The organism is Mesorhizobium sp. CNPSo 4661 (assembly GCF_057784215.1).
Map to the genome: position 1 here is coordinate 215753 of NZ_JBWGIO010000008.1, position 54804 is coordinate 270556.

Sequence of the window (54804 nt, forward strand, 5' to 3'; positions counted from 1 at the left end):
GCCAGAGGGGGGCCGTCCCGCCAGCCTTTCTGCATGTCAGCAGTCAGAAGCACCCCGCATTGACCCCACGCCGCTCCCATCTAAATTGAACCCCTCAACAGGAGAACCCGCATGGAACTCTATCGCGGCCGGCTCATCGATCATCTCCAGCTCGTGGTGCGCGACCTCCAGGCCAGCCGGCGTTTCTACGGCGCTCTGTTCGAGGTGTTGGGCATCCCGATCGGCGGCGAAGCCGAGGACTACTTCTGGGCGGACGAATTGTTCGTCTCCAGCGCCGACAGTCGCGCGGCGCGCGGCGTGCTCACCGGCCGCCACCATCTCGCCTTCCAGGCCAGGGACCGCGCCATGGTCGATGCTTTCTACCAGGCGGGGCTTGCCGCCGGCGGCAAGGACAATGGCGCGCCGGGTGAGCGCCCCTACCATCCCGGCTACTACGCCTGCTTCCTGCTCGACCCCGACGGCAACAACATCGAGGCGGTGTTCCACGGCGAGGCCAGGCGAAGTGCCGCGGCGGTGGAGATCAGTTTTTAGGCGGGGCGCCCAGAAACGCCGCGATCAGCTTCAGCATGTTGCCGTCTCGGCCGAATTCCAGCTTGTCGAAGTCGCGGCTGTCCTGGCGCTGCGCCTTGGAGAGCTGGTCTAGATAGGCCGTCAGCTCCGCCCGAACCTTCTTGCAGCCGGGATCGTTCTGGGCGGTGAGGCCCGTGCTGAAGGCGACGATCTTGTCCACCATGTCGACGATGCCGGTGCCGTGCACCTTCTCATGCGCGATCAGCCCGGCGGCGAATGTATCCCAGCGCGTTTGCAAGGCTGAACCAAGTTTTCCCGCCGGCTTGGGCAGCGTGTAGGTGATGATCAGCTTCGGCCGCGCCGTCTTCAGCACGCAGGCGCCGCCTTGCGGCTGGTAGTCGCGCTGCCAGGTCAGCTTGAAGAAAGTATGCGCGATGACGCGCCGCGCGTTGCCGGCCGTGCCGACCACCGGTCCCTTCTCGCCGATCGAGAGATAGAGCTGCTCCGCACTCTCGCCCGAGACGGCGTAGGTGTCGATCTTTTCGATGGGCTTCCAGTCTGCGCGCGCCGGCGTGGACAGGAGCAAGGCAGCGAGGAGGAGGGCGGGCTTCATAGGCGAGCCATAGCATCGGGCCTCGTCTGGAAGAAGCCGGCCTGGGGATTTCTGGAACCCCTTCCACCGCTCAGCCGTTTCCTTGGGCAATCATCCCGACCGATGGGGGAGGACAAGATGACCCGCAACGACATCATTTCCGTGCTTGGACCGGTCGACGAGGCCGTTATCGCCGATATCGCGCTCACCGGCGCCAGCCTCGAGGAACTGCGCGAGGCCTTCGCCTGGATCGGCGCCGACGAGGCGCTGGTCAATGAGGGCCATGCCATGCCCGGCACCCGCGTGGCGAAACTGATCGAGATCCTCGAACCGCCCGAGGACGAGCCCGCGTTGCCGGGCGCGATGGAGTAGCGCGGCTCTCTCTAGGGGCTTCTCCCTACTTGTCGCCCGCACGCCTCTCGTCATAGCCTCTGCCGCTTGGGCGGGAGGAGAGGCCTTTGGACACCAATGTCGTCATCGTCGGCGCCGGCCCTGCCGGGCTCGCGGTCGCCGCCTGCCTCAAACAGGCGGGGCAGGTTTTCATCATCCTTGAAAAGGCCAATGAGGTTGCGCCGGCCTGGCGACGGCATTACCGGCGGCTGCATCTGCACACGGTGAAATCCTTCTCGTCGCTGCCCTTCGTGCCGTTCCCGAAAAACCATCCACGCTACGTCCCGCGCGAGAAAGTGGTCGCTTATCTCGATGCCTATGCCGAGCGTTTCGGGCTGAGGCCGCGCTTCGGCGTCGCCGTCAAATCGGTCCGCCGCGAAGGTGGGCGTCTGCTGGTCCAGACCGATGCCGGGCCCTTCAATGCCCGTAAGGTTGTCGTCGCCACCGGCAACAATGCTGAGCCGATCACGCCGGCCTTCCCGGGTATCGAGGCCTTCAAGGGCAAGGTGCTGCACAGCGCCGCCTATACCGAGGCCGCGCCCTATGTCGGTAAGGACGTGCTGGTCGTCGGCATGGGCAATACGGGCGCGGAGATCGGGCTCGACCTCGCCGAAAGCGGCGCCAGGCCCACCATCTCGGTACGCAAGGGTGTCCATATCGTGCCGCGCCAGCTGTTCGGCGTGCCGATCCAGATGGTGGGCATCGCCAGCCGCCCGATGCCGCAGGCGCTGAACGACTGGATGTTCCCCAAGATTCTCGATCTGGCGCTGGGCAGGTTGGAGAGATACGGCATCGTGCGGCCGAAACAGGGCATCCTGCAAGGGATCGAAGCCGGCCGCATTCCGGTGATCGATGTCGGCACGGTGGCCGCGATCAAGCAGGGAAGGATCGGCATTGCACCGGATATCGCAAGCTTCACAGCGGAGGGCGTGAAATTCGCCGACGGAGTGGAGAAGAAATTCGACGCGGCGATTTTCGCCACCGGCTACCGCCCGGCCTATGACGGTTTCCTTTCGGCGGAACTGCGGCCGGTAAAGAGCGGCGTGAATGCCCGCGCGACGGAGCTCGGCGTCTATCTCGTCGGCTTCTACAATCCGGTCACCGGCCTGCTGCGCGAGATCGGCATCGAGGCGCAGGCGGTGGCGAAGGATATTGCGAGGCGGTGAGGGCGAAATGCGGCCAACATGTAAGGCCGAGCGCCGGACATGCCTTCCACGTTGGAGGAGATCAGTGCTTTGGCGCCGGCCATCACCTGAAAAAAGCTGACGATTGGCGAAAGCCGGCGTGGCGGCTAATGTCCCTCTTCGTAGGGGGAGATGTCCGGCAGGACAGAAGGGGCGGCGCCTCGCGCTGACTCCGGGTGTTTTGGGTTGCGATGCCTGAATCGGGTGGTGCCTCGGCATCCATCGTGGCACGCCGCGCCATCACATTAGGGGACCCACTCCATGCTCACGCTCTACGACTATCTCCCGTCGCAAAACGCCTGGAAAATTCGCGTCCTGCTCGGCCTGCTCGGCATCGCCTACGAAACCCGTATGGTGTCGATCTTCGAAGGCGAGAGCCGCACCGAGGCTTTTCTGAAGCTCAACCCGGCAGGTGCCGTTCCGGTGCTCGCCGTCGAGAATGGCCAGGCGATCGCCGAGTCCAACGCGATCCTCGTCTGCGTCGCGGAGGACACGCCCTATTTGCCGGCTGACCGTCTTGCCCGCGCCAAGGTGATGCAGTGGCTGTTCTTCGAACAGTACTATGTCGAACCGGTCATCGGCTCGCTGCGCTTCTGGACGCTGACCGGCCGCCTGGAGCGCAACCATGCACTGGTCGCGGGCAAGCGCGAGGCGGGTGTGCGGGCGCTTGGCGCGCTGGAGCGTAGCCTGCGCGACACAGCTTTCCTGGTCGGCGACACGCTCACCATCGCCGACATCGCTGTATACGCCTACGCCCACCGGGCCGAGGATTGCGGCTTCTCGCTTGCCGACTATCCGGCGGTTGAAGCCTGGGTGGAAAGGGTGGGCGAGGTGATCGGCGATGGCTATCCGGTGCATCCCTACAGCATCGATCCGCATTCGCGCGGATGAGCTGCGGCTCCTCCTGGAGAGGAAACCACGCCTACCGGTCCACCAGCGACATCGTCCGCTCGTTATACCTTGGCCCTGACACCTTGTCGGGCGTCAGCGCCATGTCGAGCCCGAGCATCTCGGTAGCGTCCAGCGTGATATCCGCCGCCGCGACATTCTCTTCCAGATAGATCCGGCGCTTCGTGCCGGGGATCGGCACGATGTCGATGCCGAAATCGGGGCCCTTGGCGAGCAGCCAGGCGATCGCGATCTGGCCGGGCTTTACCCCCTTGGCGTCGGCGATGTCGCGCACCGTGGCGGCCGCGGCGACATTCAGGTCGAAATTCTCGCCCTGGTAGCGCGGATCGCCACGGCGGAAATCGCCCTCGGGATAGTCTTCCGCGCGCCTGACGTCGCCGGCGAGGAAACCGCGGCCGAGCGGCGCGAACGGCACCAGGCCGATGTCCAACTCCTTCAGCGCCGGGATGATCTCGGGCTCGAGGTTGCGCTCCCATAGCGAGTATTCGCTCTGCAGCGCTGAGACCGGATGCACCGCATGGGCGCGGCGGATGTTGGCGATGCCGGCTTCCGACAGGCCGAAAAAGCGCACCTTGCCCTCAGCCACCAATTCGGCGACCGCGCCCGCGACGTCTTCCATCGGCACGGCAGGGTCGACGCGGTGCTGATAGAGGAGGTCGATATGGTCGGTGGCAAGACGCTTGAGCGAAGCATCGACCACCTCGCGGATATGCTCGGGCCTGCTGTCGGTGCCGGACTGCTTGCCGTCGACGATACGGAAGCCGAACTTCGTCGCGATCGTCACTTGGCCGCGCCGGCCGTTCAGCGCGCGTCCCAGCAGTTCCTCGTTGACGAACGGCCCATAGACCTCGGCCGTGTCGAGAAACGTACAGCCGAGCTCGATCGCCCGGTGGATCGTTGCGATCGACTCCGCCTCGTCGGCTGGGCCGTAGGCCTGGCTCATGCCCATGCAGCCGAGGCCGATGGCCGAGACTTCGAGCCCCTGGCCGCCGAGTTTGTGTTTGCCGAGGCCCATCGTGTCTTGCTCCGCCGAATTTTCGATCCGGCTAAATTATAGGGCCAGGAGAGGAAGCGTCCAGCGTCAGGCCTGGCGACAGGCGGCGTCATAGTCGGCAAGCACGCGGTCGATAGCGGCGAGCAGGATCGCCTCGGGATTGCCGGCGGCGCCGAGCTCTGCCGGCAGCGTCGGCAGGAACTGCCGCATCAGCGTCTCGGGAATGGCGATGCCGCTCAGAGCTTCGCGCAGGCGCGCGACCGCAACGCTTGCCGCGGGGTTGCTCCAGTAATAGCGGATGCGGTCGCTGTAGCTGTAATGCCGCTGCAGATGGAGACTTGTCGCGTCGCCGTGATAGTGGCTGCGCCAATGGCCAGGCGCGGAAAGCATCAGCGTTTCCATCGCCTTGGCAAGCGAGCGCTCGCCATAGCCGGAGACCATTTCGGAGGCCACCAAATCCAACCCGTAAAGCGTCTCGCGCAGCGCGAAGGTCAGGCCGGGCCCAACCTTGAGGATGGGGAAGCCGTTGGCCACCAGCGCCGTTAGCGCCCAACGGCTCTGGTAATCGGTCGAATGCGCTTCGTAGACGAGAGCTGTTTCATGGTCGAGCAGCGCGGTCAGCGGAGCAGATGCCTCCGGCCTGTAGGCGACGACATTTTCGCTGCCGAATTCGACACCCGGCTGCACGACCACCGCGATGACGCGGCTGAATGCTTCCTCCAGCCCTTCGCGGGCGAAGGTGTCGCGATGGATGTCGATGGTGCGACGCGCCGCCCTGGCCTCCGTCGGCTTCAAGTCGCTGATGGCATGGTCGGCGCCGCCGGGCACCGGCACCTCGGTGCCGATGATGTAGAGCGGCATTGCGCCGCCGCGCGAGCGCGCCGCCTTTTCCGCCGCCTTGGCGAGCCGCGCGGCTCGTGTGGCGATGGTCTCGTCGTCGAGCGCCGCCGGCTCGCCGGCACAGCCCATCGAGGCGTCGAGATGGATCTTGCTGAAACCCGCCCAGACATAGGCCGTGACCATCGCTTCGGCCTTGCTCATCGCTTGTGCCGCCGGCTCCACCCTCCACGGGTTAGGTCCCAGATGATCGCCGCCGAAGATGATGCGTGAAGCAGGGAGCCCTTCGCGGGCGGCGCTCCCCTGTACGAAGGCGACGAACAGATCCGGCGTCATGCCGGTATAGCCGCCGAACTGGTTGACCTGGTTGCAGGTGGCCTCGATCAGAAGCACGGCGTCCCTGTCGGCGACGGCGCGCCGGATCGCCGCCTGGATCACCAGCGGATGGGCCGAGCAGACCGAGGTGATGCCGTAGGGCTTGCCATTGCGGCGGGCAGTGGCGAGGCCTTGAAGCGGGTTGGTCGTCATCGTCATTTGGCCCGGTCCGTCCCGGCTATGAACTGGTCGAGCGCGTCGAAGCCTGCCAGCCCTTCCATCGGCCCCAGCCGCGTCACATTGAGCGCACCCGCGGCATTGGCGTAGAGCAGCGCCTTGCCGGGCTCGATGCCGTTGCGGCGGCAGGTGAGGTAGGTCGCGCCGAAACAGTCGCCGGCGCCGGTTGGGTCGACTTCCTCGACGACGAAGCCGGCGCAGTCGGTGCGGCTGCCATCGGCGCCGAAGCGGGTGGAGCCGGCAGCGCCGCGCTTCAGCACGATCTCGCCGACGCCGCGCGCAATCAGCGCCGCCACTGCCTGCCGCTCGTCCGCGACGCCGGCCGCCGCGAGCAGTTCGTCGCCGGAGGGCAAGAGCAGGTCGGCGTCGTCGACCAGCGCCGAAAAATGCGCGCCGTCGGCGCCGTCGATCAGTTCCTTGCGCACATTCGGGTCGAAGGAGGTCGAGCCGCCGCGGGCGCGCACCGCCTTCGCGGCATAGGCGACGATCTCTTTCAGCCCGGCGATCGAGAGTGCCGAACCCATGACGTGGAGGTGGCCGGCGCCGTCGGCCAGCCGCCGCGCCTCTTCCGTCAGGCTGATGCGGCCGGCGGCGGATTCGGCGATGTTGTAGACGAAGTCGCGCCCGCCATCGGGTCTGTAACGCACGAAGGCGCTTCCCGTCGGATAGCGGTCGCTGACCGACACGGCCGAGACGTCGACGCCGTCGCGCCTCAGCCGCTCCAGGTTGATGGCGCCGAAATCATCGCGGCCGACGCAGGCGATGATGCCGGCGCCGCCGCCGAGCTTCGCCACCTGGTCGATGAAGATGGCCGGCGCGCCGCTGGGGTAGGGGCCGGTCAGCGCCAGTGGTTCGAGGAAGCCTTGGCCACGCTCGCTCGCCATGATCTCGACCAGGATCTCGCCGGCGACGATCGTCGGCCCGGTCGCTTCGGCCGCAATCTCCCCTCGGCTCATTGATCCAATTCCTTCTCCCCAGCCGGACCGGCGCCAACGTTCACGATAGCGCCGGGCTTCGATCGAGGTAAATCGTGGCGGCGGTGGTGTCAACAAAAACTATACGCATGTTCACTTTCATGTCGGCGAGGGTGCGTGTCCTTTTTGGTTGAGAAGCCTGGAGGCATGAGCGCGCATTGTGGAGGCTGGGATTGTGGGCTTGACTAAGTGATCCTGTAGCGCAATAGAATATGAACGCATGTTCAGTTTTGCATGCGCATTCGTAAAGGAGGAGACGGAATGCCAATGCGTAGGCTTATGGGAATTCTCGCCGCGGCCACTGCCGCCTCGGCGCTGATGGCAGGCGCTGCCCTGTCGGAGGAAATTACGGTCGCCACGGTCAACAACGGCGACATGATCATCATGCAGAAACTGGCGCCGGAGTGGGAAAAGGCGACCGGCAACAAGGTCAACTGGGTGGTGCTGGAAGAAAACGTGCTGCGCGAGCGCGTCACCACCGACATCGCCACCAAGGGCGGTCAGTTCGATGTGATGACCATCGGCGGCTACGAGACTCCGATCTGGGGCAAGGCCGGCTGGCTGACGCCGCTCAACGATCTCGGCGCCGACTACGACTATGACGATCTGATCGCGCCGGTGCGCAGCGGCCTGACCGTCGACGGCAATCTCTATGCCGTGCCGTTTTATGCCGAAAGCTCTTTCACGCTCTACCGCAAGGACCTGTTCGACGCCGCCGGCCTGAAAATGCCGGAGCAGCCGACCTACGACCAGGTCACCGAATTCGCCGACAAGCTCACCGACAAGTCGAAGGAGCAGTACGGGCTATGCCTGCGCGGCAAACCGGGCTGGGGCGAGAACATGGCCTTCGTCGGCACGCTGGTGAACACCTTCGGCGGCCGCTGGTTCGACATGGACTGGAAGCCGCAGCTCAACTCCGATGCGTGGAAGAAGGCGATCGGCTGGTATGTCGACACGATGAAGAAGAATGGCCCTCCGGGCATCAGCTCCAACGGCTTCAACGAGAACCAGACGCTGTTTGCCTCCGGCCATTGCGCGATGTGGATCGACGCCACGTCCGCCGCCGGACGCGTCTATGACCCGAAGCAGAGCAAGGTCGCCGACAAGGTCGCCTTCGCCAAGGCGCCGGTCGCGGTCACGCCCAACGGTTCGGCCTGGGGCTGGGCCTGGAGCCTCGCCATCCCGACCTCGACCAAGAAGGCGGACACGGCGAAATCCTTCGTCAAATGGGCGACCTCGAAGGCCTATGTCCAGCGCGTCGGCGAGACCGAAGGCTGGGTCGCGGCACCGCCGGGAACGCGCAAATCCACCTATGCCAGCGCGGACTACCAGAAGGCGGCGCCCTTTGCCGCGACCGTGCTTGCCGCGATCGAATCCGCCGATCCGACCAAGCAGACCAAGGACCCGGTGCCCTATACCGGCATCCAGTTCGTCGCCATTCCCGAATTCCAGGGCATCGGCACGCAGGTCGGCCAGGCGATCGCCGCGGCGGTCACCGGCGAGCAATCGGTCGACGATGCGCTGAACGGAGTCCAGGCTTCGGTCGAGAAGACGATGGAGGAGGCGGGCTACATCAAATAGGCGCGCCCGCTCAAGGTGAAGCCGGGAAGCGGAACGTGCGCCGCCTCCCGGCCATCCGGCCCGCCGCAGAAACTCCCTTGCGGCCGGCCGGAGGATGCGCGGATCCGCCTGGCAATTCGAGGAGAAGCGCGTAGCGTTTCTTCCTTCGGAATTGCCTGAGCAAAGGTGGGTCCGTGCGTTCCTCGAGAGCGGGCTGGATAACTGCCTGCGCCCGGCAAACATTTTCGAAACGCGGAAGAATTGGAATTTGCAATGAAGCTGAAGGACAAAATCGCCCTGATCACCGGCGGCGCGCGCGGCATCGGCCTCGGCTTCGCGCAGGCCTTTGCGCGCGAAGGCGCGAAAGTGGTGATCGCCGATATCGACATCGAGCGGGCGACACGCGCGGCACGGGAGATCGGTCCGGCGGCAAGCGCCAAGAAGCTCGACGTCACCGACCTTGCCGCGATCGAGAGCGTCGTCGCCGAGATCGACCGCGAATTCGGCGGCATCGACATCCTGGTCAACAACGCGGCCATCTTCGACATGGCGCCGATCACCGACATCACCGAACAGAGCTATGAGCGCGTCTTCGGCATCAATCTCAAAGGCCCGCTCTTCGTGATGAAGGCGGTGGCCAACGTGATGATCAAACGCGGCCGTGGCGGCAAGATCATCAACATGGCGAGCCAGGCCGGCCGCCGCGGCGAGGCGCTGGTGACGCTCTATTGCGCCTCCAAGGCGGCGATCATTTCAGCGACCCAGTCGGCGGCGCTTGCGCTGGTCAAGCACGGCATCAACGTCAACGCCATTGCGCCCGGCGTCGTCGATGGCGAGCATTGGGACGTGGTCGATGCGCATTTCGCCAAATGGGAAGGGCTGAAGCCGGGCGAGAAGAAGGCGGCGGTGGCGAAGTCGGTGCCGATCGGCCGTTTCGCGCAGCCGGAGGACATTGCCGGGCTCGCCGTGTTCCTCGCCTCGTCGGACAGCGACTACATCCTGGCCCAGACCTACAATGTCGACGGCGGCAACTGGATGAGCTGAGGCACCGCAGCAATTCCAGGAAAAGTGTGAAGCGGTCGGGCTCGGCGACTTCGCCGTAGCCTTCCGTCCGGAATTGCGTCGAAACAGGAGACGACAATGAAGGCCATCCGATTTGCCGCGGCCGGCGATGCCGGCATGGCTGAGCTCGACATGCCCGCGATCAGGCCAGGCCACGCTCTGCTGCGGGTGCGCGCGGCGGGGCTCTGCCACACCGATATCGACGTGCTGCATGGTCGCTATGGTTCCGGCGCGTTCCCGCTCGTGCCCGGCCATGAATATGCCGGCACGGTCGAGGCGGTCGCCGAGGACGTCACATCGGTTAAGCCCGGCGACCGCGTCGCCGTCGATCCCAACATCCCGTGCGGCCATTGCCCGGCCTGCCGTAAAGGCTTCACCAACCTTTGCGCCACGCTGAAGGCCTATGGCGTGACCGAGAATGGCGGCTTCGCTGAATACAGCCTCGTCGCCGTCGATCATCTCCACGCCATCGGCGATCTCGCTTTTGAAACGGCCGCGCTCGCCGAGCCGCTCGCCTGCGTGCTCAACGGGCTCGGCGCGGCCGGGGTAGAGGCCGGCAGTCACGTGCCCGGCAATGCGCTCGTCTTCGGCGCCGGGCCGATCGGGCTGCTGATGGCCCTGTCGCTCAAGGCCAGCGGCGTGGCGAAAGTGGCGGTGGCCGACATCAGCGAACCGCGTCTCGCCTTCGCGGCGTCGCTCGGGCTGGAGCCGCTTGTGTCCGGATCGCAGGACCTGGCGGCGCGGGCACAGGGCTTCGACCTCGTCGCCGACGCCACCGGCATCGCCAAGGTGGTCGAAGGCATGATCGGTCTCACCGCCGATGGCGGCACCGCGCTTGTCTTCGGCGTCTGCGCGCCCGACGCCAGGATCGCGGTCGCCCCATTCGAGATCTTCCGCCGCCAGATCAGGCTGGCCGGGTCGCATTCGCTGAACCGCAACATCCCGCAGGCGCTTGCGATCCTGAGTCGCGACGACGGCACCATGGCGAGGCTGGTCAGCCATCGACTGCCGCTCGACGAGGTGCTGCCTTTCTTCGCCAAGGGCGGCAATCCGGCGACGATGAAGGTCCAGTTCTCGGCCGAGGCTTGAACGGGGAGCACGATTGCCTGCCTTTGCGTCGCGAGGTGACTCAAGTAGACAGTCGTGACGCCGGTACCGACAGGGGCAGAAGGATGGCAAAGACGATCAGGACGATGGAGGATTTTTCCGCCTTTGTCGGCCTGTCCCGCACCACGGTTTCGAAATACTTCAACGATCCCGGTTCGGTGCGGCAGAACACGCGCAGCACCATCGAGGCGGCGCTGAAGAAATCCGACTTCCGTCCGTCCATGTTCGCGGTCAATCTGAACCGCCGCCGTTCCAACATCCTCGGCGTCATCATCCCCAATTCGACCGACCCGTTCTACATGGCGCTGACGCGCCGCATCGAGACGATCGCCAACGAGGCCGGATTCCTCGCCTTCGTGCTGTCCTCCGACGGCCGCGCCGAGATGGAGGACCAGGCGATCCAGACGTTCCGGTCGATGAACATCGCCGGCGCCGTCATCGCGCCGCTAGGCGTGCGCTCGCACCATCGCATCCTGGCCGAGCTCGGCGCTTCGATCCCCCTGATCTATGTCGACTCGCCGCTCGACGAGACTTCGTCCTTCGTCGGCACCGACAACCGGCAGAGCTTCCGGCTGATCGTCGACTATCTCTGCCGTTCCGGCGAGCCGCCCTGCTATTTCGCCATGCCGCTGGTCAACAACAACGCTTCCGCCCGGCAGGAGGCCTATGTCGAAGCCATGCATGGCTTCAAGATGACGCCCTCGATCGTGGCGGTCGAGGATGTCGGCTCCTGGGATTTCGAGAAATTCGGCCATGACGAGGCACTGCGCATCCTGAAAGGGCAAGGCTTCCCGACAGGGACGGTACTGTGCGCCAACGACCGCATCGCCTTCGGCGTCATCAGCGCCGCCTATGAACTCGGCCTCAAGGTCGGTCACGGCGCCGACTGCGATCTGCGCGTCGCCGGCCATGACGACCATCCTTTGTCGCGCTATGCCTGCCCGCCGATCACCACCGTGGCGCAGAACTATAACGAGATCGGCCGCCTGGCGATCGAGCTCCTGCTGCGGCGGCTGGACGAGAATGCGCCGGCCGCCAAGCGCGACAACGCGCGCGTCCTGCTCAACGCCGAATTGATGCTGCGCCGCTCGGCTTGAGGGGTGAGGGAGTAATTCACCGAAGGCGCCATTCCTGCAACGGTGCTCTAAGCCCTCGGCAGCATGTGGCGCATGATCAGCGAGGCGTGCCCGCCGACGCCGTGCGCGGTGTCGCGGCGTTCGACCACCTCGAAGCCATGCTTGCGATAGAAGGCGATCGCGCGGTCGTTGCCCTCGATCACCTCCAGCGCGATCGAGGGAATGCCGGCATGCGCGGCCAGCACCGCGTGCAAAAGGTCGACCGCGAGGCCGCTGCCGAATGCCTGCGGCTCGAGGTGCAGGCGCTCCAGCATCACGTCGCCCTTTGCGTCCATCGCTGCCATAGCATAGCCGGCGATCGAGCCGTCGGCGCGTTCGGCGACGAAGGACATCTTGTCCTCGTCCTCAAGCTCGGCCGCGAGCTTTTCCGGCGCATGTTTCTCGTCGGAAAGTCGTGCCACGGCCTCGTCGCCCATGATCGGCGCATAGGTTCGCCGCCAGGATTGGAGCAGGCGCGATACCTCGACAAGGTCGTTCCTCGTCATCGCTCGGATGCGGGTCATCGTCGTTGTCCTTGTTGCAATCTCAAGATAGGGCGAAGCGCGGGGTAGGGCCAATCCCCGCGCACGTGAAAGGCGCCGATCCCGTCGGCACCCGTGCCGGGCGTTGCGGCGGATATCACGGGCGGCTGAACGATCTGAATCGGCCCAAGCGCGAGCCCGGCAACGGTGAAGAACCGGCCCGTGCATGCACCGCCCGACAGCCCGCTGCCAAACCGATAGAGGCGGCAGCGGGCCATTGGTGCGACGGGAGTGCTGTCCCGCCGAGCAGGAGACACAGCTCACCCTGTGATCTAAACTAGCGTCGCCGGGAAACGCGACTTACGGATTCGTAAGCTCACTTGCGATCATGTTCCCAGGCGCGGCCCGGCGGGCAATTCCTGACCTGCCTTATCTGTGTGGTCGAAAGCAACTCCTGTTACGCCAGGCGCGGCGTCACTCCGTTTTCCCGCCTCGCGGAACCGGCGGGCGAAGATCATCAGGTGCCGCGCGGTTTTGTTGCGCAGGCGGCGCAGGCGCCATTCAAGCCCGGTCTCGGTGGTGATCCGCCTGGCATAGATGCTGGCGCGCATGGCTCTTTCGTCGGCGGCGATCTTGACCGGATCGTCGTAGAAGGCACTGATCTTGTCGGCTGCCATGCCGGGTGTTTCGAGCCAGGCGGGAATATGCGTCGAGCTGAGGCAATCGACATCGGTCAGCACCCGATGGATGCCGTCACCTTGCGCCGGGCATGTCGTGGCGAACGCATCGCCGATGAAGACGACGCCGTCGCGGCGATGGCCCTGCGTCGTCGTCAGGCTGACCTGCCTTACTTCGACCTCGCTGGCGACAGCGAAGTTGCCGCATCGCCCGGCAATCTCCGGCATGAGGTCCAGCAGCATCTTTTGCGGATTATCGCGGAACGCCCGCACCCATGGATCGGCGACGGTTCGATACACGAACATGTTCGCCCGCATCCGCTCGCCGATCCGGAAGATGGTAAGAAAGGCAATGCGATCGGCGATCCGCCTTGCGTAGAAGGTGAGGGACTGCAGCCCGAATTCCTGCGGCGTGATCGCAAGGTCGAACCCCATCGTCAGCGAATGGGCTTTCGATTCCTCGATGCGCTCTACGCCGATGGCGCGCCGCACCGCCTCGCTGTAGCCGGTGGCCACCACCAACAGCCGGGCGTCGATGACGGAGCCGTCGGTGAGCACCAGGCGCTGCCGATCCGGTCCGGTCGACACGTCGGCGACCTTGCCCACCGTCAGCGGCACTTGCGCCGGCAGCGCCGCGCGCATGCCGTTGACCAGCGGCGCGTAGGAAAAGGCGAACTCCGGACCTTCTTTGCGCTCGAAAAACTGGCCGAAGCGGAAGACATTGATGTCAGTCATCGGCGTGACGAGCGATCTGAAGACAGGCCCGAGTCCGAGCTTTTCGAACAGCCCCATCTGCTCCGCGCGGGTTTTCTCGGCCCGGAATTCGTCATGATGGATGCGATGCGGATCGACCAGCGCGACCTTGCGGCCGGCCTTGGCGAGCGTTATCGCCAGCACGGTTCCGGCGAGTCCCGCGCCGACGATCGCCACGTCAACCTCGGTCCGGCCCGGCGGCACGGCAGGCGTTTCGCGATCTTCTGCGATGCTCATGTCTTTTCTCCACCGCCCGCAGGCTTGGGATCCTGCCTCGGCGTGCGTTTCCAGCGCGGCGCCATTGCCGAACCGTCGATGAATTCCAGTCCGCCCGCCTCGTTGAGCGTGTGCAGCTTGCGGCCGGCCCAGCCCGCGCCGGGGTTGAGGATCGTTTCGACGACCTGCTCGAAGCCGGTATCGTCAAGCTGCGTAATGCGCGCTAGGCCGAGCGCGGCGCCGTAGCTCCTGCGGCAATCCTGCACCGGGCGCAGCAACTGGCCGCCGCGGCTGACCATGCGGCCCGCCGGACGCGCCGTGGCGATGTCGATCAGCAACGGGTTCTTCGGATGCGCCGTCCACGGCCCGCGGAAATCCGGCGCCGACCACAGATGCAACTGGTCCGAAAAGGCGCCGCCGCCGTCGCGCACGGTGGCGAACATCCACCAGCGTCCGCCATGCTCGGCGAGCGTAGCGTCGCTGGCGACGATGTCCGACAGAAGCGTCGCTTCCTTGACCCAGCCGCCAGGGAAAGCGGTGGCGCGGTAGAGGTCGACCGTCCGGTTGGCCGAGCTCTCCGGCACCATCCACATCTCGCCGTCGCGCTCGAACACGAAGGGGTAGGAGAGGTGGTAGGATAGTTCCAGCACCGGCTTCGGGGTGCCGGCCGGCCCGTTCGGCCCGAAAGCCACGGCCGAAAGGATCGCCTTGCCGGTGCGGTGGATGTAATCCTCGACGAACAGCGTCACCTGACCGCGATAGAGCACGGGAAACGGGTCGGCGTAAAAGCGGCTGCCGTCGTCGGCCAGGTCGCGCCAGCCCGATTGCGGATGAGCGCGAAGCGCGTAGAGATCCTTGCCTCCGGTCTCGCGCCAGCCGACCCGCCAGTGCGGTGCGTTGTAGGCGAGATGATAGATCTGCTGGACGATGCGGCGCGCCGTCGCCTTGGCCGCACGCACACCGAGCTTGGTAGCCGACGGCATGGCCGGAGCCGGCGCCTCGGATGATGGTTCGGGCAGCACCGGAAGCGACGAGCGCGCGGCGCCGTCGACCGCCGCGACGATCAGGCTGGCGCTGCGCGCCAGCATGTCCTGGAAGGACGCCAGCGCAATGCCGTGATATTCGGTGCCGAGCCGCCCTTCGGCGACCGTCGCGCCGTTCTGTTCCAGACGGGCGAGCGGGGTACGGCCGGCAAGGATCAGCGCCAGCAGGGCCTCTTCGCCGCAGGCGCCGTCATAGGCCAGGCGCCAGACCCGTCGGCCCTGCGGCTCGACATCGCCGATGAGGTCGATGGTGAGATCGGCCGGCGCGGACGCCCTCGAATGGCCGGCCAGTGTCGAAAGTGGCACACGTTTTGCCGTCCCATCGGCGGGCAGCCGATGGATCAGCGTCTCAAGCTGGAACAGCGCTTCGGCACCGCGCGGCACGCCGCCCGCCGCCGGACGCGCGTCGATGGCAAGCTCGATGCCGGGCAGCAGCGACAGCCGCTCGGCCAGCGCTACATGGAAAGCGCGCACGCAATCGCCGTTGAGGCGCAGGTTCAGGCGCATCGCCAATCCCCGGACGATTTATATCCGGTGCCGGCGGCCCGGCCGGCCAGGTCAAGCTTCCGCCGCATGCGCACGATGTCTCCAACTTAGGCTGCACTTAAATTCTACTGCGTCGGTGCAAACTTCGTGCCAGTACGGCATCAATTTATGAACATAATTAACAGTGTTTTAATCGTTGCCGGGAATAGCTAGGCCAACGCCGCATTCACGTCTTTGCCGGCCGATGGAGCGTTGTCGGAGCGATCTTTGCAATCACCCCTGCTCATGGTGCCTCAGCAGAACGCGCCGGAGGCGGTCGTGCCGGCGCCGGCCTATTACGCACATGCGCCCGCGCATGCCACGGTCGAGCTTGGCGATCTCGGTCGCATCCTGCTGCGCCGCCGCTTTCTGATCCTCGCCATCACCGCGCTGCTCACCGTGCTGACGCTTGTCTACAGCGTCCTGACGCCGGCGCTCTACTCCTCGACGGCGCAGATCATCATCGACCCGCAGGACCTCCAGGTCGTCACCAACGACGTCAACCCAAGCCGCATCTCGCCCGATGGCGGCATCACCCAGGTCGAAAGCCAGGTGGCCGTGGCGCAGTCGAACGGCGTCCTGCTGCGCGCCATCAAGGCGACCAATTTGACCGAGAATCCAGACTTCAACGGGCAGGGCGGGCTCGGCCGGTGGCTCGGCATGTTGTTCGGCTCCGACGACGGCGACAGGACGGCTGAGACGCTCGATTCTCTGCGCCGCCGCCTTGCGGTCAAGCGCGACGACAAGGTGCTGGTCCTCAACATCATCATCACCGCCAAGAGCGCCGACCTGGCGGCGGAGCTCGCCAACGCCATCGCGCAGGCCTATCTCGACGACCAGGCGCAGGCGCGCTCGAAGGCTGCCGCCGACGCCTCGGACGCGATCAGCGCCCGGCTGGAGGATCAGCGCAAGCGTGTCGAGCAGGCGGCCAATGCCGTCGAGACCTACAAGGCCGAGCACAACATGGTGATGGCGGCCGGCAATCTGGTCAGCGACCAGGAGCTGACCGATCTCAACACACAGTTGACCGCCGCCCAGACCCGCACCGCGCAGCTCAAGGCGCAGGTCGACCAGCTGCGCCGGCAGGGCGGCGCGCCGGACGCGACCTCGGAGGCGATGCGCTCGCCGGTCATCGCCAGCCTCAGGGCGCAGGAAGCGACGCTGGTCGACCAGATATCGCAGTTCGGCACCGCGCTCGGGCCGCGCCACCCCTCGATGATCTCGGCGCAGCAGCAATTGAGCGACCTGCGCAAGCTGATTTCGCGTGAGCTCGGCCGCCTCGTCACCGCAGCGGAGACCGACTACGAGCGCGCTCTGGCCAACCAGAAGGAGCTGGAGGCCAAAGTGGCGTCGCTGAAGGGCAAGTCGCTCGACACCGACCAGGCTTCGGTCAGGCTGCGCGAGCTGCAGCGCGATCTCGAGGCCGTGCGCACCGTCTACGCCAATTACCTTCAGCGCGCCCAGGAAACGCGCGAGCAGATCAACGTCAACAGCACCAACGCCCGCATCATTTCGCAGGCCATGCCGGCGCTGAAGAAGAGCTGGCCGCCGAAGGGGCTGCTTGTCTTCGGCGCCATCTTCGGCGGACTGGCGCTGGGTATCGGCATGGCGCTGATCGCCGAATATCTTTCGCCGACCGTGCTGTCCGCCAACCAGATGCAGTCGGCCATCGACGCGCCGGTGCTTGGCGTGCTGCCGGGCAGGGGCCGCCGCCGCTCCGGCGCCGCCCAGAAAACCGACGCCGTGGCGGGCCTCGCGCTGCAGCGCATCGCCGCCGGCACCAGGCGTCCGCCGGACTGGCCGCTGGTGCCCTCGATCCTGGTGGCGTCGCCGCCCGAGGACAAGGCGCCGCGGTCGAGGGTTGCATGGCAGCTCGCCAATGCGGCGGCGGCCAGGGGCCGCCGCGTGCTGTTCATCGACATCAATGCCGGCAAGGGCCAGAAGGACCCGCAGCCCGGCGTGCTCGACGTGCTGCGCGGCGAATACCCGCTCGAAGCGGTCAGCCGCTATGCGCCCGGCAGTTCGGTGGCGCTCGTCGGCAGGGGCCGGCCGACCGCGGTGTTCCAGGAAGCCCAGGCGCTCTATTTCGCCCATCGCATGTTGGCCGAGGCCAATCGCAGCTTCGAACTCGTCGTCGTCGACGGCGGCGCGCTGGCCGACGACCTCAACGTCCTGCCGCTGGTCGCCATGGCCGACGAGATCCTGCTCGTCGCCCGGCTGAACGCGACGCCGATGCGCGACGTCGCTTCGACCTCCGAAGCGGTCTCCGTCATGGGGCGGCTGCCGACCGGCGCCATGCTGGTCGACGAGGCGGCCTGACATGGCCTCGATCCTGGCCGGTCCGGCCCGGCCTGTTCCGGCTTCGGGCTACGCCATGGCCGGCCCGCGCACTGTCCCTGTCGACACGCTGACCCGTATCGGCATCACCGTGGCGGTGCTGCTTCTGTTTTCCGTCTCGGGCGGCATGCTGTGGCTCGCCGGCTATAATTACGACGGCCTGCAGGGCAGTCCGCTGAGCAAGATCCACCCGTCCACCTATCTCTTCGTGCTCGTCTTTGTCTGGCGCTCCTGCACCTTCGGCAATCCGGTCGGCTATGTGGTCCATGTCACCAACAAGCGGCCGGCAACGATGCTGATGGCGGTGATCTCGACGGTGCTTCTCTTCGTCGTCATCCTCAGGCAGCGCCCCGGCATGGCCGGCATGATCGACACGTTCGTCACGCCGACGCTGCTCGTGCTGCTGCTCAGCGAGGATGATGAGAAGACCTTTGCCCGGCTGCGGATCGTCATCCATGTCGTCATGACGGTGAATGCGCTGCTGGCGCTGTTCGAATTCGGCACCAAGCATCTTGTGTTCCCGTATCGGTTCGACGGCGCGGTATTCGTCAACGATCTGCGCTCGACGGCGCTGCAGGGGCACCCGCTGTCCAACGCCACGGTCACCTCCATCTATGTGCTGTCGCTGTTGTCCGGCGCGCGTTCCTTGTCGACGCCGCTGAGGCTTACGCTGGTCGGCCTGCAGTTCTGCGCGCTGGTCGTCTTCGGCGGCCGCTCGGGCATGGTGCTGACGATCCTGCTCGGCGGCGTGTATGTGCTCATCCGCGGCGTGGCGCAGCTCAGGACAGGACGCGTCAACCTTCTGGGCGCCGCGCTGGTGATCATGCTCGCCGCGCTGCTGCCGCTGGCGCTCGCGCTCGCCGGTTACTACGGCTTCTTCGACGCGCTGCTCGAACGTTTCGTCTCCGACAGCGGCAGCGCCAATGCACGCGTCGAGATGTTCGATCTCTTCAGGCATCTGGAATTGCGCGACCTGATCGTCGGGCCCGACGTCGACCTGCTGGACAGCATGCGCCGCATCACTGGCCTGGAGCAGGGCATTGAGAACCCGGTGCTGCGCTTGACGCTCTACCAGGGCGCCTTCTTCACGCTTTTGATCTTCTTCGGCTTCGCGCTGTTCATGCACGAGGTCGCGCGCCGCTGCCATCCGGGCATCTGGCTGCCGATGCTGGGCTGGCTCATCCTGCTCAACACCTCCGAAAGCATCGCCTCCAAGACGACGCTGATGACCAAATTCGTGGTGATCGCGCTGGCGCTTTATCGGCCGGTGAGGGCTGTTGCGCGTCAAAGGACGCAGGCGTAGCGCTCTACGGCGAAGGATCGCGGCGCAGCGTTACTGTGCCTCCGCAGCGCCCCCGCTCGCCTCTCGCCTTCTCGCCCCAAGCAACACCAGCGGCACAGCTACAAGATTGATCGCGATCACCGACAGCCAGATAGCGCCGGGCCACTGCTTCTGCGTGGCGAAGTAGACGGTCGAGAAGGCGAGCGGGGCGACGATGGAGGCAAGGCTGACCGCCGAGGCCAGCACACCCTGCAACTGGCCCTGGCCGTCCGCATCGACCTGCCTTGTCGCCAGGGCCTGGAAGGCCGGCGTGCCTATGCCGCTGAGCGCGAAGACCGGCATGATGGCGAACACCATCCAGCCTTGGTTGGCGAAGGCCATGGCGGTGAGCGCGATGCAGGCAAAGCCGATGCCGATGACGAAGGCCCTGCGCTCGCCGAGCAGCCGGGCTGCGGGGCCGGGCAGGAAGGCCTGCACCAAGGTTTGGCAAAGGCCGAACGCGCCGAGCGAAAGTCCGACCCAGAGGCCGTTCCACCGGAACGTGTCGAAACCCCAGAGCGCCCAGCAGGTGCCGTAGGCCTCGCCGGCGCCGGAAAGGATGAAATAGACCAGGACGATGGGAAGCAGGCCCTTCATCGAAAACACCCAGCGCAAGGGCTTCAGCGGGTTGAGGGCCGCGAGATCGATCTTCTGTCGGTCCGGGAGGCGCGATTCCGGCAGGACGAAGATGGCCAGGAGCAGGTTCGCGGCGTTGAGCACGGCGGCGGCGATGAAGGGCAGCCGGATCCAGTGGTCGCCGAGCACGCCGCCCAGCACCGGGCCGATGATGAAGCCGATGCCGAACATGGCGCTGAACAGGCCGAAGCGGTCGGCGCGCTTATTCTGCTTCGTGATGTCGGTGATGTAGGCCGTCGCCACGGAGATGTTGGCGCTGGTCAAACCCGCGATGGCGCGGCCGATGAACAGCATCCAGAGCTGCGGCGCAAAGGCCGTGATCAGATAGTTGATCGCGGCGCCCGCCAGCGAAATCAGCAGGACCGGACGGCGGCCGAGATTGTCGCTCAAGGCGCCGAGCACCGGCGCGAAGAGGAACTGCATGGCCGCGTAGAGCGCGGTCATGATGCCGGCATAGGCGACGATGCCGGGGCTGTGCGTCACCTCCTCGAGGAGGCGCGGCAGTGTGGGAAAGACGAGGCCGATGCCGACGGCGTCGAGGCAGATGGCGGCAAAGATGACGATGAGGGGTTTGTTCATGGGGGAACTCCGGGAGCGAAGGCTATCTCGCCCGGGCGGCAGCAGGGTCGAACCTCGCCGCGCGCCAGGCGTCAAACCGTAAATATACTGAGTTTAAATATGTACTGAGTACATATCGACGATCGACGACGCAGAGTCAACGGAAATATGTACTGAGTACCAAAATCATGCTACGAGGAGCCATGCCAGAACCGTCCGACCGCCGCTCCCGAAAGCGGGCCGCCACCAGCAAGGCCATCTCCGATGCCGCCACCCGCCTGTTCATGGAACGCGGCTTCGATCATGTGACCGTGGACGAGATCGCCGAGGCCGCCGATGTCGGGCGCATGACGGTCTTCAACCACTTCCCGCGCAAGGAGGACATGTTCTTCGACCGCGACGAGGAGGGGCGCGAGATGCTGCGCGAGGCCGTGCGCCAGCGCGCGGCCGGTGTCGCACCACTAGAGGCATTGCACCTGCTCGCGCACCGGCTGGTCGCCGAACGCAGCCCGGTGGTCGAATTCTCCGCCAGAAGCGAGCGCCTGGTGCCGACGGTTGCCGGCAGCGAAACGCTGAAGGCGCGGGCGCGAGCGATCCGCGACGAACTGGCCGACCTGGTGGCGGCGGCGCTGGCCGAAAGCGTCGGCCGCGACACCGCCGATCCCGATGCGCATCTTGCGGCCAACCTGCTGTTGGCGACCTGGACTGTCGCCTTTCTCGAGGCGCATCGCATGTTCCGACAGACCCGCAGCCGGGAGAAAGCGAACGATGCTTTCCTAGCTCTCGTCGACAAGGGGGCGATGGGCCTGGAAGCCGCGATGGCCGGCACGCCGTACCTGTCAGCGAACCAAACCTTTGGCGCGGTTTGGTGATTCAACAAATCAAGCGCGCGGCATCGTCAGCCCCAGCGCCTCTATCATCGCCGGGTCGAGGGCGCGCGTGGTGTCGTCCATCATCCCCATGCCGTCGAACAGGTCCCAGAACGCCCAGGGAAAGCCGAAGGCTTCCGCGCTCTGCCGCACATCGGCGATGTAGCGGGCGCGGTCCGGGCTCGGCGCGGCAGTGTAGCGGGCATCGGTGCGCAGCGCGCCGAACTCGCCCATGACAATGCGCTCGGGCGCGATGCCGTGGGTCTGCGCCCAGTCGCTCACCTGCTTAAGGTAGCGGTCGATGAAGCGGCGGTCGGGCTGCGCGTCGAAATAGACTTTCAGCACGCGCTCGGTCTCGGCATAGGCGGCCTTCTTGGCCTCTTGGGACCTTTCCGTGTCCCCGGCCATCCTTGCCCTGACCGAGGCCAGCGTTCTTTCCAGCGTTCCGGCGGAGGCCGGCCACGGCACGTTGTTCAGCGCGCGGTAGACCGGCTCGCGCATCCACGGCGCACCCTGATGACTGAACAGATAGGGCTCGTAAAAGTGGAAGGTGAACAGGATCGGCTCGAAATCCGCTAGCGGCGCCGGATCGAGCGCCGTCAAGCCCCGCACCATCGAGCCGCAGCCACCGGTGACGAGCAGCGGCACGCTCGGCCCCAAAACCCTGGCGGCCGTCAGCAGCGAGGCCTGCACGGCCGGCCATGCCTCGGAAGAACAGTCCTGCGGTGGCTCGTTGACAGGCTCCAGCGCCACCATGCCGGCCTTCCTGCCCTGGAGCCGCTCAGCGATTTCGCTCACCAGCCCCCGATAGGATTCGAATTCCGGCGCCGTGGTGCTGGAATACATGCGGTCGGGATTCCAGTAATGCGTGGCACCATTGGCCTGCACGTTGACGATGACGCCCAGATCGGCGCTGAGCGCCGCATCGACCGCTGCGTCGAGCATGCCCATCAATTCGGCGCGCTGTACCGCTTCGGTGGCAACGAACGGTCCCGGATCGACAGGCAGGCGGATGAAATCGAGGCCGCTGGCCCGCAACCGGGCAAGGTCGGCCGGCGTCGGCACCGGCCGCTGCGACTGGAAGGGCGGCCAGTCATAGTCGGTGCGGGGCGCGGGAAATTCGCGCGTCAGGGCAAACCATGGCCAGGTGTTGACGCCGCGCTTGAACGGCCAAGTGCCGACGGCGGGGCTTGCTGGCGAAGGTGTTGCGAGCGGCGTCGCGACCAGCGGCGCGGCGCCGGCGGCGAGCGCCGCCTTGAGCACCCGGCGCCGCGACCAGCCGGTCATGCGTGCTTGGCGCGGTCGGCTTTCGCCGGCGCGGCGGTGGCAACGCCGAGCTGCCGCAGCGCTTCCTTTTCATAGGCGGTGAGCACGTCTTCCCAGCGGAAGGCCTCGCGGGCGCGGGTCCGCGCCGCCTTGCTGCAGCGCGCCACCAGCGCATCGTCGGCCAGCACCTCGTCGATCCGTTCGCTCAGGCCATCGATGTCGTTGAAATAGATCGCTGCCTCGCCCGCGACCCACCGGTTGTAGCGGTTGTCATGCGCGATCACCATGTTGCCGGCGGCAAGCGCCTCGACCAGCGAAGGGTTGGTGCCGCCCACGGTGTGGCCGTGCATATAGGCGCGCGCGTGGAAGCGAAGCGCCTTCACCACCGCCTGGTCGTAGATCGCGCCCGGCATCATCACCGTGATGCCTGCCGCTTCGCGCACGGCGCGGTGGTAGGGAATGTCGTCGTTGAGCGTGCCGAGCACCACCAGCTTCATGTCGCCGCGATCGCGGCGGCGGAAGGCTTCGATGATCGGCAAGATGTTGTTGTCGGGTTCGATCCGCGCGATCGAGACCAGATATTTGCCGGGCTCGAGCCCGAGCGCGCGGATGGCTTCCTCCGGCGCCGAGGTCACCGGGTCCGCGCCATAGGCGATCGTGGCGATAGCGCTGCGCGGCCGCCTTGTCGCCAGATGGTCGGAGATCGCCGGGTGGTCGGCGACGAGCCGGTGCGAAAGCCAGGCGCCGATCCATTCGTTGAGCCAGAACCAGCTGCGCGCGGCCGGCCCCCATTTCGGCCGCCGCCACTCGATACCGTCCATGTTGGTGATGATCTTGCGCCGCATGAGCCTGAGCCAGGTCAGGAACACCGCGCCGTTATAGCCGAGCACCAGGCATACGCCCGGCCGCCTGGCGGCGTCGAGCACGCATTGCCAGTCGAATTCAAGCGTCGCGCGCGGACCGGTGGAGGCCACTTCGATGGTGATGAGCTCGATGCCGCGCCATGTCTCGGTGCTTACCCTTTGCCCGACGCGCTCGACCTCCTTCTGGCAGTAGACGCCGACCTTCCAGCCGCGTCCGGCCAGGAAAAGCGCCAGCCGCTCGGCGAAGGTTTCGAAGCCGCCGTGAGAAGCCGGAATGCCGCGCGTCCCCAGGATCAGGATCGAAGGCTTTTCGATCAGGGTGGAAGGTCGTTCCGGTGTCAAAATAAAGGATTCCCCGGGGTCCGGTCATGTTGTTACATCAATGACATGCCCAGCAACTTCCGTGCCAGGGTACCCCCAGAATGGATATTCACATGAAGGTGTAAAATTTCTCTTCAGGTCGCATGGCTTGCTTCATTATCGGTCAACTTTCGCGACGTATCTGTATCGATACGGGGCACGGCTTGGGTTCCCTCGTCGCAGCCGGGTATTCGCGACCCGGCATGATCCTTGCTCCCGGGCCTGCAGTGGCCACCGCTGGGTAGAGCGGCGTGCGGATTTGGCATGAAGTTTCTTCCGCGCTTGAAGTCCGGTGCTGAGCGGACTCGGGGTGCAAGGTGGAAAGATAGCAATGCGCATTGCCTGCGTTCATCAGGGCTACGAGCTCTATGGCTCGGACCGCAGCTTCGCTGAGAGCGTGGCTGCGCTGCGCGCCGCGTTTCCGGCCGCCGAGATCGAGGTCGTGCTGCCGCGCGAGGGACCGATCGTCGATATCCTAAAGCCGCATGCCAGCCGCATCGTGTTCGAACCGCTCTGGGTGCTCCGGCGCCAGGCGATGCTCAAGCTCGCCACCGTCGAGATGATGCGGCTGCCCGCTGCGCTCTGGCGGGCGTGGCAGCGCATGCGCGACAACGACCTGACCTATATCAACACCTCGATCATCGCCGATTATGCGCTGGCCGCGCGGCTCCTGCCACGCAAGGCGCTGCTGCACATTCACGAGATCCCGGAAGGCGTCCTGCGCAAGGTGCTTGTCGCGCTGATGCGCTGGAGCAAGGCGGATCTGATCTTCAACTCGCGCGCCACGCGCGCCACCTTCGGCGATCCGCCGGCCATCGATGCCGGGGGACGGCGCACGCATGTCGTCTACAACGGCGTTGCCGGTCCCGCCGCGGCCCTGCCCATGACCTATGACGGCAGCCGCCCGCTCAAAGTCCTGCTGCTTGGCCGCGTCAACCGCATCAAGGGGCAGGAGGTGCTGCTCGATGCCGTCGCCTCACTCCCCGCCGAATTGCGCGATCGCGTCGAGGTCCGCCTGGTCGGCGGCGCCTTCGAAAGCGTCGAACGCGAGCAGGCCTTGGCTGAACTGATCGGGCGCATGGGGTTGACCGGGCATGTCGAGGTGCTGCCTTTCGTCTCCGACCCCACCGATCATTATCGCTGGGCGGACATCGTGGCGGTGCCGTCGCGCCGCCCGGAGTCGCTTGGCCGCGTCGCTATCGAGGCGATGGGCTGGGGCCGGCCGCCGCTGGTGTCGGCGATCGGCGGGCTGGTGGAAGTGGTGACCGACGGCGAGACCGGCTGGCATGTGCCGCCGGGCAACGCCGCGGCCCTTGCCGGCAAGCTCGGCGAGATCATCCTGCGGCCCGACCGCTGGCGCGCCTTCGCCGCCGCCGGCCGCGCGCGTTACGAGGCAGTGTTCAGCGAGCCGATCGCCGCCGCCGCGATCGTGGCGATCGTGGCCGACAAGCTGAAGGCGGCAACGCCCCGGCAGGGGCGGGCGCGTGTTGCCCGCGAGGCGGAGACGAGCCCGTGAAGTTCACCTTCCCGGCCCATCTGGTGCGGCGCCTCATGCTGATGATCGGCGGCGAGGCGATGCAGAGCGGCTTCCATTTTGCCCTCAACATTGCGCTGCTGCATCTTCTGTCGGCCGAAGGCTACGGCCTCTTCGCGCTGGCCATGGTGATGGGCGGCGTCGGCCTGTCCTATATCCGCTCGCTCACCGCCGTTCCGGCCACCATATGGATGAGCAGAAGCACCAACAGCGCCGGCGTCAACGCCAATGACGTGACCTTCGGGTCGGCGGCGCTCGTGGTGGCGCTGCTGATGGGGTTCGGCACGGCGCTGCTGATGCGCCTGCTGGGCGACCCGAGCGGCATCGGCGCCGGCTGCTTCGTCGGCGCATGGTCGCTGCGCAGCCATATGCGCACGGCATTCTTTGCGCGCCGCATGCAGCTCGTCGTCTCGATCAGCGACGCCGTGTTCACGATCGCCGGCATAGTGCTCGCGGCGGCGGCGATCTGGTTTTTCGCGGATGCGCTGCAGGCCACCTTCTACGCGCTTGCCGCGGCCAACGTGGTCGGCATCGCCGTGCTGGTGAAGCTGGCGCGCCGCAGGCTGCGCATCTCCTTCCGCGCGCCAACCTGGCGGCGCTATGCAAAGCTCTGGCCGCAGCTCTGCTGGTCCGGGTTCAGCGCCACCACCACCAACATCCAGGGGCAATGCCTGGCCCTGCTGGTCGCCGGCATCGCCGGACCCGCGGCCTACGCACCGCTGGCGGCGGTGCTGGTGCTGTTTGCGCCGCTGCGCATCATCAGCCTCGCCTTCTCCAACATGACGCAGCCCGAACTCGCAAAGCTGGTGCGCAACAAGGAGTTCGACCGCGTGTGGACGCAGGCCAAGATCTGGGCGCTCGTCATGGGGCTTGGCAGCCTGGCCTATGGCGGCGGTATCCTGTTCATCCTGCCGATGATCAAATCCCAGGCTCTGCAGCATGCCTCGGTCGGGCTGATCGGGCTTTTCGCCATCGCCAACTTCGTGCCGATCATGGCCTATGTCATGCCGCGCGTCGTTCTCGAGATCCTCGGCGATTTCCGCATCGTCGCCTTCATCACCATGGCTGGCGCGATTGTCGGGCTGGCGACGATCGGGGTCCTGCTGGCTATCGCGCCATCGACATGGTCGCTGGCCGGCGCCGCGGTGTCCGAGACCTTCGTGCTCGTCACCTCATGGTATTTCGCGGGTCACCGCATGTGGAATTCCAAGCATCCGAACGAGCAGCGCCCCAGCGTTTTCGGCGCCTGGCGCCGCGCGGCCACGCTGGCAGTGCAGAGACGATAGGAGAACGATGTGGCAAGCCAGGCAATGCCGATGGCCGCAATGACGACCGGCTTGGCCGACGACGAGGCGACAGTGTACGCCGCCGGCGCCGCCAGCGGCGCTTACGTGGCTGAGCTGCACACCAGCCTCGAAGCGATCAAACCGCTCTGGCTACGTCTCGAGACAGAGGGCGTGTGCACCGGCCACCAGCATTTCGCCTGGGCCGAAGGGATCGTCGAAGGGCTCGTGCCGCAAAAAGCCGATCTTGCCATCGTCGAGGTGAGGGATGCCGCCACGGGCGAGCCGAGGATGCTGGTACCGTTGATGCGGCGCCGCGCATTCCATCATTGGGTGATCGAGTGGCTGAGCTGCGGGGTCTGCGATTATTCCGCGCCGCTGCTCGCCGACGCGACGCCTTGGACCAAGCAATCCGCCGAAGCTGCGTGGGCGGCGGTGCTTTCCGTGCTGCCGCCGGCGGACCGCATCCACATTGTCGGCATCCCGAAGCAGGTTGGCGGCGTCGCCAATCCCCTGGCGCTGCTTTCGCAGGCGCGCGACTCCATCCACTCGCACTATGGCATCGCCATGGACGGCGACGCCGAAACCGTCGTCAAGCGCATCTGTCGTCCGTCCTTCGTCAAGGCGCTCAACAAGGACTTGCGGCGGCTCGACCGCAATGGCGGTCTGGCGTTGGTGGAAGCCGACTCGACGGCCCTGGTGGACTCCATCTTCGACAAGCTGGTCGAGATGCGGCTCAGCCGCTTTCGCGAGCTCGGCCGGTTCGATCTCCTCGCGCGGCGTCCGGTCATCGATTTCTACCGCAAGGCCGCCCATCGCGGCCTGTCGGACGGTTCGGTGCGGATCTTCGGCCTGCGCGCCGGCGACGTCATGGTCGCGGTCCAATACCTGGCGGCTCATCTGGGCACGCTGCATGCGCTTCTGATCGCGATCGACCAGGGCGCGGTGCCCAATGTTTCGCCGGGACTTTGCATCATGGGAGAGCTGATCAGATGGGGGCGGGGCGCCGGGTTCGACTATTTCGACCTGTCGGTCGGCAACCAGAGCTACAAGGAACATATGGGGGCGGTGAAGGCGGTCCTCTCCGAACTTTGCTACGGCATCACGCTGAAGGGCATGGCCGCGAGCCAGGCCATCAAATATCGCGGCCAGGGCGTAGCCTTCGTGCGCGACAACCCGCGCCTGTTCAAGCTCGCGCAGGAATTCATGCAACGCTGGCGGCGACTGCGGGCGCCGCGGTGAGTAGGCGGCCCGTACCCGGCAAATTGACTCACATTCCGCTCTCCGCCATGCTTATGGGCAGCCGTATCTCCAGCGGCAGCGTGTTCGAGTGAGGCCATGGCCAGTCCCGTCGCCAGAGAAAATGCCCGCCGCGCCGCGGTGAAGACCGCGCTCGAGCGCCACAAGGTCTATGTCACCGCGCAGCGCTTTTCCGGCGGCTCCTACAGCGCCCGCGTGCTGGTCGATGGCGAAGCCTACTGGGTCGACGAATTCCGGTTGAGCCAGTTGAGGCAAGGGCTGACGCCCGCCGAGCTGGACCTTTTGCCGGCGATCGACGATTGATCTCTCGCGCATGACAACGGCAAGGCTGGCGGGACAGCGCCCCCCTCTGGCCTGCCGGCCATCTCCCCCTCTAGGGGGGAGATCAGACGTCGCCCCCGCCTTCGCTAATCGCCAAGGTTGCAAGGGGAGCGCCGACACTGAAACTGCCAATCTCCCCCCTAGAGGGGGAGATGTCCGGCAGGACAGAGGGGGGCGCGAAGGAACGCGGCATTTGCCGTGGTCCGCTCTGCGCCTTGGCGCCTAGCCCATGCCCGCCAACCTCAAACCCTATCGCGCCAAGCGCGAATTCTCCCGCACCCCGGAGCCGGCGGGCAGCCTCGCCTCCGATGGCTCCAACCGCTTCGTCGTCCACAAGCACCACGCCACCGCCGATCATTACGACCTGCGCCTCGAAGTCGGCGGCGTGCTGAAGAGCTGGGCCGTCCCGCGCGGGCCGTCGCTCAATCCGGCCGACAAGCGCCTCGCTGTCGAGACCGAGGATCATCCGATTGAATATATCGACTTCGAGGGCGTCATTCCCGAGGGCGAGTATGGCGGCGGGCCGATGATCGTGTGGGACACCGGCACCTGGGCGCCGATGGAGGATGTCGAAAAAAGCCTGCGCACCGGCGCCTTCAAGTTCCGGCTGGCCGGGCAGAAGCTCAATGGCGGCTGGATGCTGACTCGTCTGAAGCCCAAGCCCGGCGAGGATGAGAACAAGAAGAACTGGCTGCTGTTCAAGGAGCGCGACCTCGCTTCCGACACCAAGCTCGACATCTTGCAGGCACGGCCGGAAAGCGTGAAATCGGGCCGCCGCATCGAGGAACTGGCGGCGCCGCCGAAGAGACGCGAGCGCTTGCCGCCGAAAGCCGGTTCGCTGAAGCCCGGCGCGCTGCCTGGCGCTGTGAAAGGCGACCCGCCGACCCGCATCGAGCCGCAGCTTGCCACGCAGGCGCTGAAACCGCCGGGCGGCACAGGCCTTGCGGATGATACGGGCGAGCTCTGGCTGCACGAAATCAAATTCGACGGCTACCGCACCATGGCGCATGTCGTGGGTGGAACGGTCAGATTGATGACCCGCGCGGGCATTGACTGGACCAAACGCTATGGCGATCTCCCGCAGGCCTTTTCACGGCTGCCGGTCAGCCAGGCGATTATCGACGGCGAGATCGTAGTGCTCGACGACAAGGGCATTTCGCGCTTCGCGTTGCTGCAGGACGCGCTGGCCGAGGGCGCCGGCTCGAAGCTGCATTTCTATGCCTTCGACCTGCTCCAACTCGACGGTTGGGACCTGCGCAAGGCGCCGCTCAAGAAGCGCAAAGCCCTGCTTGCCGAGCTGCTCGCCGGCCAGGCCGCCAACGCCGCCATCCAGTACAGCGACCATGTCGAGGGCGACGGTCAGGGGCTTTACGACCAAGCCTCGGACCTTGGGCTGGAAGGCGTCGTCTCGAAGCGCGCCGACGCCATCTACATGAGCGGCCGCACCAAGAGCTGGACCAAGGTGAAGGCGCAGAAGACGGACGACTTCGTCATCGCCGGTTACACCGTCTCCGACCGGGCCGAGGGGTTGGCGGCGCTGGGCATGGCCGAGTTCGTCGATGGCGAACTACACTATCGCGGCAAGGTCGGCACCGGCTTCGACAGCGACATGGCGCGGGATCTGCTCGCCCGGCTGGAGCGGCTGACCGCCGGCGCCAGTCCGCCCGAAGGCGTCCCGCGCGAGATCATGCGTGAGATGCACTGGGTGAAGCCGCTGTTGTCGGCCCGCGTCCGCTATTCGAACCGCACCGCCGACGACGCGATCCGCCATGGCGTCTTTCGCGGGTTGCGCGATGTCGGCGGGCTGACCACGCCGGTCCCGGTCAAGCGCAAGCGGCTGATCGCCGAGTCCGATCTTGCCACCATCTGGGTCACCAACCCGGAGCGGCGGCTGTTCGGCAAGACCGGGCCCACAAAACTCGACATCGCCGTCTATTACGCGCTGGTCGGCGATTTCATGCTGCCGCATATCCTGGGACGTCCAGTGTCGCTGGTGCGCTGCCCAACCGGCAAGCCGCAAGACTGTTTCTTCCAGCGCCACGCCTTCACCGGCATGCCGCCTTCGGTGGCGGTGTTCGAGAGCACCAATTCGGAGGGCGAGACAAAAACCTATCTCTCGGTCGAGGATGCCAAGGGCTATCTGGCGCTGGCGCAATTCGGCGTCGTCGAGTTCCACACCTGGGGCACGCACCGATCAAAACTCGAAAAGCCCGACCAGATCGTCTTCGATCTCGACCCGGGCGAAGGGATTTCCTGGCGCGAGGTGGTCGAGGCCGCCGTCCACATCAAGGGCGGGCTGGAAAGCCTCGGCCTTGTGCCCTTCGCCAAGACTTCCGGCGGCAAGGGCATCCACATCACCGTGCCGGTGACGCGCAAGCAGAACTGGAAGAAGCTGCACCAGGTGAGCAGCGCCATCTCCACTTTGCTCGCCGCGAGCGCGCCCGACACCTTCACCACGACGATGGGCAAGGAAAACCGCAAGAAGCGTATCTTCATCGACTTCCATCGCAACGCTCGCGGCCACACGTCCGCCGCTCCTTACTCGCTGCGCGCCCGCACCAACCTGCCGGCCTCCACGCCGGTGAGCTGGACCGACCTGGAGACGATCGATGCGCCGGAGGACCTGAACTACGCCTCGCTGCCGGGATTGCTGGAGACGTCGGGCGATCCCTGGGCGGAGATCGATGAGATGGCAAGGGATTTGCCGGTGGTGGAGAAGGGGTGGTAGCGTGCGGATGAGGGCCGGAGCCCCTCGACTTCGTCATTCCAGGGCGGAGCAAGGAGCGAAGCGACGCGCGCAGACCCTGGAATCCATGCCGTGACCTGGAAGCGATGCGGCGGTGCAAACTATCCGGTGTCGTGAAGCCTTCGTTCTCCACCGTGGTGCCTATCATGGATGTAACGGAATGGATTCTAGGGTCTACGCTCCGCTTCGCGTCGCTCCGCCCTAGAATGACGAAGCGCGACGGCCTCGGCTAGTCGCCAAGCTCTTGCCTTCCATCTCCATCGACGCTTCCTACAATTTGAACTATCCTCCCGCCGATCCAACCCCCAAGAACACTTCGCTAGGAATTCGGCTGTAAGGTTGGGGGTCGGTGTAGGATTTCCGCAGCCTCAATCGTCCTCCGGACGAAGCGCTGCAAAGAGCATGGACAAGACCATGCTCCAACATAGTTGTCAGTGCACATGGCCGCGTAGGAGTTCATCATGGCGCCCAGGGCAAGTTGGAAAGGTTACCTCAAGCTCAGCCTCGTCAGCTGTCCGGTCCGGCTTTATCCGGCCACCAGCGCGAGCGAGCGGATCTCGTTCAACCAATTGCACAAGAAGACCCACAATCGCATCAACATGAAACCGGTCGATCCCGAGCTCGGCCTGGTCGAGCGCTCGGACCTGGTGCGCGGCTACGAATATGAGGACAAGCAGTACATCATCATCGATGACGCCGACCTTGACGCGGTGAGGATCGAATCCAATCACACGATGAACATCGAGGCCTTCGTCGACGAGGGCGAGGTCGACGTCATCTACCAGGATGCGCCCTATTATCTGGCGCCGGATGGCGCGATGGCGGAGGAGACCTTTGCGGTGCTGCGGGAAGCGATGCGCAAGTCCGGCAAGCTCGCCATTGCCCGGCTGGTGCTCTCCAGCCGCGAGCGCGTGGTGACGATCGGGGCGCGCGAGAACGGCATGTTCGTCTGCACCTTGAGGAACCCCAACGAAGTGCGCGGCACGGCTGAATATTTCGGCAATATCCCGGACGCCAAGCCGGATCCCGAAATGCTCCAGCTCGCCGAAGCGCTGATCAAGCAGAAGCAGACCCATTTCGATCCGAAGAACTATGAGGATCGCTACGAGGTGGCGCTGATGGCGATGATCCGCGAGAAGCTGAAGGGCCACAAGCCGATCATCGCGGCCGCGCCCGAGCGCGGCAATGTCATCAACCTGATGGACGCGCTGAAGGCGAGCCTGTCGCAGCAGACCAAGCCTCCGGCCAAGTCGAAGAGCAAGGCCGAGGAAGCGCCGGCCAAGCCCGCCAAGAAGGCGGCTGCTGGTGGTGGCGCGCCTGAGAACCCGCTGAAGGCGAACCTGCTGAAGGCCGTCGGCAAGAGCAAGAAGTGACGGGAAATGCAGGGCCTGTGATCGTTCCCGGCGCCGTCTTCGGCGTCGTCGGGGCGCTGGCCGCCTTTCCGCTGCGACTTGCCGCGCGCGAGGTCGAGCGCCGCCACGCCGAGCTGCGGCGCGGCGTCACCCGCCGCACCTCTCATGTCGTGTTCGGCCGCACGCTCCTCGCCAAGACGACAAGGACCGGCGATGCCGAGATCGAGCGCCGCGCGAAGTCCGAGCGCGAGGCCGGCCGCACGCTCTCCAGCGAGAACGGTTTCCTGCGCCTGCTTGGGCTGATGAAGGCGCCCGACGCCTCGTCGCTGTCCAGGCAATCGCTGATCGACCAGTCGCGGCTCGCGGGCGACGACCTCGACATGCTGTCGCTGTTCGACGCCTTCGAGCATGACGCCGAACCCTATTCCTTCCGCGACCTGATCCTGGCAAGGAAATATGCCGGGCTGATCGCCAGCGGCGCGTCGTGGGGTGCGATCGCGCGCTCCGTGCACCGCTCCGGTCCGGTCGCCTCGCTCACCGCCAAGTCGCTCAACCTTGGCTCGCAGCATGGCCGCCCGGATGCGATCTATCTCGATGAAGGCAGGAGCGAGCTCGACGGGCAGCTTTTGTTCGACCTCGGCTCGCCGGAAGACGACACGCTGGAAGAACTCTTCGCCGAGGCTGAAGCCGCGGAAGAGGAGGGGCGCCACGACGATGCCGCCGCCCTCTATCAGCGCTGCCTGGCGATCGATCCCAAGGATGCGATTGCCGCTTTCAACCGCGCCAATTGCCTGCGCGGCGCCGGCCGGGCTGCCGAAGCCGTGCATGACTATGCCCGGGCGATCAAGCTCGATCCGGGCTTCGTCGAAGCCTGGTTCAACCTTGCCGGGCTGATGAGTGACGAGGGCAAGGTCGCGTCGGCGCGTCGGCATCTGCAGAAGGCGATGGCGCTGGACAAGGATTACGCAGATCCGGTGTTCAACCTGGCGCGGCTGGAATTCGATGCGGGTAATCTCAGTGAGGCTAGGCGGCTGTGGTCGCGCTATCTGGAGCTCGATGCGGATTCCGAATGGGCGCGGACTGCGCAGAAAGGCATACAGTTCGTGGATTTACACATGGCGGGAGAGAGAGATGTTCGCGCTTGAGCACCCCCCTCTGGCCTGCCGGCCATCTCCCCCGCAAGGGGGGAGATCAATTGTCGCGTCGGCTTTCGCTAATCGCCAGCGTAGGAGATTAGGCGCGGCGCCGAAGCTGCCAATCTCCCCCCTTGCGGGGGAGATGGCCGGCAGGCCAGAGGGGGGCGAAGGAACTCGGCCTTTCCGTGGGGGCCGTCTCATGACCACCTTCCTCTTCGACGGCTTTGACACCGCCCCCGTCACCATCCTGCTCGCCCATGGCGCCGGCGCGTCGATGGATTCGCCTTCCATGACCGCCACGGCCAAGGCGCTCGCAGCGGCCGGCTTCCAGGTCGCGCGTTTCGAATTCCACTACATGGCGGCGCGCCGCTACGGCCACCGAAAGCCGCCGCCGCGCGCCGAGACGGTGAACCCTGAATACATCAAGGCGATCGCCGACCTGCGCGCCAGGGGCGTGAGCGGCAAGCTGATTATCGGCGGCAAGTCGATGGGCGGCCGCGTTGCTTCGATGGTGGCGGACGAGATGTTCGCCAAGGGCGAGATCGCCGGGCTGGTCTGTCTCGGTTATCCCTTCCATCCGCCGGGCAAGCCCGAGCAATTGCGCACGAAGCATCTGATCGACCTGAAGACGCCGACGCTGATCTTCCAGGGTACCCGCGACGAGTTCGGCACCAGGGACGAGGTCGCGACCTACGGTCTCTCCCCGGCAATAGAGGTGATCTGGCTGGAAGACGGCGACCACGATCTGAAACCGCGCAAGGCGATCTCGGGCTTTTCGACGGCGGATCATCTGAAGACCGTGGCGGAGACGATAAAGGCCAAGCTGGCCCAGCCATCGGCTTCGTCATTCTAGGGCGGAGCAAGGAGCGAAGCGACGCGCGCAGACCCTGGAATCCATGCCGTTACATACGAGCGCTGCAGCGTTTCAGAATTCTGCATTGCCGAACCCCACGGCATGCGTCACGGCATGGATCCTCGGGTCAAGCCCGAGGATGACGAAGCGAGAGACCGCTTCGGCAAATGAAACTCGCCACCTTCAACATCAACAACATCAACAGCCGGCTGGAAAACCTGCTGGCTTGGCTCGCCACGGCCAAACCCGACGTCGTCTGCCTGCAGGAACTCAAATCCCGCGACACGCAGTTCCCGCTGACCAGGCTCGCCAAGGCCGGTTACGGCGCGGTGTGGAAGGGCGAGCCGACCTGGAACGGCGTCGCTATCCTGGCAAAGGGCGCCGAGCCTGTCCTGACGCGCGACGCGCTACCCGGCGACGATGCCGACCGCCAGTCGCGCTACATCGAGGCGGCGGTCGACGGCGTCGTCGTCGCCTGCCTCTACGCGCCGAACGGCAATCCGCAGCCGGGGCCGAAATTCGAGTACAAGCTCGCCTGGCATGAGCGCTTCGCAACGCATGCCGGTGATCTGCTCGACACCGGCCTGCCGGTGGTGCTGGCCGGCGACTTCAACATCGTGCCGGAACCGCGCGACATCTACGCCACGCGCTCCTACGACGACAACGCGTTGGTGCAGCCGCAAAGCCGCGCTGCCTTCGCGACGTTGATCGAGCAGGGTTGGACCGACGCGCTGCGCAAGGTTTTTCCCAACGAAGAAAAACTCTACACCTTCTGGGACTATCGCCGGAACCGCTGGCCGCGCGACGCGGGCCTCAGGCTCGACCACATACTGCTGTCGAAGAAGCTGGCGCGTAAACTGAAAGCGGCGGGTATCGACCGCGAATTGCGGGGCGGGGACAATCCCAGCGATCATGCGCCGGTATGGGTGGAGTTGGGGTGAGGTTTTCGCGAAGAACGTCCAGGCCGGCGTTCCTTCGCGCTCCCTCTGTCCTGCCAGCATCGCAATTCATCACAATGACTTGCGGCATCAATGTCCAACGCTAATCTGCTGAAAACTTGAAGGGGTTCATGCTCGTGGTCTTGAACATCGGTCTGCAGCCATCGCCCGCCCATCATGGCTGATACCGTCCTCGTCGCCCTGATCTCGGCCCTCGTCCTTGCCGGCGCCGCAGCCCTCATCGCGATCGCGCTGCGCCGGCGACGCAAGCGCCGCAGGGCGCGCGGCAATCCCGATCCGACGGTCGACTATGCGCCGCGCGCCCATTGGGCGCCGACGTCCGGCAAGCTCAACTTCTCGTCCTTCGTCTACATGGACGTCGACGGCGACGGCACCTATGGCCAAGCCGACCGGCCGATGGCGGGCATCGCGGTGCGGCTCTATGACGAGCGCGGCACTTTCGTTGCCTCGGCGCGCAGCAACGCCGCCGGTTTCGCCAATTTCGCGATGTCGTCGAAGCGCCGCAGCGCGGCGATCCACAGGCCCGGCAACTATCGCTTTTCGGTATCGGTGCCGCCCGGCTGGCGCGCCAGCAGCGCCAACCACGACCAGGCGGTGCGCATCTCGGATGCGCCAGGCTCGATGGTCGGCCTCGTCGGCGAGGGCTTGCCGAAGCCGGTCGGCCTCGCGCCGGGGCGGACGGTGAACGGCAGGACGCCGGCCGCAACGGGCGCCACGCTGTCGGTCATGGGCAAGGGTCAATTGCTTGAAAGCCACGCGCTGCCCGCGGACGCGGCCTTCCGCTTCCCGCTGGGCGTCGATGCCGATGAAGTCGTCATTGCCGGTTCGGGGCTGGACCGAAGGCTGAAGCTGTCGGCCTTTCCGGTCGATCTGGGCCTGCTGGCGCAGGGCTCGCTCGCGCCCGGCGCGGCGCTCAATGCGATCGGCTTCGACGACATAACTCCGCGCGGCCTGTGCAAAGTACCGTCGGGCTACGCCGGGCTCGACTGGCGCAATCTGAACGCTATGTCGCGCGACCACACCGCAAACAGCGAGGGCTACGTCAACGGCAATGTGTCGGGCGCCTACATCGCCTATACCAGCAGCGGCCATCCGGCCGAGTTCTGCCGCGCCGCGCCCTTCGGCTTCCATTCGGTGATGCTGGCCGCGGCCTGGCTGGCCTCGGAAGGCGAGGTGGCGCTGGTCGAAAGCTGGCTCAGGGAAGAGCTGATCGCCAGCGACGAGGTCACGCTGTCGGCGCTGGCGCCGGTCCACTACGCGCCGATGCTGGAGGCGGTGACACGCGTGCGTATCTCCACCAACCATCACTGGCAGGCCGTGCTGGATGATCTCATGCTCGCGCTTTGATGCCGCCCGGTGGACCATGGCCGCCACCTGACACGGCGGGCCTGCCTGCAGGAACAATTTCAGGAACAGCGTGTAGCGATTGGGCTCTGCGACTTCGCCGTAGGCTTCGGTCCGGAATCGCGCGACGGGATCAAGGGGTGGAAGCGCCTTGGGCCACCGCGGTCACGGCGGAGAGCCGGTCCTTCTTGATCAACGTCGGCTTCTCGTAGGCCTTCTTCATGCGGCGCCGTTGGCAAGCGATAGGCTGGCTACGACCATCGAGAGCTTGCCCTTGCGGACGAAAACCGGCTTCTCGTAAGTCTTCTTCATGTGATTGCTCCCCTTGAAATCCGAACTGATAATCTCATACGAGCAGTTCCTGTCAAGCAAACGGCCAGGCGGGCCGCTCTGTTCCTGGGGATGGCGTTCTACTGACATGACCGCCGCTCAATAGTGGATGTCCGCACAAGCCGGTACCGGGCGCGGAGGATATCGTCTGGCGAAGCTGTGCGAGGTCTTGCACTTAGCCTTGGCCGCAAGCTCGGCTAAGATGCCGGGGCCGGCTTGCTGCCACGCTGCAAGGGAGCGGGGCGGCGAGGCGGGGGGAGACCGATGAAGAGATCGACCGAGAGGCTGCTGGCGCTGGCGATGCTGGTCATTGGCATTGCCTGCTTCGCCAAGCTCTATCCGGCGCTGGGCGGCAAGCCGTCGGCGCCGGCGCGCCTGGAAATCTTCGGCGCGGCCGGCGTGCTGTCGGTCCTTGCCGGGTTGCTTTTTCTCACCGGCCTGTTGCCGGGCGCCGCCAGGCACGATCCGGCCGCCCCTTTGTTCGGTCGCGACGCCGAGATCGCGCCGGCCGGCCATCCGCGGCTGCGCGGCATCGCGCTCGCTTTGCCGCTTTTGGCCTTGCTCGTCATCGTCGCCGACCAGTTCGGCTCGTGGCGGACCCAGGAGCCTGCTAGCGAGCCGACGAAGGAAATCGCCACCGCGCCGACGCTTCGGCCTGCCGAGCCGGAGGCGAGTACAAGACCAACCACGCCGGAAGTGAGCACAAAGCCAATCGTGCCCGAGGCGAGCGCCGAGCCGGTCGTACCCACACAGGAAGAGGTCGCGACGCCTGCGCTGCCCGAGCCGGTTGCGGCTCCCGTCCAGCCTGCGCCGGCCGCCGCCGCGCCCGCGGCGCCGCAGCCTGCCCAACCGGCACAGCCCGTCCTGTCGACCGAGCAGACGGCGCTCGCGCCCGCAACGCCGCCGCAGACGGTGGCGCCGCCTCCACCGGCGCCTCCGGCCCAGCCGACCGCGCCCGAAGGCCACCGCGATGCCGTCGTCTGGCTGGCGGTGTCGGCCGACGGCCACGAGATCATGAGCGCAAGCACCGACCGCATGATCAAGCTCTGGGACATCGACGGCAAGCGGCTGATCCGCGATCTGGGTGAGCAGAAGGATATGGCGCGCAGCGCGCTCTTCATGCCCGACGGCAAGACTGCGCTCACCGCCGGCGACGATGGCGAGATCGTGCTGCGCCAGTTGTCCGACGGCACGGTGCTGCACGTCTTCTCCTCGGGGGCGAATGGCGGCGTCAGGCAACTGAAGATCAGCCCGGACGGCAAGCGCGCCGTCAGCGGTCACGACACCGGGTCCGTGGTCGTCTGGGACCTGGCGAAGGGGGTGGTGTCGCATGTGCTGCCGGGGCATGACTGGTCGGTGAGCTCCGTCGCCATCTCGCCGGACGGCACCAGGGCGCTCACGGGCAGCATCGATGGCGAATTGAAGCTGTGGGACATCGTCGCGGGAAAACAGCTGCGCAGCTGGCACGGCCACGACCGCGGCGCCTATGGCGCGGTCTTCCTGGCCGACGGCCACCACGCGGTGACCGGCAGCGGCGATTACACGATCAAACTCTGGGACCTCGACAGCTTCAAGGAAGTGCGGCGTTTCGAGGGCCATTCCGGCACGGTCTATGCGCTCGCCTTGTCGGTCGACGGCAAGCGGCTCGGCTCCGTCTCGCTCGACGGCACGGCGCGGATCTGGAACATGGACACGGGCGACGAGATCGCCGAATTCGATCCCGGCACCGGGCCGATGTACTCGGTCGCCTTCGCCGCCGACGGCACGCTGTTGACCGGCGGCATCGACCGCACCATCCGCGACTGGCCGGCGGCAGGCGGGGACGGCAAGGTGCTGTTTGCGGGGGCACCGGAGTGAGGATGTTGCGATAGTTTGCTGACAGGATAGGTCGGCGGGACAGCACCCCCCTCTGGCCTGCCGGCCATCTCCCCCGCAAGGGGGGAGATCAGCAGCTTCCGCGCGCTGCCATTGTGCTGCAAGGCCGACAATTGGCGAAAGCGATCGCGACATCGATCTCCCCCCTTGCGGGGGAGATGCCCGGCAGGGCAGAGGGGGGTGTGAAGGAACGCAGCCTTCGCGATTGCGCCGTTCCGGACGCGTGGTCACTGACAAGGAGGCGCCAGCCGATGAACATAGTCGAAGCCTCGATCGCCGATCTGCGCCGCGCGCTGGAGGAGGGCACCGTCACCAGCGTCGAACTGGTCGGCGCGTATCTGCGGCGCATCGCGCATTACGACCGCCATGGCATCGCGCTCAACGCTGTGCCCATCCTCAACCCGAACATGTTCGCGGAGGCCGAAGCCTCCGACCGGCGCCGCAGCCAAAACAAAACGCTCGGACCGCTCGACGGCATCCCATACACCGCCAAGGACAGCTACAAAGCCAAGGGGCTGACGGTGGCGGCCGGCTCTCCGGCCTTCGAGCATCTGGTGGCCACGCAAGACGCCTTCACCATCGCCCGCCTGCGGGCGGCGGGCGCGGTGCTGATCGGCCTCACCAACATGCCGCCGATGGCCAATGGCGGCATGCAGCGCGGCGTCTATGGCCGCGCCGAGAGTCCCTACAACAAGGATTTCCTCACCGCCGCCTTCGCTTCCGGCTCGTCCAACGGTTCGGGCACCGCGACCGCCGCGTCCTTCGCCGCCTTCGGGCTCGGCGAGGAAACCTGGTCGTCCGGCCGCGCGCCGGCTTCCAACAATGCCTTGGTCGCCTACACACCCTCGCGCGGCGTGATCTCGGTGCGCGGCAACTGGCCGCTGGTGCCGACCATGGATGTGGTGGTGCCGCATACACGCACCGTTCCCGACATGTTGGAACTGCTCGACGTCATCGTCGCCGACGATGCCGAGACGCGCGGCGATTTCTGGCGCGTTCAGCCTTGGGTGGAGATCCCGAAAGCTTCAGCGCTGAGGCCCGTGAGCTACACCGGTCTCGCGCTGCAAGGTGCGCTGAAGGGCAAGCGGCTTGGCGTGCCGAAAATGTATATCGGCAAAGATGAAGGCGCCGAACGCCCCATCGAGACCCGCGCTTCGGTGCTGGAGCTCTGGCGGCAGGCGGCGCGCGATCTCGAGGCGCTCGGCGCCGAAGTGGTCGAGGTCGATTTCCCCGTCGTCTCAAACTACGAGCGCGATCGTGCGGGCGCGCTGTCGATGGTCGATCGCGGTTTGGTGCCGTCGGAATTCGCCGAGCGCGAGATCTGGGACCTGTCCATCTGGTCCTGGGACGATTTCCTGCGCGCCAATGCCGATCCGGCAATCCCCGATCTTGCTTCGGTCGACGGCGCAAAGATCTTCCCGCAGCCGCCGGGCACGTTGCGCGATCGTTACGGCGAGGCCGATTTCGATCTGGCGCAATATGTCGAGCGGGCGAAGCGGGGCGTGGCGCCGCTCTCGGACATTCCTGCGATCGAGGCGGGACTGGAAGGCCTGGAGGCAACGCGGCGCGCCGATTTCGAGGACTGGCTCGACGCCAACAAGCTCGATGCCGTGGTGCTGCCGGCGGTGGCCGATGTCGGCCCGGCCAATGCCGATGTTGACGAGGCCTCGGCCAGGCTCGCCTGGCGCAACGGCACCTGGGTCGCCAACGGCAATCTGGTCTGGCGCCATCTCGGCATCCCGACCGTGACGGTGCCGATGGGAACGATGGCCGATATCGGCATGCCGGTCGGCCTCACCTTCGCCGGCAAGGCCTATGACGACGTGGCGTTGCTGGGGATCGCCGGCGACTATGAGCGCGCCACAAGGCGGCGCACCGTTCCGCCGCGCACGCCGGCGCTGGCCGATGATGTGTTCGAGGGCAGGGGCCTGGCGGGTCGTGTTGGCGATGCACCGCTCACGCTGGCGCTGGCCGCTCAGACGACGCGATCCGGCGACACCGACGAGATCGCGATCGTGTTGGACGTCGAGGCGAACGAGCCGGCCGCCGTGCAAATTCACGTCAATGGCGAGCCCGTCCTCATGCAGGCGGGCGGCAATCGCCACACCGGCCGGGTGGTCGTGCCGGCATCGACGCATCAGGGCTTCCACAGCGTCTGGCGCGGCGCCTATGGCTCGATCGTCACGGCCATTGCGCGCCTGCCTGACGGGCGCTGCGAGGGAGCCTTTATAATCACCGGCGGCATCGGCTGACAGGCTACTGCCGATCTGGCAGAGCGACGCACTTCCGAGTGCGCGGCAAGCTGATCGCCGCCACTCGCTCGATCCCGCAATGCGTCGCCGATCCGAGCAACGCCTGAGCGGCTGCTGCTGCTCCGTGCCGCCTGCTAAAGCATGTCTCCCGAAAGTGGGCCCGGTTTCGGGACAAAGACATGCTTAAAATCAAAAACTTAAAGCAGGTCGCGTGAATCCTTTTTCACGCGACCTGCTTTAGGTCGACCGCCAGCGCGATGAACCCGAACAGCGCCCCAACCGCGCACACCGCGTTCCAGCCGCCCCAGGCCCAGGCAATGCCGGCCAGCAGCGAGCCAATCGCGCCGCCGATGAAGAAGATGCCGACGAACAGCCCGTTGATGCGGCCGCGCGCCTTCGGCTGCAGCAGGTTGACCGCGCGGCGGCCCAGCGTCTGGTCGCCGGTGACGCCGATATCGAGCAGCACGGCGCTCGTGCCCATGAAGATGAGGGACAGCCATGCGCCGCCGGCCCCGGCCGCGTCGTCCCCCGCGCCGGCCCAGGCGGCGAGGCCGAGCGCCGCGATCAGCGCGAGATGGCAGAGGATCGTGGCCGGGCGCGTAAAACCGCGGTCGCCGGCGCGGCCGAAGATCGGCGTCACCGCCGCACCCCCGGCGCCGACCAGTGCGAACAGGGCAATGCCTTTCTGGCCGAGATCGAAGGGCGGGGCCGAGAGGCGCAGCGCCACCGCCGTCCAGAACACGCTGAAGGCCGCCATCACCAGGCTCGCCGTGAAGGCGCGCCTGCGCAGCACCGGCTCCCGGCCCAAAAGTCCGACAAGCGAGGCAATCAGCCTCGCATAGTTCGCATGCGCCGGCGGCCGCCGCCTCGGCAGCGTCAGGCCGAGCAGGACGGCAAGCAACGCCAGTGACGCGGCGCTGATACCGTAGAAGGCGCGCCAGCCGAAAGCGTCGGCGACGAGGCTGGCGATCGGACGCGACAGCAGGATACCGATCATCAGTCCGCTCATCACGTCGCCGATGACGCGCCCTTCCTGTCCCGGCGGCGCCATCGAGGCGGCCACCGGCACCAGCACCTGGATGCAGGAACAGGCGGCGCCGAGCACGAACAGCACGGCAAGCAGCGAGGCGGCGGACGGCGCGAATGAAGCGACCGCCGCGGCGAGCGCGGCCGCGCACAGCATGCGCAGCACCAGCGTGCGGTTCTCGACCAGGTCCGACAGCGGCACCAGGAAGAACAGCCCGGCGGCATAGCCGAGAAGCGTGGCCATCGAGACGAGGCCGCTCTCCGATGCCGCGGCGCCGAGCGATGGGCCGATCAGCCCGACCAGCGTCTGCGGAGCGAACAAATTGGTGACGATGATGCCGACCGAAGCCGCGAACAACAGCGTCTGGGACCGGGTGACGGTGCCGCCGATTTCGCTTGGCCGTTCCGCCAGTTGCGCGTTGTGTGTGCCGTGCATCAAAACCTCCTCGCTGTCCGCATATTCAGCGAGGACTTTATTCGGAACGATCATAATGCTACAATTGAAATGTTCCGATAATGATTATGCGAGTTGCGCATGAACATCCATGACCTCGAAGCCTTCGTCGCCGTCGTCGAAACAGGCTCCATCGTCGGTGCTTCGGCTAGGCTCAACCTCACCCAGCCCGGCGTGACGCGCCGGGTGCAGAACCTCGAGGAGCAACTGGCGACGCCTTTGCTCGACCGCCAGTCGAAGCCGCTCAAACCAACGGCATCGGGCCGCGAGGCCTATGAGCATGGCCGCCGCGTGCTGCGCTCGCTGGAGGATCTGAAGGCGGGTGTGTCGCCGGCCGGCGAGGTGAGGGGCGAGTTCCGCCTCGGCATCATGCCTTATCTGTCGACCAGCGCGCTGTCCGAGCCGCTCGACAGCTTGCGTGCAGCCTTCCCGCAACTGACGCTGAAGATCACCTCCAGCCTGTCGCCGCGCCTGGTGGAGCAGGTGCTGCGCAGCGAGATCGACGCGGTGGCGGTCTGCCTTGCCGAGGGTGTCGCGCCGCCGCCGGAACTCGTCGGCGACGATCTCGGCGTGCAGGCGGTGCTTCTTGTCGCTTCGCCCGGCCTTGGCGTGCCGAAGCCGGCTGAGCTCAACGATCTTGCTCGCTACCCCTGGGTGCTCAACGAAACCGGCTGCGGCTTCCGCGCCTTCATCCGCCATCGTTTCGAGGTGGCCCGGCTGCCGTTCCATGTCGGTGTCGAGGCACAGGGCGCCGATCTGAGAATGTCGCTGGTGGCGCGCGGCCACGGCATCGGAGTCGTCACGCCCGGCGCGCTGTCGGGCAGCCAATGGCGCGACGCGGTCGAGGTGGTCGATTGCCCCGGCTTCAAGCCGCGGGTGCGCTGCTGGCTGCTGCACCGCCCGCCGGCCGGAAGGTTGGCGCGCCCGATCGCGGTCTTCCGCGATGCGCTGGCCGAGGCGCTGAAGGGGCCGATGCCGCTGATGTCGTAGGGCTTCTCCTTCTCCTGCAAGAGCAGAAGAGGGCGGTCGTGCTGCCTTGACCCAACCCCCGCCCACACTATCTTCGCGCCATGCCAGATAAAGCCCCTTCCGCCACTGCGCCGCTCATCGTCATCGACCTGCAGACCGGCATGTTCGACGGCCGCTTCGATCCGCCGATCCATGACGCCGACACAATAGCCGAACGCACTCGCAGGCTGATCGACTGGGCGCGGCATTCGGGCCGCAAGGTGGCGTTCGTGCGCCATGACGGGCCGGAGGGCGACCCGCTGGCGCCGGGCGCCTCCGGCTGGCCGGTCTGGCCGCTGCTCGGCCAGGCGGCCGACGAGCCGACCTTCGGCAAGAGCGTCGGCAACGCCTTCTCCAATCCCGAGCTCGCCCGATGGGTAACAGGGCAGGGCGCGAAGGACGTCGTGCTTCTTGGCGCCCAGACCGATTTCTGCGTCGCCGCCACGGTCAAGGGCGCCTTGGCCGAGGGCTTGGGGGTCACTGTGGTCTCCGACGCGCATTCGACTCTGGACAGCGACAAGGAGAAGGCACCCGACATCATCGCCCGCCACAATGAGGTCTTCGAGGGGCAGGGCGCGCGGATGACGACGACGGCGGAGCTGACAAGCAAGGGTTGAAGGGCCGCATTCCTTCGCGCGCTGTCCCGCAGACATGTCAGTGAAGTCTCGATCCGGAGAACGCCAACCCAAGGAGCCCATCTTGCCAACGCTTTCCCTGCCCGCCGAAGGAGGCTGCCGCTGCGGCCGCGTGCGTCTGAAGATTTCGGCGAAACCCTTGCTCACCATGGCCTGCCATTGCACCGGCTGCCAGTCGATGTCGTCCAGCGCCTATTCGCTGAGCGCGGCAATCCCGTCGGAAGGTTTCGAGGTGACCAAGGGCGAGCCGGTGATCGGCGGCCTGCATGGCGCGTCGAAACACTATTTCTGCGGCCACTGCATGACCTGGATGTTCACCCGGCCCGAAGGGATCGACTGGTTCGTCAACCTGCGCCCGACCATGCTCGACGATCATGCCTGGTTCACGCCCTTCATCGAGACCTGGACGGCCGAGAAATTTCCCTGGGCGGCGACGGCGGCCGTGCACAGCTACGCGGCGCTGCCTTCCTTCGAGGAATATGAGCCGCTGGTCGCCGAATATGCCGGGGCGCAGGGGTAAAAAAAACGGCGACCTGGGCAAGGTCGCCGTTGGCATTTCCGTTCATGGTCGACGCGGCCGTTGGGGGCGCATTGTTGGGGATGTGCTTGGGCGTCCGCGCCGACCAAGGCGGCCTCATACCGCAGACTTCACCATGGCACATTTGCCGCCTGCTGAAACTTCCGCGAAAACGGTATATGGCGGTGGTTGCACTTGCCTTCCTGCACACGGAGGAGAAGGCAAGGGCGAAACACTTTCTATCCCTTGCCGCATTGACCTCGTCCGCCCGACCGGCGACGACTGACGCTTTCCTTTTCAATGGATTGCATCGTGAACGAGACTCATTTTCTCAACGCCAGGCTTGCCGACAGCACGGTCGCTGACCTCGCCGTCGCCGGGGGCCGCTTCAGCGCCATCACTCCGGCCGCCAATGCGGCGACCCCGCCGGTCGGCGCGATCGACCTCGCCGGTCAGCTCGTGCTGCCGGCTTTCGTCGAGGGCCATATCCATCTCGACACCTCGTTTTTTGGCGATGCCTGGCGCCCGCACATTCCCTGCACCAATGGTTTTGACGTGCGCGAGCGGGTCGCCTTCCAGATGCGCAACCTCGAGCGGGCCGCGCCGATGGAAGAGCGGGCGAAAAACCAGCTCGAGCTCTGCGTCGGCAATGGCAGCCTCGCCATGCGCAGCCATGTCATGGTCGATGCCGCGGTTGGGCTGAAGCATGTCGAGACGATCCTCGGCGTGCGGGAGAAATACCGCGACCTGATCGACATCCAGCTCGTCGCCTTCCCGCAGAGCGGCATCCTGTCCTCGCCAGGCACCGCGGAGCTGCTCGACGAAGCGTTCAAGCTCGGCTGCGATCTGATCGGCGGGCTCGACCCGGCAAGCTTCGACCGCGATGTAAAGGGCCATCTCGATGTCGTCTTCGGCCTAGCCGAAAAGCATGGCGCCGGCGTCGACATCCACCTGCATGACCGCGGCACGCTCGGCCTGTTCGAGATCGAGGAGATCGTCGCCCGGACCACGGCATCGGGCATGCAGGGAAAAGTCGTCGTCAGCCACGCCTACGGGCTGGGCGACGTCTCGGCCGATGCGTTGGCCGGCGCCGGCGAGCGGATCGCCGCCGCCGGCGTCGCCATCATGACCAATGCGCCCGGCGATCGTCCTTTCCCGCCGGTGGCGGCGCTGCGCAAGGCGGGCGTCACGGTCTTTGCCGGTTCCGACAACATCCGCGATTCCTGGTGGCCTTATGGCGATGGCGACATGCTCAACCGCGCCAACATGATCGGCTACCGCTCCGGCTTCTACGAGGATTGGGAACTGGAAGCCGCTTATGACGTGGTGAGCCATGCCGGCGCGAAGGCACTGGGGCTCGAAGACTACGGGATCGCCGTTGGCGCCAAGGCGGATTTCGTCGCGCTGAAGGCCGAGCATGTCCCGGAAGCAGTGGTGGCGGTGCCGAAGGATCGCGCTGTGTATCGGGCGGGCAGGGAAGTGGCGCGGGACGGTCGAATGATCAGGTAAGCGACGGTCGGCGCGGAGAAAACAGCCGCCGACAGGCCTTCGCATGGATCGTTTCGCCGGCGCCGGCGTTCCTTCAGCTGAAACAGAGATCGGGAGGTTTCCATGGCTGAGCAGAGCAGGGAAGACCGTATCCGCCAACGCGCCTATGAGCGTTGGGAAAAAGAGGGAAAGCCCGAGGGTGCAGATCTGCGTTTTTGGGAACAGGCGATGGCCGAGATTGACGAAGAGGATCAGGGAAAGGATATGTCGGGCAAACGTGCCCGCCGGGCCGGTGCATAGTCGCCAGAGCGCCATGAATGCGTGGCCCTGAAAAGGGTCGGCAAAAGCCGGTTCGCTAGCCCGCCCATGATGGTCGTGAGGCAATGGACGTTCGCGATGCCATCCGTCGAGCGCTGGTCTGGTCCAGCGGATGGTTCAACTACGCCACCTCGCTGTGGCTGCTCTACCAACTCGCCATCATCTTCACGCTGTTCCTCGCGGCCAGGTTCGCCGGGCGGCGCGTCGAGTTGCTGCTTGAGGACCGGGCACGCCAGATCAAGGGTCACCCCGGACTGCTGAGGCTCGTGATCGCACTGCTACGACGCACCGACTGGATCCTCTTCACGCTCTTCCTGCTTGCCGCGCTCAACCTCGTGCGCGTTTTCGTGTGGCCAAGCCACCTCTACCTCCTCCATGTCGTGCTTTCGCTGTCGCTTGCCTGGCTTCTCGCGTCGGTGCTGTCGCGCATCGTTCGCAACCGCCTCGTCGCCCGCCTTCTCGGCTGGCTGATCTGGCTCTACGCCGCGCTTGTCATCCTCGGCGTCAGCGACGAGACCGCGACCTTGCTCGACAGCCTCGCAATTCCCATGGGCGCGATCCATCTTTCCGCCCTGCTGCTGCTTAAGGCGGTGCTGCTCCTGGTCGCCACGGTCTGGCTTGCGGTGGTCATCGGCAATTATGTCGATGAGCGCGTCCGCATCTCCGAGGAGCTGACACCTTCAATCCGCGTCCTCGTCGGCAAGGTGGCAAAGATCGGCCTGGTCCTGGTTGCCGGCACCGTCGCCCTTTCCGCCGTCGGCGTCGACCTGACGGCGCTGACGGTTTTCTCCGGCGCGATCGGCGTCGGCCTTGCCTTCGGGCTGCAGAAGGTCGTTTCGAATTTCGTCTCCGGCATCATCATCCTGCTCGACAAGTCGATCAAGCCGGGAGACACCATCTCGCTCGAAGGTACGTTCGGCTGGATACGGGAATTGCGCGCGCGCTTCGTGTCGGTGGTCACGCGCGATGGCCGCGAATATCTCATCCCGAACGAAGACTTCATCACCCAACGGGTCATCAACTGGTCGTTCAGCGACAACCTCGTGCGGCTCGACGTGAACTTTGGCGTCTCCTACGACGCCGACCCGCACAAGGTCAGCGAACTGGCGATCGAGGCCGCGATCAGCGTCGGCCGGGTCGAAGCGGATCGACGGCCGGTTTGCTGGCTGACGGGCTTCGGCGACTCCTCGCTCAACTTCGTCCTGCGCTTCTGGATCCACGATCCGCAGCAGGGCCTGACCAATGTGCGCGGCAAGGTGCTGCTGGCGCTGTGGGACACGTTCAACAAGAACGGCATCGGCATCCCCTATCCGCACCGCGAGGTCATCGTAAGGGAAGCCGGGCCGGCCGGACTGAAAGGCAATTGGGCGGCGCGTTGAAACGGCGGGGAGTAAGCGCGGCTCCCTTCAGGGGACGTGACCCAACGCATCAGGCGATAGGCCCAAGCGTCTGACATTGCAGGCCCTGCAGGCTCGCGTCCTGCGCACGGGCTGCATGTCCGATCCCATGAATTAGTTCGCATGCATATGTTTCAAGCCGCTCCGGCTTCGTGAAGCATTTCACCGTTCGCGCGCAATCGACTGGTTACAGACGCATCGCAAAAGCGGCACCGGGAAGAGGCGGCACCGGTTTTCCGCTGCTGATCTACGGGGGTTTTCATGTTCAAAAGTCTCAACCGAATCCGCGCCGCTTTCGCGCAGGCCAGCAAGCGCCGCCGCACGACGCGCGAGCTCAACGAGCTGCCGCCGGAAGTCCAAAAGGACATTGGCTGGCCGCATCAGTCCGACCAACCGGACGAAATCCGCCTGCCTTTTTAGCTGGCGATTCCTATTGGGCGCAGTTCGGCGTCGCCGGGGCGCCGTTGAACCTGTCCTGTGTCCAGGCGATCAATCCGGCCTCGAGCGGCGAGCCCCCGGCGACCAGCGAAAGATGGCCGCGGCCATCGAATTGCCGATAGTCGATCTTCTGTCCTGCTGAGCATCGCCGTGCGACATAGGCCTGCTGGACGCGGGCGGGGACGAGATCGTCTTCGACGCCCTGCGCGATCAGGACCGGGACATTGATCGGGGCGGTGGGCATGTTCTCATCCAGTCTTGCGCCTAACGGGCCGGAGGCCGGATCCCGTTTGAAGATGCCGCCCGGCAGCAGCATCGTCTCGACGATCGAAAAAAGGGTCGCCCGGCCGCCGACGCATCGCCCCGCCATGTCGCGGGCGAGGATCATCGACACGGGACCGAGATAATCGCTGAGCCGGACGTCGGGGTAGGCCTTGGCGTAGGCCTCGGCGAGATACGCAGACACGATCTTGCCGAACATTGTGCCCTGCACGGCTTCGAACAGAGCGCGCAGGTCGGTTGCCGGCGCAAACGCCGCGACCCCGGCCACGCTGATGTCGGGCGCATAACCCTCCGCGCGCATGCCGGCCCACAGCGCGCTGTTGCCGCCCTGCGAGTGCCCCCAAACTGCGACCTTGCCGCCGGCGTGGAGGCCAGGCATCTGGCGCGCGGCGCGCGCTGAGTCGAGCACGGCTCGCGCAGCGTCCTCGCCGATCAGATAGGCATGGTCGCCGGAGGTGCCGAGGCCGACATAGTCTGTCGCGACATAGACCCAGCCCTGCCTGAGCAGGGCCTTGAGCGCCGGCACGTTGTCGAATGGATGTTTCAACACCGATGGCGCGCAGCCGGGTTCCATGCCGGTCGTGCCATGCGCCCACGCGACCACGGGTCTGCTTGCCGCACCCGAACCCGTCGAGGCCACAACAACTCCGCTTGCAACGGCCGGCGTATCGTCGTCGCGCGTGGTCGCATAAAGCACGCGCCAGGCCTGCGCTCCCGCCGGCACGTCACGCGTGAAGGGCTCGCTCGCCATCAGGGTTCCCGGTGGCGGAATGGGGTCGCGACGGTTGGCGTAGAAAGCATCGGGCGCCGCCGGCCTGGCAAGGTACCACAGGCCTGCGACGAGGACGCAGGCCGCCGCAACAAACACCGCGGCCAACCGCGCAAGCAGCCCACGTTTTTTCTTCGGTTGCAAGCTCTGTGCCATTGCTGGGGACTTCGCCTCGCTGGACTGACTGTGACATGGCGCAGCCTCTGCTTTCTACCAGCGAAGGAAGGTGACAGCCACACGGGCACGGCCGGTCCGTCGACATGTCCGATGGCGAAGGCCGGGCGCTGCAGACGGCCCGGCCTTCGCCGATGGGTTGCGTCAGCCTATTTCCGCGACGACCGTCCCCGACACTGGATCCGTCACGCCGAGATCGCCGCCGAGGTCCTCGAGCATGTCGCGGAAGGTGTCGAGAACGCCGATCATCATCGGGCGCGCCGCGGCGAGACTGTCCATGTCTTTCCATTCGCCGACCATGCAGAACGTGCGCTCGCCGGTCTTGATAAGGGCACCTTTGCGAAAGCCCTTGGCGTTCAGCGAGACCTTTTCGTGCGCATCGACGAAGGCTTTTTCCTTGCCTGGCTTGGTGCGAAAGCGGACTACGTTATAGGCGGTCATGGGGTCCTCCGATCGGTTTGAGGTCAGCCGGCCGGCTTGTAGGCGCCGGCGGCCTTGTTGGCGGCCGCGATCACGGCCTTCATGTCGAGTTCTTCCAGGACGACGAGGTCGCTCACCGAACCGCTTGCCCGCACCGCAAGCGTCATGCCCATCCCGGCAATCTGGTCCGGTACCTCGCCATTGACGATGACGTCGTAGATGCCGCGCGTGAACATCAGGCTGCTCATCTTGCCGCCCACGCTTTCAAAGAGCGCCTTGATTGCGGCCTCCCGGTTCGATCCTTGCATCAGCCCTTTGGCGGCATGGGGTTCGTATGTCGCCAGTATGGTAACCTTCATGGGATCCTCCTCCAGATATCACGACCGCCCGGCCGCTTGCGCAGCGCGGACTTGCCGGTTTTTCTGTGACATTTGACCTGGTCCGTGGACCGCCGGGAGAACATGGCCACGGCGGTCCAGCCGGAGCATGGCTTCGGCTTCCAATAATATGCGCTTTTTCTAATGTAACGACAATCCCGCCATGCGTCGTGCCGGGGCCTGTCGGCCGTCGAGAGCAGCTGGCGCTACCCCAGCCACCACCACAGCGCGCCGACCACCAGCGCGGCGGCCACGACGCAGCCCGCCAGCATGAGGTAGGAGCCGATGATCATCTCGCGGATGATCTTCTTGATGCTGGCGCGGTCGTTGAGGTTGGGGAAGGGCTCGTTGGGCAGCGCAACGCCGAGGTTGCATCCGCTCGCGCTTTCGCGCAACGGGTTTCTATTCGCAATCGCTAAAATGTTTGAATCGACTGGCTGGCAGGGGTGGCGGTCCGCTCCCGGTCCGCCACCCACGGTTGGAAACCATTTCAGGCGTGGCCGGCCAGCGCGTTCAGCTTGGCGCAGAATTCGGCATGCGGCTTGCTCATCGCCGCGTCCTGGCATTCCTTCATCATCGACGCCTGGTGCTTCTTCGACATCTTGGCCCAGACCTTCTTCATGTCGGCATCCGACTTCATGGTCTTCATCGTCTTGTCAGTGAAGAAGGGAGCCATCATCTTTGGCTCGTCAAGGATGCCGGCGAATGCCGTGCCGGCGATGACCGACGCCGCCAGCAGGCTCAGAAATGCCGTCTTCGTTTTCATGGCCTTGTTCTCCCATCGTTGTAGCCCCACAGCAGGGCACCTTCATCAGTAGCACCGACGGCAAATAAATTAGAGGATCCTAGTACTTATCCAAGGTCACGTTTCGGTGAGCGGGATGACCGATGGTGTCGGTCCGGCCGGGACCAGGTTGGCCTGTGCGCGTTTTCGCGGCTGGGCTATTCAACTCGGCCAAAAAACCTGATAATAGGTCAGTAAAGTTGACCTAAATGCTGATTTGCCGCTCGGGAGGCGCGCCTTGACCCTGTTGAACCTTCTGGCCTCGCGCTTCTCGCGCATGAAGGCCTCCGAAATCCGCGAGCTGTTGAAGCTGCTCGACCAGCCGGACATCATCTCCTTCGCTGGCGGCATTCCCGACCCGTCGCTGTTTCCGGCCGAAGCCATTGGCGATGCCTACCAGGCGGTGCTCGGCGGCAAGGAGGCGGGGGCCGCGCTGCAGTACCAGGTCAGTGAAGGTTTCCTGCCGCTGCGCAAATGGCTGGCCGCCCATATGGGCAAGCTCGGCGTTCAATGCGACGAGGGCAACATCTTCATCACCTCCGGCTCGCAGCAGGCGCTCGACTATCTCGGCAAGCTGTTCTTGTCTCCTGGCGACACGGCCTTGGTCACCTGGCCGACCTATCTCGGCGCGTTGCAGGCCTTCAACGCCTATGAGCCGCGCTATGACCGGCTGAACACCGCTGGCGGCAACATGACACCGGAGGCTTATCGTGCGGCCGCCGCCGCCAATGGCGGCAAGGTGAAGTTCGCCTATCTGGTGCCCGATTTTGCCAATCCGACCGGCAACACGCTTGACGCCAAGCAGCGCGAGGCGGTGCTCGATCTCGCCGGCGAGCTCGACATCGCCGTCATCGAGGACGCCGCCTACCGCGCGCTGCGCTATGACGGCGAAGGCGTGCCGCCGATCCTGGCGCTCGACTGCGCCCGCTCCGGCGGCATCGACAAGGCGCGCACGCTCTATTGCGGCTCGTTCTCGAAGATCCTATCGCCCGGCATGCGCGTTGGCTGGGTCTGCGCGCCTCATCATGTGGTGGAAAAGCTGGTGCTGATGAAGCAGGCGTCCGACCTGCACAGCCCGTCGATCAACCAGATGGTCATGCATCGCGTCGCCGAGACCATCTTCGATGCCCAGGTGGACAAGCTGATCGGCGCCTACCGCAAGCGCCGCGACGCGCTGCTTTCCGCGCTGGAGGCCAACATGCCCGACGGCATTTCCTGGAGTCGGCCCGACGGCGGCATGTTCGTCTGGCTGACGCTGCCGGAAGGCGCTGACGCCACCGAGCTCTTGGCGCGTTCGGTCAAGGAGGCGCGCGTTGCCTTCGTGCCGGGCAACGCTTTCTTCGCCGACGGCACCGGCCGCGACACGCTGCGCATGTCGTTCACGCTTGCCGACGACCGCGCTGTGAACGAAGGCGTGCCGAGACTGGCGAAGCTGCTGCCGGCCTGATCTCCTCGAGGAAGATCAGCAGCCTGCTGTCACCTCTAGCTCGCGCAGGCGTGATTGGTAGTGTGCAGCCGTGATTGTCCGCGCGGCCGATTCCTCGGCTAGTGTCGCGACCGATCCAACACCCCCTGGATCGACCCGACCCCGGGGTCCCACCTCCATGGTCCGAACGAAAGAGCCCCGACGGCCTCCACCGGCGGGGCTTTTTCGTTGTTCCTGGGAGCCGCTGCGCCGACTTGCCCTTTTTCGGGCCGCTTTTCCGCTACGCTAATGTTGTCCAGGGAGGATCACAGATGACGACCTTGCGTCTCGGCTTCACCATGCTTGCCCTTGTCGCCTTCGCGGGCCATGCGGCGGCCTTCGAGATCTCCAGCCCGTCCGTTTCGGACGGCAAATGGGATGCGAAATATCTCGGCGACAAGGCTGGCTGCGGCGGACAAAGCGTCTCGATCGCGCTTGCCTGGAAGGACCCGCCCGCCGGCACCAGGAGTTACGCGCTCACCATGTTCGACACCGACGCCAATGGCGGCAAGGGTTTCTGGCACTGGCTTGCCTGGAACATCCCTGCGAGCGCCAAGGGTCTGAAAGAGGGCGCCGGCGCGCAGGGCGGCAAGCGCATGCCCAAGGGGGCGGTGTCGGGCAAGGGCGGCGTCGGCCGCGCCGGCTATTTCGGCCCATGCCCGCCACCCGGCAGCGGCCAGCATCACTATGTCTTCACGCTGTATGCGCTGGGCGAAAAGACGCTGCGCACGCCGGAAAATCCGTCGCCGGAGATGGTGTCGGTCGCGGCCAAGAGCCAGGCGCTGGGCGAGGCGAGCGTGACATATACTTACGGGAGATAGCTACAGTTGATCTCCGGGCGACCTTCGCCTTCGTCATCCTAGGGCGAAGCAAGGAGCGCAGCGACGCGCGCAGACCCTAGGATCCATGCCGTGACGCTAAGGCGTTGAAACGGTTAAGAATTCTGCTCCGTTGCGCCCTTCGGCGCACGTCACGGCATGGATCCTCGGGTCAAGCCCGAGGATGACGAGCGTCGGCGGGGCTACTCCGCCGCCTCCAGCTTGTCCTGCGTCTTCGTCTCAAAGTCGCTGGCGTCGTGGCGCTCGCGCAGCTGGAAGGCCGGATCGCCGGACATGCGGTTGACCATGCGGCCGCGGCTTACCGCCGGCCTTGCGTCGATCGCGTCGGCCCAGCGCTGCACGTTCTTGTATTCATGCACCGAGAGGAACTGATGGGCGTCGTTGTAGCTGCGGCCCTTGGCGAGCCCGCCATACCATGGCCACACCGCCATGTCGGCGATCGTGTAGTCGGGGCCGGCGAGATATTCGCTTTCGGCCAGCCGCCGGTCGAGCACGTCCATCTGCCGCTTGGTCTCCATGGCAAAGCGGTCGATGGCGTATTCGATCTTTTCCGGCGCATAGGCATAGAAATGCCCGAAGCCGCCGCCGAGATAGGGCGCCGAGCCCATCTGCCAGAACAGCCACGAGAAGGTTTCCGCGCGCGCCGCGCGCTCGGTAGGCAGGAATTCGCCGAACTTTTCCGCGAGATAGGTGAGGATCGAGCCGGACTCGAACACCCGTACCGGCTTCGGCTCGCTGCGGTCCATCAGCGCCGGGATCTTCGAGTTCGGGTTGACCTTGACGAAGCCGCTACCGAACTGGTCGCCGTCTCCGATCTTGATCAGCCAGGCGTCATATTCCGCGCCCTTGTGGCCGAGCGCCAGAAGCTCCTCCAGCATGATCGTAACCTTCTGGCCATTGGGCGTGGCCAGCGAGTAGAGCTGCAGGGGGTGCTTGCCGACCGGCAGTTCCTTCTCATGCGTCGGGCCCGCAATCGGCCGGTTGATCGAGGCGAACGTGCCGCCACTCGGCTTGTTCCAGGTCCAGACTTTCGGCGGGATGTATTGGTCCATATTGGCGGCCTTGTGTTGCGCAAGTGGCGGGAAGTCTGCCACGGATGCCGATAGACTTAGGGGCGGTTCCGCGCGGGTCAAAGAAAAAAGTTCAATCTTCGTTGAACTAGCGCTTGTGCCAGTGCCAGTGTCTCTTCCTTCTCCCCTTGTGGGAGAAGGTGGATCGGCGCGCAGCGCCGAGACGGATGAGGGGTGTTCCAGCGGAGTGAGGCGTTGGTGTCATCTGGAGCACCCCTCATCCGACCTCGCTCCGCGAGGCCACCTTCTCCCACAAGGGGCTAGCGTGCGCACACATTTGCGTCTTGTGGGTGTCAAGCGGGAAGGTGGCCTGCGAAAGGGGCTTGAAGGGCTGGAATCGCGTGTGATTCTGTAGCTGCCATTGTTGATTCTGGAGGTTTCGACGATGGCCTTGCTGCTTGGATAC

Annotated in this window: 50 protein-coding genes; 32 read left to right on the forward strand and 18 right to left on the reverse strand. The window is 65.7% G+C overall.

All coding sequences use genetic code 11. The features are described from left to right. Positions 1-111 precede the first annotated feature (111 nt). Entirely contained in the window at positions 112-531 is a 420-nt protein-coding gene (locus AC0YKC_RS14245; protein ID WP_488511486.1) for a VOC family protein, read from the forward strand. Here the strand turns inward: AC0YKC_RS14245 and AC0YKC_RS14250 are convergent. Continuing rightward, the gene (locus AC0YKC_RS14250) at positions 521-1123 is read right to left on the reverse strand and encodes a DUF922 domain-containing Zn-dependent protease (protein WP_488511487.1); all 603 of its coding nucleotides are present in this window, start codon (positions 1121-1123) and stop codon (positions 521-523) included. The two genes, AC0YKC_RS14245 and AC0YKC_RS14250, sit on opposite strands and share 11 nt — an antisense overlap. A gap of 117 nt (positions 1124-1240) precedes the next feature. Between AC0YKC_RS14250 and AC0YKC_RS14255 the strand changes: the two genes are divergently transcribed. From AC0YKC_RS14255 to AC0YKC_RS14265, 3 genes are all read left to right on the forward strand, one after another. After that, positions 1241-1474, forward strand: coding sequence for a hypothetical protein (locus AC0YKC_RS14255; RefSeq protein ID WP_320295990.1), 234 nt, complete (start codon positions 1241-1243; stop codon positions 1472-1474). Positions 1475-1560: 86 nt separating this feature from the next. Beyond that, positions 1561-2658 carry a flavin-containing monooxygenase gene (locus AC0YKC_RS14260; protein ID WP_488511488.1) on the forward strand — a complete coding sequence of 366 codons (1098 nt, stop codon included), beginning with the start codon at positions 1561-1563 and terminating at the stop codon, positions 2656-2658. Positions 2659-2937: 279 nt separating this feature from the next. Then, on the forward strand, positions 2938-3567 hold the full coding sequence (locus tag AC0YKC_RS14265) for a glutathione S-transferase family protein (protein WP_434722178.1): 630 nt from the start codon (positions 2938-2940) through the stop codon (positions 3565-3567). Positions 3568-3598: 31 nt separating this feature from the next. Here AC0YKC_RS14265 and AC0YKC_RS14270 read toward each other — a convergent pair whose 3' ends face one another. The 3 genes from AC0YKC_RS14270 to AC0YKC_RS14280 all read right to left on the reverse strand — a co-directional run bounded on the left by AC0YKC_RS14270 (position 3599) and on the right by AC0YKC_RS14280 (position 6924). Then, positions 3599-4600, reverse strand: coding sequence for an aldo/keto reductase (locus tag AC0YKC_RS14270; RefSeq protein ID WP_488511489.1), 1002 nt, complete (start codon positions 4598-4600; stop codon positions 3599-3601). A 66-nt stretch (positions 4601-4666) separates the two neighbouring features. Further along, positions 4667-5950 (reverse strand): D-tagatose-bisphosphate aldolase, class II, non-catalytic subunit, encoded by a 1284-nt coding sequence (locus AC0YKC_RS14275; RefSeq protein ID WP_488511490.1) that lies wholly within the window; start codon positions 5948-5950, stop codon positions 4667-4669. Beyond that, on the reverse strand, positions 5947-6924 hold the full coding sequence (locus AC0YKC_RS14280; RefSeq protein WP_488511491.1) for a tagatose kinase: 978 nt from the start codon (positions 6922-6924) through the stop codon (positions 5947-5949). The genes AC0YKC_RS14275 and AC0YKC_RS14280 overlap by 4 nt, the downstream gene beginning before the upstream one ends. A 285-nt stretch (positions 6925-7209) precedes the next feature. Here AC0YKC_RS14280 and AC0YKC_RS14285 point away from each other — a divergent pair, with 285 nt between their 5' ends. The 4 genes from AC0YKC_RS14285 (at position 7210) to AC0YKC_RS14300 (ending at position 11768) form a co-directional block, all read left to right on the forward strand. After that, positions 7210-8523, forward strand: coding sequence for an ABC transporter substrate-binding protein (locus tag AC0YKC_RS14285; RefSeq protein ID WP_488511492.1), 1314 nt, complete (start codon positions 7210-7212; stop codon positions 8521-8523). A 252-nt stretch (positions 8524-8775) separates the two neighbouring features. Further along, positions 8776-9546, forward strand: a complete 771-nt coding sequence (locus tag AC0YKC_RS14290; RefSeq protein ID WP_434722183.1) for an L-iditol 2-dehydrogenase — start codon at positions 8776-8778, stop codon at positions 9544-9546. A gap of 96 nt (positions 9547-9642) precedes the next feature. Then, the gene (locus AC0YKC_RS14295; protein WP_488511493.1) at positions 9643-10653 is read left to right on the forward strand and encodes a zinc-dependent alcohol dehydrogenase family protein; all 1011 of its coding nucleotides are present in this window, start codon (positions 9643-9645) and stop codon (positions 10651-10653) included. A 104-nt stretch (positions 10654-10757) separates the two neighbouring features. Continuing rightward, complete coding sequence (locus AC0YKC_RS14300; protein WP_434725696.1) at positions 10758-11768, forward strand: LacI family DNA-binding transcriptional regulator; 1011 nt, start codon at positions 10758-10760, stop codon at positions 11766-11768. 47 nt (positions 11769-11815) lie between these two features. On the opposite strand, the gene AC0YKC_RS14305 is transcribed toward AC0YKC_RS14300, so the two are convergent. The 3 genes from AC0YKC_RS14305 to AC0YKC_RS14315 all read right to left on the reverse strand — a co-directional run bounded on the left by AC0YKC_RS14305 (position 11816) and on the right by AC0YKC_RS14315 (position 15464). Further along, positions 11816-12310 (reverse strand): GNAT family N-acetyltransferase, encoded by a 495-nt coding sequence (locus tag AC0YKC_RS14305; RefSeq protein WP_488511494.1) that lies wholly within the window; start codon positions 12308-12310, stop codon positions 11816-11818. Positions 12311-12654: 344 nt separating this feature from the next. Further along, entirely contained in the window at positions 12655-13935 is a 1281-nt protein-coding gene (locus AC0YKC_RS14310; RefSeq protein ID WP_488511495.1) for an FAD-dependent oxidoreductase, read from the reverse strand. Beyond that, entirely contained in the window at positions 13932-15464 is a 1533-nt protein-coding gene (locus AC0YKC_RS14315; protein WP_488511496.1) for a glucosamine inositolphosphorylceramide transferase family protein, read from the reverse strand. The genes AC0YKC_RS14310 and AC0YKC_RS14315 overlap by 4 nt, the downstream gene beginning before the upstream one ends. A 246-nt stretch (positions 15465-15710) precedes the next feature. Between AC0YKC_RS14315 and AC0YKC_RS14320 the strand changes: the two genes are divergently transcribed. Together AC0YKC_RS14320 and AC0YKC_RS14325 are read left to right on the forward strand one after the other, a co-directional pair. Continuing rightward, positions 15711-17801 carry a GumC family protein gene (locus AC0YKC_RS14320; RefSeq protein WP_488511497.1) on the forward strand — a complete coding sequence of 697 codons (2091 nt, stop codon included), beginning with the start codon at positions 15711-15713 and terminating at the stop codon, positions 17799-17801. Between the two features lies 1 nt (position 17802). Next, on the forward strand, positions 17803-19122 hold the full coding sequence (locus AC0YKC_RS14325) for a VpsF family polysaccharide biosynthesis protein (RefSeq protein WP_488511499.1): 1320 nt from the start codon (positions 17803-17805) through the stop codon (positions 19120-19122). A 30-nt stretch (positions 19123-19152) separates the two neighbouring features. Here AC0YKC_RS14325 and AC0YKC_RS14330 read toward each other — a convergent pair whose 3' ends face one another. After that, positions 19153-20355, reverse strand: a complete 1203-nt coding sequence (locus AC0YKC_RS14330) for a TCR/Tet family MFS transporter (protein ID WP_488511500.1) — start codon at positions 20353-20355, stop codon at positions 19153-19155. Positions 20356-20537: 182 nt separating this feature from the next. Here AC0YKC_RS14330 and AC0YKC_RS14335 point away from each other — a divergent pair, with 182 nt between their 5' ends. Further along, positions 20538-21206, forward strand: coding sequence for a TetR/AcrR family transcriptional regulator (locus AC0YKC_RS14335; RefSeq protein WP_488511501.1), 669 nt, complete (start codon positions 20538-20540; stop codon positions 21204-21206). Between the two features lie 9 nt (positions 21207-21215). Here AC0YKC_RS14335 and AC0YKC_RS14340 read toward each other — a convergent pair whose 3' ends face one another. Both AC0YKC_RS14340 and AC0YKC_RS14345 read right to left on the reverse strand, forming a co-directional pair. Beyond that, on the reverse strand, positions 21216-22490 hold the full coding sequence (locus tag AC0YKC_RS14340; protein ID WP_488511502.1) for a glycoside hydrolase family 5 protein: 1275 nt from the start codon (positions 22488-22490) through the stop codon (positions 21216-21218). After that, positions 22487-23674 carry a DUF1972 domain-containing protein gene (locus AC0YKC_RS14345; protein WP_488511503.1) on the reverse strand — a complete coding sequence of 396 codons (1188 nt, stop codon included), beginning with the start codon at positions 23672-23674 and terminating at the stop codon, positions 22487-22489. The genes AC0YKC_RS14340 and AC0YKC_RS14345 overlap by 4 nt, the downstream gene beginning before the upstream one ends. Before the next feature lie 349 nt (positions 23675-24023). On the opposite strand from AC0YKC_RS14345, the gene AC0YKC_RS14350 reads away from it, so the two are divergent. From AC0YKC_RS14350 to AC0YKC_RS14395, 10 genes are all read left to right on the forward strand, one after another. Further along, positions 24024-25208 (forward strand): glycosyltransferase family 4 protein, encoded by a 1185-nt coding sequence (locus AC0YKC_RS14350; RefSeq protein ID WP_488511504.1) that lies wholly within the window; start codon positions 24024-24026, stop codon positions 25206-25208. Beyond that, on the forward strand, positions 25205-26512 hold the full coding sequence (locus AC0YKC_RS14355; RefSeq protein ID WP_320295972.1) for an MATE family efflux transporter: 1308 nt from the start codon (positions 25205-25207) through the stop codon (positions 26510-26512). Before AC0YKC_RS14350 ends, AC0YKC_RS14355 begins: the two co-directional genes overlap by 4 nt. Positions 26513-26521: 9 nt before the next feature. Next, positions 26522-27751, forward strand: a complete 1230-nt coding sequence (locus tag AC0YKC_RS14360; RefSeq protein ID WP_488511505.1) for a GNAT family N-acetyltransferase — start codon at positions 26522-26524, stop codon at positions 27749-27751. A 96-nt stretch (positions 27752-27847) separates the two neighbouring features. Then, complete coding sequence (locus AC0YKC_RS14365; protein ID WP_488511506.1) at positions 27848-28072, forward strand: hypothetical protein; 225 nt, start codon at positions 27848-27850, stop codon at positions 28070-28072. Between the two features lie 247 nt (positions 28073-28319). Further along, positions 28320-30818, forward strand: coding sequence for a DNA ligase D (gene ligD / locus AC0YKC_RS14370; protein ID WP_488511507.1), 2499 nt, complete (start codon positions 28320-28322; stop codon positions 30816-30818). 479 nt (positions 30819-31297) lie between these two features. Continuing rightward, positions 31298-32209, forward strand: a complete 912-nt coding sequence (ku, locus tag AC0YKC_RS14375; RefSeq protein WP_488511508.1) for a non-homologous end joining protein Ku — start codon at positions 31298-31300, stop codon at positions 32207-32209. A gap of 17 nt (positions 32210-32226) precedes the next feature. Beyond that, positions 32227-33333: a tetratricopeptide repeat protein gene (locus AC0YKC_RS14380; RefSeq protein ID WP_488511530.1), complete on the forward strand. Its 1107-nt coding sequence runs from the start codon at positions 32227-32229 to the stop codon at positions 33331-33333. Positions 33334-33523: 190 nt separating this feature from the next. Then, positions 33524-34177, forward strand: a complete 654-nt coding sequence (locus AC0YKC_RS14385; RefSeq protein ID WP_488511509.1) for an alpha/beta hydrolase family protein — start codon at positions 33524-33526, stop codon at positions 34175-34177. 167 nt (positions 34178-34344) lie between these two features. Next, the gene (gene xth / locus AC0YKC_RS14390; protein ID WP_488511510.1) at positions 34345-35118 is read left to right on the forward strand and encodes an exodeoxyribonuclease III; all 774 of its coding nucleotides are present in this window, start codon (positions 34345-34347) and stop codon (positions 35116-35118) included. Between the two features lie 174 nt (positions 35119-35292). Then, on the forward strand, positions 35293-36483 hold the full coding sequence (locus tag AC0YKC_RS14395; RefSeq protein ID WP_488511511.1) for an SdrD B-like domain-containing protein: 1191 nt from the start codon (positions 35293-35295) through the stop codon (positions 36481-36483). Between the two features lie 216 nt (positions 36484-36699). Here the strand turns inward: AC0YKC_RS14395 and AC0YKC_RS14400 are convergent, their stop codons facing one another. Beyond that, a complete protein-coding gene (locus AC0YKC_RS14400; protein WP_434722203.1) occupies positions 36700-36792 on the reverse strand; it encodes a putative RiPP precursor in 93 nt (30 codons plus the stop codon). 282 nt (positions 36793-37074) lie between these two features. Between AC0YKC_RS14400 and AC0YKC_RS14405 the strand changes: the two genes are divergently transcribed. Together AC0YKC_RS14405 and AC0YKC_RS14410 are read left to right on the forward strand one after the other, a co-directional pair. After that, positions 37075-38667 (forward strand): WD40 repeat domain-containing protein, encoded by a 1593-nt coding sequence (locus AC0YKC_RS14405; protein WP_488511512.1) that lies wholly within the window; start codon positions 37075-37077, stop codon positions 38665-38667. Positions 38668-38936: 269 nt separating this feature from the next. Further along, a complete protein-coding gene (locus tag AC0YKC_RS14410) occupies positions 38937-40937 on the forward strand; it encodes an amidase (RefSeq protein WP_488511513.1) in 2001 nt (666 codons plus the stop codon). 223 nt (positions 40938-41160) lie between these two features. Here AC0YKC_RS14410 and AC0YKC_RS14415 read toward each other — a convergent pair whose 3' ends face one another. Next, on the reverse strand, positions 41161-42399 hold the full coding sequence (locus AC0YKC_RS14415) for an MFS transporter (protein ID WP_488511514.1): 1239 nt from the start codon (positions 42397-42399) through the stop codon (positions 41161-41163). Between the two features lie 99 nt (positions 42400-42498). Here AC0YKC_RS14415 and AC0YKC_RS14420 point away from each other — a divergent pair, with 99 nt between their 5' ends. The 7 genes from AC0YKC_RS14420 to AC0YKC_RS14450 all read left to right on the forward strand — a co-directional run bounded on the left by AC0YKC_RS14420 (position 42499) and on the right by AC0YKC_RS14450 (position 48200). Next, complete coding sequence (locus AC0YKC_RS14420) at positions 42499-43407, forward strand: LysR family transcriptional regulator (protein WP_488511515.1); 909 nt, start codon at positions 42499-42501, stop codon at positions 43405-43407. A gap of 80 nt (positions 43408-43487) precedes the next feature. Next, entirely contained in the window at positions 43488-44042 is a 555-nt protein-coding gene (locus tag AC0YKC_RS14425; RefSeq protein WP_320298432.1) for an isochorismatase family protein, read from the forward strand. 82 nt (positions 44043-44124) lie between these two features. After that, positions 44125-44580 (forward strand): GFA family protein, encoded by a 456-nt coding sequence (locus tag AC0YKC_RS14430; protein ID WP_488511516.1) that lies wholly within the window; start codon positions 44125-44127, stop codon positions 44578-44580. A 297-nt stretch (positions 44581-44877) separates the two neighbouring features. Next, positions 44878-46086: an amidohydrolase family protein gene (locus tag AC0YKC_RS14435; RefSeq protein ID WP_488511517.1), complete on the forward strand. Its 1209-nt coding sequence runs from the start codon at positions 44878-44880 to the stop codon at positions 46084-46086. Between the two features lie 102 nt (positions 46087-46188). Then, positions 46189-46365, forward strand: a complete 177-nt coding sequence (locus tag AC0YKC_RS14440) for a DUF2934 domain-containing protein (RefSeq protein WP_488511518.1) — start codon at positions 46189-46191, stop codon at positions 46363-46365. Positions 46366-46448: 83 nt separating this feature from the next. Beyond that, positions 46449-47762, forward strand: a complete 1314-nt coding sequence (locus AC0YKC_RS14445; RefSeq protein WP_488511519.1) for a mechanosensitive ion channel family protein — start codon at positions 46449-46451, stop codon at positions 47760-47762. Positions 47763-48041: 279 nt separating this feature from the next. Continuing rightward, positions 48042-48200, forward strand: coding sequence for a DUF1127 domain-containing protein (locus AC0YKC_RS14450; protein WP_488511520.1), 159 nt, complete (start codon positions 48042-48044; stop codon positions 48198-48200). A gap of 10 nt (positions 48201-48210) precedes the next feature. Here AC0YKC_RS14450 and AC0YKC_RS14455 read toward each other — a convergent pair whose 3' ends face one another. The 5 genes from AC0YKC_RS14455 to AC0YKC_RS14475 form a co-directional block, all read right to left on the reverse strand. Next, positions 48211-49425, reverse strand: coding sequence for a lipase family protein (locus AC0YKC_RS14455; protein WP_488511521.1), 1215 nt, complete (start codon positions 49423-49425; stop codon positions 48211-48213). A gap of 162 nt (positions 49426-49587) precedes the next feature. After that, positions 49588-49884 (reverse strand): putative quinol monooxygenase, encoded by a 297-nt coding sequence (locus tag AC0YKC_RS14460; RefSeq protein ID WP_320298426.1) that lies wholly within the window; start codon positions 49882-49884, stop codon positions 49588-49590. Between the two features lie 23 nt (positions 49885-49907). Beyond that, the gene (locus tag AC0YKC_RS14465) at positions 49908-50222 is read right to left on the reverse strand and encodes a GYD domain-containing protein (protein ID WP_320298425.1); all 315 of its coding nucleotides are present in this window, start codon (positions 50220-50222) and stop codon (positions 49908-49910) included. Between the two features lie 224 nt (positions 50223-50446). Next, positions 50447-50635, reverse strand: a complete 189-nt coding sequence (locus tag AC0YKC_RS14470; RefSeq protein WP_488511522.1) for a hypothetical protein — start codon at positions 50633-50635, stop codon at positions 50447-50449. 95 nt (positions 50636-50730) lie between these two features. Next, positions 50731-51006 (reverse strand): hypothetical protein, encoded by a 276-nt coding sequence (locus tag AC0YKC_RS14475; protein WP_488511523.1) that lies wholly within the window; start codon positions 51004-51006, stop codon positions 50731-50733. A 295-nt stretch (positions 51007-51301) separates the two neighbouring features. Between AC0YKC_RS14475 and AC0YKC_RS14480 the strand changes: the two genes are divergently transcribed. Continuing rightward, on the forward strand, positions 51302-52471 hold the full coding sequence (locus AC0YKC_RS14480) for an aminotransferase-like domain-containing protein (protein WP_488511531.1): 1170 nt from the start codon (positions 51302-51304) through the stop codon (positions 52469-52471). 290 nt (positions 52472-52761) lie between these two features. Continuing rightward, positions 52762-53310, forward strand: coding sequence for a YbhB/YbcL family Raf kinase inhibitor-like protein (locus tag AC0YKC_RS14485; protein WP_488511524.1), 549 nt, complete (start codon positions 52762-52764; stop codon positions 53308-53310). Positions 53311-53510: 200 nt separating this feature from the next. Here the strand turns inward: AC0YKC_RS14485 and yghU are convergent, their stop codons facing one another. Beyond that, on the reverse strand, positions 53511-54380 hold the full coding sequence (yghU, locus tag AC0YKC_RS14490) for a glutathione-dependent disulfide-bond oxidoreductase (protein WP_320298421.1): 870 nt from the start codon (positions 54378-54380) through the stop codon (positions 53511-53513). Positions 54381-54804: the final 424 nt, after the last annotated feature.

Bases quoted from the DNA above. Each gene is read 5' to 3' on its own strand.
- AC0YKC_RS14245 (WP_488511486.1), top strand. From the start codon at position 112: ATGGAACTCTATCGCGGCCGGCTCATCGATCATCTCCAGCTCGTGGTG.
- AC0YKC_RS14250 (WP_488511487.1), bottom strand. From the start codon at position 1,123: ATGAAGCCCGCCCTCCTCCTCGCTGCCTTGCTCCTGTCCACGCCGGCG.
- AC0YKC_RS14255 (WP_320295990.1), top strand. From the start codon at position 1,241: ATGACCCGCAACGACATCATTTCCGTGCTTGGACCGGTCGACGAGGCC.
- AC0YKC_RS14265 (WP_434722178.1), top strand. From the start codon at position 2,938: ATGCTCACGCTCTACGACTATCTCCCGTCGCAAAACGCCTGGAAAATT.
- AC0YKC_RS14270 (WP_488511489.1), bottom strand. From the start codon at position 4,600: ATGGGCCTCGGCAAACACAAACTCGGCGGCCAGGGGCTCGAAGTCTCG.
- AC0YKC_RS14275 (WP_488511490.1), bottom strand. From the start codon at position 5,950: ATGACGATGACGACCAACCCGCTTCAAGGCCTCGCCACTGCCCGCCGC.
- AC0YKC_RS14280 (WP_488511491.1), bottom strand. From the start codon at position 6,924: ATGAGCCGAGGGGAGATTGCGGCCGAAGCGACCGGGCCGACGATCGTC.
- AC0YKC_RS14285 (WP_488511492.1), top strand. From the start codon at position 7,210: ATGCGTAGGCTTATGGGAATTCTCGCCGCGGCCACTGCCGCCTCGGCG.
- AC0YKC_RS14290 (WP_434722183.1), top strand. From the start codon at position 8,776: ATGAAGCTGAAGGACAAAATCGCCCTGATCACCGGCGGCGCGCGCGGC.
- AC0YKC_RS14295 (WP_488511493.1), top strand. From the start codon at position 9,643: ATGAAGGCCATCCGATTTGCCGCGGCCGGCGATGCCGGCATGGCTGAG.
- AC0YKC_RS14300 (WP_434725696.1), top strand. From the start codon at position 10,758: ATGGAGGATTTTTCCGCCTTTGTCGGCCTGTCCCGCACCACGGTTTCG.
- AC0YKC_RS14305 (WP_488511494.1), bottom strand. From the start codon at position 12,310: ATGACCCGCATCCGAGCGATGACGAGGAACGACCTTGTCGAGGTATCG.
- AC0YKC_RS14310 (WP_488511495.1), bottom strand. From the start codon at position 13,935: ATGAGCATCGCAGAAGATCGCGAAACGCCTGCCGTGCCGCCGGGCCGG.
- AC0YKC_RS14315 (WP_488511496.1), bottom strand. From the start codon at position 15,464: ATGCGCCTGAACCTGCGCCTCAACGGCGATTGCGTGCGCGCTTTCCAT.
- AC0YKC_RS14325 (WP_488511499.1), top strand. From the start codon at position 17,803: ATGGCCTCGATCCTGGCCGGTCCGGCCCGGCCTGTTCCGGCTTCGGGC.
- AC0YKC_RS14330 (WP_488511500.1), bottom strand. From the start codon at position 20,355: ATGAACAAACCCCTCATCGTCATCTTTGCCGCCATCTGCCTCGACGCC.
- AC0YKC_RS14335 (WP_488511501.1), top strand. From the start codon at position 20,538: ATGCCAGAACCGTCCGACCGCCGCTCCCGAAAGCGGGCCGCCACCAGC.
- AC0YKC_RS14340 (WP_488511502.1), bottom strand. From the start codon at position 22,490: ATGACCGGCTGGTCGCGGCGCCGGGTGCTCAAGGCGGCGCTCGCCGCC.
- AC0YKC_RS14350 (WP_488511504.1), top strand. From the start codon at position 24,024: ATGCGCATTGCCTGCGTTCATCAGGGCTACGAGCTCTATGGCTCGGAC.
- AC0YKC_RS14365 (WP_488511506.1), top strand. From the start codon at position 27,848: ATGGCCAGTCCCGTCGCCAGAGAAAATGCCCGCCGCGCCGCGGTGAAG.
- ligD (WP_488511507.1), top strand. From the start codon at position 28,320: ATGCCCGCCAACCTCAAACCCTATCGCGCCAAGCGCGAATTCTCCCGC.
- ku (WP_488511508.1), top strand. From the start codon at position 31,298: ATGGCGCCCAGGGCAAGTTGGAAAGGTTACCTCAAGCTCAGCCTCGTC.
- AC0YKC_RS14385 (WP_488511509.1), top strand. From the start codon at position 33,524: ATGACCACCTTCCTCTTCGACGGCTTTGACACCGCCCCCGTCACCATC.
- xth (WP_488511510.1), top strand. From the start codon at position 34,345: ATGAAACTCGCCACCTTCAACATCAACAACATCAACAGCCGGCTGGAA.
- AC0YKC_RS14395 (WP_488511511.1), top strand. From the start codon at position 35,293: ATGGCTGATACCGTCCTCGTCGCCCTGATCTCGGCCCTCGTCCTTGCC.
- AC0YKC_RS14400 (WP_434722203.1), bottom strand. From the start codon at position 36,792: ATGAAGAAGACTTACGAGAAGCCGGTTTTCGTCCGCAAGGGCAAGCTC.
- AC0YKC_RS14405 (WP_488511512.1), top strand. From the start codon at position 37,075: ATGAAGAGATCGACCGAGAGGCTGCTGGCGCTGGCGATGCTGGTCATT.
- AC0YKC_RS14410 (WP_488511513.1), top strand. From the start codon at position 38,937: ATGAACATAGTCGAAGCCTCGATCGCCGATCTGCGCCGCGCGCTGGAG.
- AC0YKC_RS14415 (WP_488511514.1), bottom strand. From the start codon at position 42,399: ATGCACGGCACACACAACGCGCAACTGGCGGAACGGCCAAGCGAAATC.
- AC0YKC_RS14420 (WP_488511515.1), top strand. From the start codon at position 42,499: ATGAACATCCATGACCTCGAAGCCTTCGTCGCCGTCGTCGAAACAGGC.
- AC0YKC_RS14425 (WP_320298432.1), top strand. From the start codon at position 43,488: ATGCCAGATAAAGCCCCTTCCGCCACTGCGCCGCTCATCGTCATCGAC.
- AC0YKC_RS14435 (WP_488511517.1), top strand. From the start codon at position 44,878: ATGGATTGCATCGTGAACGAGACTCATTTTCTCAACGCCAGGCTTGCC.
- AC0YKC_RS14440 (WP_488511518.1), top strand. From the start codon at position 46,189: ATGGCTGAGCAGAGCAGGGAAGACCGTATCCGCCAACGCGCCTATGAG.
- AC0YKC_RS14445 (WP_488511519.1), top strand. From the start codon at position 46,449: ATGGACGTTCGCGATGCCATCCGTCGAGCGCTGGTCTGGTCCAGCGGA.
- AC0YKC_RS14450 (WP_488511520.1), top strand. From the start codon at position 48,042: ATGTTCAAAAGTCTCAACCGAATCCGCGCCGCTTTCGCGCAGGCCAGC.
- AC0YKC_RS14455 (WP_488511521.1), bottom strand. From the start codon at position 49,425: ATGGCACAGAGCTTGCAACCGAAGAAAAAACGTGGGCTGCTTGCGCGG.
- AC0YKC_RS14460 (WP_320298426.1), bottom strand. From the start codon at position 49,884: ATGACCGCCTATAACGTAGTCCGCTTTCGCACCAAGCCAGGCAAGGAA.
- AC0YKC_RS14465 (WP_320298425.1), bottom strand. From the start codon at position 50,222: ATGAAGGTTACCATACTGGCGACATACGAACCCCATGCCGCCAAAGGG.
- AC0YKC_RS14475 (WP_488511523.1), bottom strand. From the start codon at position 51,006: ATGAAAACGAAGACGGCATTTCTGAGCCTGCTGGCGGCGTCGGTCATC.
- AC0YKC_RS14480 (WP_488511531.1), top strand. From the start codon at position 51,302: ATGAAGGCCTCCGAAATCCGCGAGCTGTTGAAGCTGCTCGACCAGCCG.
- AC0YKC_RS14485 (WP_488511524.1), top strand. From the start codon at position 52,762: ATGACGACCTTGCGTCTCGGCTTCACCATGCTTGCCCTTGTCGCCTTC.
- yghU (WP_320298421.1), bottom strand. From the start codon at position 54,380: ATGGACCAATACATCCCGCCGAAAGTCTGGACCTGGAACAAGCCGAGT.